Source organism: Streptomyces sp. NPDC012510 (assembly GCF_042955065.1).
Lineage (GTDB): Bacteria > Actinomycetota > Actinomycetes > Streptomycetales > Streptomycetaceae > Streptomyces.
The window spans coordinates 1-57,671 of record NZ_JBIBEN010000012.1; the positions used below are offsets into that span (position 1 = coordinate 1).

The 57,671-nt window shown below is 69.7% G+C and carries 45 protein-coding genes and 5 pseudogenes (1 of these 50 running past the window's edge); 35 read left to right on the top strand and 15 right to left on the bottom strand.

Annotation, left to right across the window (positions count from 1 at the left end; genetic code table 11):
- Nucleotides 1-86: 86 nt before the first annotated feature.
- Complete coding sequence (locus ACFY9I_RS22440; protein ID WP_391004274.1) at nt 87-590, bottom strand: hypothetical protein; 504 nt, start codon at nt 588-590, stop codon at nt 87-89.
- 126 nt (nt 591-716) lie between these two features.
- Between ACFY9I_RS22440 and ACFY9I_RS22445 the strand changes: the two genes are divergently transcribed.
- Nucleotides 717-1,154, top strand: a complete 438-nt coding sequence (locus tag ACFY9I_RS22445; RefSeq protein ID WP_391004276.1) for a MarR family transcriptional regulator — start codon at nt 717-719, stop codon at nt 1,152-1,154.
- A gap of 295 nt (nt 1,155-1,449) precedes the next feature.
- Here ACFY9I_RS22445 and ACFY9I_RS22450 read toward each other — a convergent pair whose 3' ends face one another.
- Together ACFY9I_RS22450 and ACFY9I_RS22455 are read right to left on the bottom strand one after the other, a co-directional pair.
- Nucleotides 1,450-2,211: an ISAs1 family transposase gene (locus ACFY9I_RS22450; protein ID WP_391004277.1), complete on the bottom strand. Its 762-nt coding sequence runs from the start codon at nt 2,209-2,211 to the stop codon at nt 1,450-1,452.
- A gap of 199 nt (nt 2,212-2,410) precedes the next feature.
- Nucleotides 2,411-2,533, bottom strand: a pseudogene (locus tag ACFY9I_RS22455) (transposase family protein); the annotation flags it as partial.
- A gap of 549 nt (nt 2,534-3,082) precedes the next feature.
- On the opposite strand from ACFY9I_RS22455, the gene ACFY9I_RS22460 reads away from it, so the two are divergent.
- From ACFY9I_RS22460 to ACFY9I_RS22485, 6 genes and pseudogenes are all read left to right on the top strand, one after another.
- Nucleotides 3,083-4,189 (top strand): ricin-type beta-trefoil lectin domain protein, encoded by a 1,107-nt coding sequence (locus ACFY9I_RS22460; protein ID WP_391004278.1) that lies wholly within the window; start codon nt 3,083-3,085, stop codon nt 4,187-4,189.
- Nucleotides 4,190-4,524: 335 nt separating this feature from the next.
- Entirely contained in the window at nt 4,525-5,943 is a 1,419-nt protein-coding gene (locus ACFY9I_RS22465) for a non-reducing end alpha-L-arabinofuranosidase family hydrolase (protein WP_391004755.1), read from the top strand.
- A gap of 304 nt (nt 5,944-6,247) precedes the next feature.
- A pseudogene (locus ACFY9I_RS22470) lies at nt 6,248-6,377 on the top strand (IS630 family transposase); the annotation flags it as partial.
- 242 nt (nt 6,378-6,619) lie between these two features.
- Nucleotides 6,620-6,868 (top strand): transposase, encoded by a 249-nt coding sequence (locus ACFY9I_RS22475; protein ID WP_391004279.1) that lies wholly within the window; start codon nt 6,620-6,622, stop codon nt 6,866-6,868.
- 24 nt (nt 6,869-6,892) lie between these two features.
- Nucleotides 6,893-7,189, top strand: a complete 297-nt coding sequence (locus ACFY9I_RS22480; RefSeq protein WP_391004280.1) for an IS3 family transposase — start codon at nt 6,893-6,895, stop codon at nt 7,187-7,189.
- Between the two features lie 4 nt (nt 7,190-7,193).
- The gene (locus tag ACFY9I_RS22485) at nt 7,194-7,406 is read left to right on the top strand and encodes an IS3 family transposase (protein ID WP_391004757.1); all 213 of its coding nucleotides are present in this window, start codon (nt 7,194-7,196) and stop codon (nt 7,404-7,406) included.
- A gap of 397 nt (nt 7,407-7,803) precedes the next feature.
- On the opposite strand, the gene ACFY9I_RS22490 is transcribed toward ACFY9I_RS22485, so the two are convergent.
- Entirely contained in the window at nt 7,804-9,000 is a 1,197-nt protein-coding gene (locus ACFY9I_RS22490; RefSeq protein ID WP_391004281.1) for a hypothetical protein, read from the bottom strand.
- A 92-nt stretch (nt 9,001-9,092) separates the two neighbouring features.
- On the opposite strand from ACFY9I_RS22490, the gene ACFY9I_RS22495 reads away from it, so the two are divergent.
- The 11 genes from ACFY9I_RS22495 (at nt 9,093) to ACFY9I_RS22545 (ending at nt 21,870) form a co-directional block, all read left to right on the top strand.
- The gene (locus ACFY9I_RS22495; protein ID WP_391004283.1) at nt 9,093-10,070 is read left to right on the top strand and encodes an ABC transporter substrate-binding protein; all 978 of its coding nucleotides are present in this window, start codon (nt 9,093-9,095) and stop codon (nt 10,068-10,070) included.
- A gap of 134 nt (nt 10,071-10,204) precedes the next feature.
- Nucleotides 10,205-11,332, top strand: coding sequence for an iron chelate uptake ABC transporter family permease subunit (locus tag ACFY9I_RS22500; protein ID WP_391004284.1), 1,128 nt, complete (start codon nt 10,205-10,207; stop codon nt 11,330-11,332).
- Entirely contained in the window at nt 11,329-12,336 is a 1,008-nt protein-coding gene (locus tag ACFY9I_RS22505) for an iron chelate uptake ABC transporter family permease subunit (protein ID WP_391004286.1), read from the top strand. The genes ACFY9I_RS22500 and ACFY9I_RS22505 overlap by 4 nt, the downstream gene beginning before the upstream one ends.
- Before the next feature lie 19 nt (nt 12,337-12,355).
- Entirely contained in the window at nt 12,356-13,177 is an 822-nt protein-coding gene (locus ACFY9I_RS22510; RefSeq protein ID WP_391004288.1) for an ATP-binding cassette domain-containing protein, read from the top strand.
- 55 nt (nt 13,178-13,232) lie between these two features.
- The gene (gene amiA / locus ACFY9I_RS22515; RefSeq protein WP_383886003.1) at nt 13,233-13,346 is read left to right on the top strand and encodes a streptamidine family RiPP; all 114 of its coding nucleotides are present in this window, start codon (nt 13,233-13,235) and stop codon (nt 13,344-13,346) included.
- A 92-nt stretch (nt 13,347-13,438) separates the two neighbouring features.
- Complete coding sequence (locus ACFY9I_RS22520; protein WP_391004290.1) at nt 13,439-14,416, top strand: hypothetical protein; 978 nt, start codon at nt 13,439-13,441, stop codon at nt 14,414-14,416.
- On the top strand, nt 14,413-15,891 hold the full coding sequence (locus ACFY9I_RS22525) for a CocE/NonD family hydrolase (RefSeq protein ID WP_391004291.1): 1,479 nt from the start codon (nt 14,413-14,415) through the stop codon (nt 15,889-15,891). Before ACFY9I_RS22520 ends, ACFY9I_RS22525 begins: the two co-directional genes overlap by 4 nt.
- Nucleotides 15,888-17,267 (top strand): YcaO-like family protein, encoded by a 1,380-nt coding sequence (locus ACFY9I_RS22530; RefSeq protein ID WP_391004293.1) that lies wholly within the window; start codon nt 15,888-15,890, stop codon nt 17,265-17,267. The genes ACFY9I_RS22525 and ACFY9I_RS22530 overlap by 4 nt, the downstream gene beginning before the upstream one ends.
- Before the next feature lie 9 nt (nt 17,268-17,276).
- Nucleotides 17,277-18,359, top strand: coding sequence for a SagB/ThcOx family dehydrogenase (locus tag ACFY9I_RS22535; RefSeq protein ID WP_391004295.1), 1,083 nt, complete (start codon nt 17,277-17,279; stop codon nt 18,357-18,359).
- Nucleotides 18,356-20,095 carry an ATP-binding cassette domain-containing protein gene (locus ACFY9I_RS22540; protein WP_391004296.1) on the top strand — a complete coding sequence of 580 codons (1,740 nt, stop codon included), beginning with the start codon at nt 18,356-18,358 and terminating at the stop codon, nt 20,093-20,095. The genes ACFY9I_RS22535 and ACFY9I_RS22540 overlap by 4 nt, the downstream gene beginning before the upstream one ends.
- On the top strand, nt 20,092-21,870 hold the full coding sequence (locus ACFY9I_RS22545) for an ATP-binding cassette domain-containing protein (protein WP_391004298.1): 1,779 nt from the start codon (nt 20,092-20,094) through the stop codon (nt 21,868-21,870). The genes ACFY9I_RS22540 and ACFY9I_RS22545 overlap by 4 nt, the downstream gene beginning before the upstream one ends.
- 218 nt (nt 21,871-22,088) lie before the next feature.
- Here ACFY9I_RS22545 and ACFY9I_RS22550 read toward each other — a convergent pair whose 3' ends face one another.
- The 3 genes and pseudogenes from ACFY9I_RS22550 to ACFY9I_RS22560 all read right to left on the bottom strand — a co-directional run.
- Nucleotides 22,089-22,601: a transcriptional repressor gene (locus tag ACFY9I_RS22550; protein ID WP_391004300.1), complete on the bottom strand. Its 513-nt coding sequence runs from the start codon at nt 22,599-22,601 to the stop codon at nt 22,089-22,091.
- 29 nt (nt 22,602-22,630) lie between these two features.
- Nucleotides 22,631-23,398, bottom strand: coding sequence for a methyltransferase domain-containing protein (locus ACFY9I_RS22555; RefSeq protein ID WP_391004302.1), 768 nt, complete (start codon nt 23,396-23,398; stop codon nt 22,631-22,633).
- A gap of 79 nt (nt 23,399-23,477) precedes the next feature.
- Nucleotides 23,478-24,368 (bottom strand): annotated as a pseudogene (locus ACFY9I_RS22560) (aminotransferase class V-fold PLP-dependent enzyme); the annotation flags it as partial.
- A gap of 8 nt (nt 24,369-24,376) precedes the next feature.
- On the opposite strand from ACFY9I_RS22560, the gene ACFY9I_RS22565 reads away from it, so the two are divergent.
- The gene (locus ACFY9I_RS22565; RefSeq protein WP_391004792.1) at nt 24,377-25,003 is read left to right on the top strand and encodes a hypothetical protein; all 627 of its coding nucleotides are present in this window, start codon (nt 24,377-24,379) and stop codon (nt 25,001-25,003) included.
- Nucleotides 24,997-25,302, top strand: a complete 306-nt coding sequence (locus ACFY9I_RS22570) for a hypothetical protein (protein ID WP_391004758.1) — start codon at nt 24,997-24,999, stop codon at nt 25,300-25,302. The genes ACFY9I_RS22565 and ACFY9I_RS22570 overlap by 7 nt, the downstream gene beginning before the upstream one ends.
- 125 nt (nt 25,303-25,427) lie before the next feature.
- Here the strand turns inward: ACFY9I_RS22570 and ACFY9I_RS22575 are convergent.
- Nucleotides 25,428-25,517: pseudogene (locus tag ACFY9I_RS22575) on the bottom strand (IS6 family transposase); the annotation flags it as partial.
- Nucleotides 25,518-25,615: 98 nt separating this feature from the next.
- Nucleotides 25,616-29,185 carry a glycosyl hydrolase 115 family protein gene (locus ACFY9I_RS22580; RefSeq protein WP_391004304.1) on the bottom strand — a complete coding sequence of 1,190 codons (3,570 nt, stop codon included), beginning with the start codon at nt 29,183-29,185 and terminating at the stop codon, nt 25,616-25,618.
- A gap of 275 nt (nt 29,186-29,460) precedes the next feature.
- On the opposite strand from ACFY9I_RS22580, the pseudogene ACFY9I_RS22585 reads away from it, so the two are divergent.
- A pseudogene (locus ACFY9I_RS22585) lies at nt 29,461-29,720 on the top strand (IS6 family transposase); the annotation flags it as partial.
- 348 nt (nt 29,721-30,068) lie between these two features.
- Here ACFY9I_RS22585 and ACFY9I_RS22590 read toward each other — a convergent pair.
- Both ACFY9I_RS22590 and ACFY9I_RS22595 read right to left on the bottom strand, forming a co-directional pair.
- Complete coding sequence (locus tag ACFY9I_RS22590; protein WP_391004306.1) at nt 30,069-31,598, bottom strand: UDP-N-acetylglucosamine 1-carboxyvinyltransferase; 1,530 nt, start codon at nt 31,596-31,598, stop codon at nt 30,069-30,071.
- A 134-nt stretch (nt 31,599-31,732) separates the two neighbouring features.
- Entirely contained in the window at nt 31,733-31,930 is a 198-nt protein-coding gene (locus ACFY9I_RS22595; RefSeq protein ID WP_391004308.1) for a DUF4236 domain-containing protein, read from the bottom strand.
- A gap of 661 nt (nt 31,931-32,591) precedes the next feature.
- Between ACFY9I_RS22595 and acnA the strand changes: the two genes are divergently transcribed.
- From acnA to ACFY9I_RS22650, 11 genes are all read left to right on the top strand, one after another.
- Complete coding sequence (gene acnA / locus ACFY9I_RS22600; protein ID WP_391004310.1) at nt 32,592-35,309, top strand: aconitate hydratase AcnA; 2,718 nt, start codon at nt 32,592-32,594, stop codon at nt 35,307-35,309.
- A 470-nt stretch (nt 35,310-35,779) separates the two neighbouring features.
- Nucleotides 35,780-36,853, top strand: coding sequence for a lytic polysaccharide monooxygenase (locus tag ACFY9I_RS22605; protein ID WP_391004312.1), 1,074 nt, complete (start codon nt 35,780-35,782; stop codon nt 36,851-36,853).
- Between the two features lie 1,048 nt (nt 36,854-37,901).
- Nucleotides 37,902-39,383 (top strand): N-acetylglucosamine/diacetylchitobiose ABC transporter substrate-binding protein, encoded by a 1,482-nt coding sequence (gene ngcE, locus ACFY9I_RS22610; RefSeq protein WP_391004314.1) that lies wholly within the window; start codon nt 37,902-37,904, stop codon nt 39,381-39,383.
- A gap of 97 nt (nt 39,384-39,480) precedes the next feature.
- Nucleotides 39,481-40,410, top strand: coding sequence for an ABC transporter permease subunit (locus ACFY9I_RS22615; protein ID WP_391004316.1), 930 nt, complete (start codon nt 39,481-39,483; stop codon nt 40,408-40,410).
- A gap of 151 nt (nt 40,411-40,561) precedes the next feature.
- The gene (locus ACFY9I_RS22620) at nt 40,562-41,482 is read left to right on the top strand and encodes an ABC transporter permease subunit (RefSeq protein ID WP_391004318.1); all 921 of its coding nucleotides are present in this window, start codon (nt 40,562-40,564) and stop codon (nt 41,480-41,482) included.
- Between the two features lie 179 nt (nt 41,483-41,661).
- Entirely contained in the window at nt 41,662-42,861 is a 1,200-nt protein-coding gene (locus tag ACFY9I_RS22625; protein WP_391004320.1) for an ROK family protein, read from the top strand.
- Between the two features lie 136 nt (nt 42,862-42,997).
- Nucleotides 42,998-44,086, top strand: coding sequence for a substrate-binding domain-containing protein (locus ACFY9I_RS22630; protein WP_391004322.1), 1,089 nt, complete (start codon nt 42,998-43,000; stop codon nt 44,084-44,086).
- Between the two features lie 294 nt (nt 44,087-44,380).
- The gene (locus ACFY9I_RS22635) at nt 44,381-45,172 is read left to right on the top strand and encodes an ATP-binding cassette domain-containing protein (protein ID WP_391004324.1); all 792 of its coding nucleotides are present in this window, start codon (nt 44,381-44,383) and stop codon (nt 45,170-45,172) included.
- Complete coding sequence (locus ACFY9I_RS22640) at nt 45,169-46,497, top strand: sugar ABC transporter permease (protein ID WP_391004326.1); 1,329 nt, start codon at nt 45,169-45,171, stop codon at nt 46,495-46,497. Before ACFY9I_RS22635 ends, ACFY9I_RS22640 begins: the two co-directional genes overlap by 4 nt.
- Before the next feature lie 328 nt (nt 46,498-46,825).
- Entirely contained in the window at nt 46,826-48,745 is a 1,920-nt protein-coding gene (gene dxs, locus ACFY9I_RS22645) for a 1-deoxy-D-xylulose-5-phosphate synthase (protein WP_391004328.1), read from the top strand.
- A 146-nt stretch (nt 48,746-48,891) separates the two neighbouring features.
- Nucleotides 48,892-50,415, top strand: coding sequence for an amino acid permease (locus tag ACFY9I_RS22650; RefSeq protein ID WP_391004330.1), 1,524 nt, complete (start codon nt 48,892-48,894; stop codon nt 50,413-50,415).
- A 6-nt stretch (nt 50,416-50,421) separates the two neighbouring features.
- Here the strand turns inward: ACFY9I_RS22650 and ACFY9I_RS22655 are convergent, their stop codons facing one another.
- Nucleotides 50,422-50,790, bottom strand: coding sequence for an NTP pyrophosphohydrolase (locus ACFY9I_RS22655; protein ID WP_391004332.1), 369 nt, complete (start codon nt 50,788-50,790; stop codon nt 50,422-50,424).
- A 189-nt stretch (nt 50,791-50,979) separates the two neighbouring features.
- Between ACFY9I_RS22655 and ACFY9I_RS22660 the strand changes: the two genes are divergently transcribed.
- From ACFY9I_RS22660 to ACFY9I_RS22670, 3 genes are all read left to right on the top strand, one after another.
- Nucleotides 50,980-52,101, top strand: coding sequence for a hypothetical protein (locus ACFY9I_RS22660; protein ID WP_391004334.1), 1,122 nt, complete (start codon nt 50,980-50,982; stop codon nt 52,099-52,101).
- A gap of 189 nt (nt 52,102-52,290) precedes the next feature.
- Entirely contained in the window at nt 52,291-52,977 is a 687-nt protein-coding gene (locus ACFY9I_RS22665; RefSeq protein WP_391004336.1) for a hyaluronoglucosaminidase, read from the top strand.
- 13 nt (nt 52,978-52,990) lie between these two features.
- Nucleotides 52,991-53,143, top strand: coding sequence for a hypothetical protein (locus ACFY9I_RS22670; protein WP_391004338.1), 153 nt, complete (start codon nt 52,991-52,993; stop codon nt 53,141-53,143).
- A 46-nt stretch (nt 53,144-53,189) separates the two neighbouring features.
- Here ACFY9I_RS22670 and ACFY9I_RS22675 read toward each other — a convergent pair whose 3' ends face one another.
- The 3 genes from ACFY9I_RS22675 to ACFY9I_RS22685 all read right to left on the bottom strand — a co-directional run.
- Entirely contained in the window at nt 53,190-55,319 is a 2,130-nt protein-coding gene (locus ACFY9I_RS22675) for a 3-hydroxyacyl-CoA dehydrogenase NAD-binding domain-containing protein (RefSeq protein WP_391004340.1), read from the bottom strand.
- Nucleotides 55,316-56,542, bottom strand: a complete 1,227-nt coding sequence (locus tag ACFY9I_RS22680; RefSeq protein ID WP_391004342.1) for an acetyl-CoA C-acyltransferase — start codon at nt 56,540-56,542, stop codon at nt 55,316-55,318. Before ACFY9I_RS22680 ends, ACFY9I_RS22675 begins: the two co-directional genes overlap by 4 nt.
- Nucleotides 56,543-56,762: 220 nt before the next feature.
- On the bottom strand, nt 56,763-57,671 hold the 3' portion of the coding sequence (locus ACFY9I_RS22685; RefSeq protein WP_391004344.1) for a substrate-binding domain-containing protein. Its footprint extends 123 nt past the window's final position; the window shows 909 of its 1,032 coding nt (coding positions 124-1,032); its start codon lies beyond the right edge, outside the window; the stop codon is at nt 56,763-56,765.

Below are 57,671 nucleotides of genomic sequence, written 5' to 3' on the forward strand. Positions count from 1 at the left end.
CATGCCGGTGGCGCCGATCAGGAGGATCTTCACAGGTTGCTCCGGTCGTGCTTGTTTCGTTTGTGTGGGTGTGGTCAGTGCTGTGGTCAGTGCTGGATCTCGAAGGTGAGCTTCGCCTGTTCCACCGTCTCTTGCAGGACGCGCACCTCGCCGGAGGCGTTTTGGTACTTGCCGGTGCCGCCTGTGATGGCGAACCGTTCGTCGAAGACGGGTCCGGTGGCGGAGAGCTTGGCTGTGCCGGCTGTGGTGATCTTGCCGCCGGGCAGTTCGTAGACGAAGGTCAGCAGTTCGGCGGTGCGCGGCTTGGTGTCGGTGGAGATGCCGACGAAGCTGCTGGTGCCGAGCTTGCGGCCGTCGCGGCCGGTGAGGTCGCCGGTTCCGATCAGTTGGTCTCCGAGGGCGGAGTCGGGTGGGGCGACGTCGACCATGTTGATCGCGGTGCCCTTCTCGACGGCCTCGATGGTGATGGTGCGGTGCCGGTGGGAGGCGGGGGTGGCGTCGGCCGAAGCGGGTGCCGGGGACAGGCCGAGGGTGAGGGCGCCGGCCGTGGCGGCGGCGGCACCGAATGCGGGGAGGGTGCGCTTGCGCATGATCGGGCTCCACATCTGTGGGGGGCGTACAGCCAGAAGTACCTGCCGACGCAGACAATATATCTGTCAGTACAGATAATGCAACAGCAGCTTCTTCCGCTCTCGGCTTTCTGGCATCCTCGTGGAGTGAACGAGCAACTGCTGAACGACGACGACGTGACGCTCTACGGCCTGTTCGTGGAGGCGTTCGCTCGCCTCAGGCCCCTGGTACACCGGGACCTGGGAGTCCCGGACACCTGGTTCGAGGTGCTGCTGCGACTGGCGCGCACCCCCGGGCACCGGCTGCGCATGACGGAGCTGGCGGAGGCCGTGTCCTTCAGCTCGGGCGGTTTCACCCGGCTCGCCGACCGCATGGCGAAGGAGGGGTTGATCCGCCGCGATCCCGACCCTGCCGACCGGCGAGCCGCACTCGCCGCATTGACCGACAAGGGCGCCGAGGCGCTCGACCGCGCCCTGACCGCCCACGTCGCCCATCTCCGTAGCCACGTCTCCGGACCGCTCTCATCCGAGGACCGCCGCTGCCTGGAGCGCATCCTGCGCACGCTCCGTGATGCCGACGAATGAGTTCCGCGCGGACGCGGATACCCTCAGCGCAGGATGGAACGGGGGTAACCACATGGCCATCTGCAGCCGGTCGCCCGGACCGAAGGGCAGTCGCCCTTCGCCGTCATCGCAGAGGCCATGGGCCCGCCCCGTCCGCCGGAACGGCACGGCGCGGGTGATGCGCGTGCCTTGGCTCGCGGATCCCGGCCGGTCCTGGCGGTGGCCGGTGCCCTGCCTTTGGCCCGGCCGTACTCCTCACCCGCTGCTGCCCTGATCAGAGATGCAGCAGGCGTGTCGCGGACCACTCCGCCGTAGATCAGGCGAAGTGCGTGGGCGCCGACCTGGGCTGTCCGTCCCCTGGGCGGCAGGACCTGCCTGTCCACCGCGTGTCCGTCCAAGCGCAGCAGTGTGATCGCGGTGTTGCGCAGGCCCGCCATGACGCGGGGTGCGTTGCCGGTGCGGATCTGGGAGCGGTCTTCGTCGAAGGTACGTCGCGGACCCAGTGCAGGCGGTTCTCGATCTCCCAGTGCGACTGCGTCCATGCGGCCAGAACGGCGGGCGGCGCGTTGCGGGCGTCCGCGTTGGTGAACAGGTAGACGATCTTGATGGTCCGTCGTCCCTTGCGGGTGACGGTGCGCCGCGGTTGGGCGCCTTGCTCGGCCCCGGCGAACCCGACCCATGCCGGCACGTCGACGACTTTGATCGTGCGAGTGGCGCGGCGTCCATGTCCTCCGTCCGTCCTGGTGACGGCGGGTATCGAAGTCCAGGGGAGCGCCTTGAGTTGCGCGTACAGCGACTTCTGATTCGCCTTCACGGTCAGGACGTAGTCTCCCCCGGCCCTGGTCACCAGGGTCGGGGTGTCGTGCTGGGTGTGCAGTGCGTCCATCGTGACGACCACGCCGTCCAGGTCGAGGAGTTGAAGCAGGTCCCGGGCGGCGGGGATCTCGTTGCTCTTCTCGCTCACCGAGACCTGGCCGAGCACCGCCCCGGACCCGTGCGCGAGGGCGGCGACCAGGTGCGGGGCCGCGGAGCCGCCGCCGCGTGCTCCCCGGACCGTCTTGTCGTCGACGGCGATCACCCTGCCGCCCGCGACACGTGCGGTCCTGGTCAGGGCCAGACTCCCAGTACCGCATCGAGACGGTCCGCGTCGAGGCGGCGAACAGGCGCTGCAGCGTTGATTCGTCCACCCCACCCCACCCCACTCCACCCCACCCCACCCCACTCCACCCCACCCCACCCCGCTCCACCCCGCCCCACTCCAGGCCCAGCCGTTCCAGCGCGGCACCTCCCGCGTCCCGGGCCCACTCCCCGATCGCGGTGAACCCCCGGGCTCCGGCCACCACCGCGCACACCGCCACCGCGATCAGAGCACCCACCGGGTGCCGGACACCGCGCCGACGGCGCGGATCAGGTTCCCGGCAAGCGGCTGGACGAGGAGCTCATGATCCGGGCCAGACGTGCGAACAGGCGCAGGAGTAAGGGCCGATGGGATGGCTCGGGCGTGACCCCTGGTCGGACGTAAGGCGTAGGAACCTCCGTCCAACCGGGCTGGACCACGCCCGCGCACCTCTTCCACCCCGCAAAATCCCACGTCACAGGGCTACAGAACGACTTTGCCGGGCCCTGCGGTACCGGAGAGGTTGAGAGCAGCACGCGGGCCGTAGCGACAATGAGAACGGGAAGAATCGACGCAAATCAACTCCCGCGGCACCCTTCTCAGAAATTTCTCTCATTCATGGGATGTCCCAGAGGGTGATCAGCGTGATATCTCTACGGAAGTGCTGGTGAGGCCGCGTTCGGCCACAGTGCGAGAAACCCCCCTCACGCCGTTCTGTCAGTACGTCAGGCGGCCGTCGGCGCCGACGGGACGGCACGACGGCAGCGGTGCTGACACGAACGGCGGTCATCCCCGCTGATTCGGCACTCACGCATAGTAAGAGGACGCCCGCATGAGAAGATCTTGGATTCTTCCCCTGATCACGCTTGTCACCGCCGCGCTCGGGATGGCGGCGGCAGGTGCGGCCCCTGCCTCAGCCGCCTCCGACACGCCCCTGCGGGTCATGCCGTTGGGCGACTCGATCACCTGGGGTGTGGGAAGCAGCACGGGCAACGGCTATCGGGGGCCGTTGTGGAACGAGCTCGCGGCGGACGGCCATCCGCTGGACTTCGTGGGCACGGGGCGGAGCGGTTCGATGTCCGACCCCGACAACGAGGGCCACCCCGGATACAAGATCCACCAGGTCGCCGCACTCACCGACGCTTCCCTGACCCGCTACCGGCCCAACGTCGTGACGCTGCATCTGGGCACCAACGACCTCAACGAGAGCTATCAGGTCTCCACCGCCGCCGACCGGCTGCGGTCGCTGGTCAACCAGATCACCGCGGCCGCCCCCGACGCGACCGTCCTCGTGGCCTCCCTGGTCGTGTCGACCAGCGGCTCGGAGGAGCAGTACAGGGCCGCGTACAACCAGGCCATCCCCCGGATCGTGAGCGACGCGCAGGCCGCGGGCAAGAAGGTTGCCTACGTCGACATGAGCAGCCTGACCACGGCCGACCTGGATGACACCCTGCATCCCAACGACTCGGGCTACCGGAAGATGGCCGACGCCCTCCACCGTGGCGTCCAGGCCGCGGACAGCGCCGGGTGGCTGAAGAACCCCGCCCCCGCCCCGGCCCGTGTGCAGTCCGGCATCGCCGGCAAGTGCATGGACGTCAACGGCGCCAGCACCGCCGACGGGGCCGCCGTCCAGACGTGGAGCTGCGGCGGCAGTGCCAACCAGCTGTGGTCCGCCTACACCGACGGCACCCTGCGCTCCATGGGCAAGTGCCTCGACGCCGCCGGCTGGGGCACCGCGAACGGAACCAAGGTGCAGCTCTGGTCCTGTCACGGCGGCGCCAACCAGGTCTGGCAGCCCTACAACGGCGGCTACCGCAACCCCGCCTCCGGCCGCTGCCTCGACGTTCCGGGCGCCTCCACGGCCGACGGCACGCAGCTCCATCTGTGGGACTGCACCGGCGGCTCCAACCAGAAGTGGACCACTCTGACCGCCGGATGACGCCTGCTCCCGGGGCAGGGACGCAGGTCTTCGACCTGGCCGGGGGCGCAGGCCCCGCAAGATCATCAAGCCTGTCCCGCCTCCTGTCTGCCTTCCCGCCAAGAGCCGCACAGGCACGGAATTTGCAGCCGCCCGGTTTCAGCATCCGATTTTTCCGGCTCGCGAGTTCTGTGAGAGGTATTGACGCCATTCTCCGGTTTCTCTCATCATCCAGTTGCTCGACATTTCGACCCATGTTCGACATAACGAACGCGCCCAGGTCGCGGCGCACCGAGAGCCGCACAGCCTCCGACGGGGCCAGCCAGAGCCGCGTACGCAAGAATCACGAGGTCCTCATGTACAGACTGAGTTTCAGCCGCAGACGCCCGTCTGCGGTGCTCACCGCCGCGATTGCGGCTCTGACCGCGTTGGCGGCGATACTCGTCGCCAACCCGGCTCAGGCGGCCACCAGCGGCGCCCTGCGCGGGGTCGCCTCGGGCCGGTGTCTCGATGTGTCGGGCGCCAGCCAGGCCGAGGGTGCGAACGTGCAGCTCTGGGACTGCCATGGCGGAACCAACCAGCAGTGGACGCTGACGGACAACAACCAGCTGACCGTGTACGGCAACAAGTGCCTGGACGTTCCGGGTCACGCCACCACGGCCGGGACCCGGCCGGTGATCTGGTCCTGCAACGGCGGTTCGAACCAGCAGTGGCGGGTGAACGCCGACGGCACGGTCGTCGCCGTGGAGTCCGGGCTGTGCCTGGACGCGTCGGGCGGAGCTACGGCCAACGGCACGGCGGTGCAGCTGTGGAACTGCACCGGCGCCAACAACCAGAAGTGGACCGGCCTGTCCGGCACGACCAACTCGTGTTCTCTTCCGTCGACGTACCGGTGGACTTCGACAGGTCCGCTGGCGCAGCCGGCGAACGGGTGGTACTCGCTGAAGGACTTCACCACCGTGACGTACAACGGCAAGCACCTGGTCTACGCGACGAACGCCACGGCACAGGGATGGCGCTCGATGATGGTCAGTCCCTTCACGAACTGGTCCGACATGGCCTCGGCCGGCCAGACCCAGATGAGCGACCTCGCGGTGGCGCCCAGACTGTTCTACTTCGCGCCCAAGAACATCTGGGTGCTGATCTCCAACGGGTGGGGTACCAACTGGCCCTTCACCTACCGCACGTCCAGCAACCCCACCAACCCCAACGACTGGTCCGCGCCGCAGGCGCTGTTCACCGGCAGCCTCCCCGTAGGCGGCCCGATCGACCCGACCATCATCGGCGACGACCAGAACATGTACCTGTTCTTCGCCGATGACCTCGGCGGCATCTACAAGTCGACCATGCCGATCGGGAACTTCCCGAGCAGCTTCGGCTCGTCGTACACGACGGTCATGAAGGACACCGAGGACAAACTGTTCGAGGCCGTGGAGGTCTACAAGGTCCAGGGCCAGAACCAGTACCTCATGATCGTCGAGGCAAAGGGTTCGAACGGGCGCTACTTCCGCTCGTTCACCGCCTCCAGCCTGAACGGTCCGTGGACCGAGCAGGCCGGCAGCGAGAGCAGCCCCTTCGCGGGCAAGGCCAACAGCGGAGCCACCTGGACCAACGACATCAGCCACGGTGACCTGGTCCGTAACAACCCTGACCAGACCATGACCATCGACCCCTGCAACCTGCAGTTCCTCTACCAGGGCAGGGACCCCAACGCGAACGATCCCGACTACCTGAAACTGCCGTACCGGCCGGGCCTGCTCACCCTGCAGCGCTGACCCGCCCGATCCACAGTGATCGCGATGCGGTGCGGTCCGCCGACGCGTAGCCGAGCGGTTTACGGCGTGGGCGACTCCACCCGCTGACCGATACTCACCGTTTCGAGGAACCCCAGCCGTGCGTCGGCTGGGGTTCCTCTCTTTCGTGGACTGGCCAGGCGCGCACCGCAACCGCACCACCAGCTTTCCGCGGCCTCCTCGCTGTGGTGCGGGGACGCGTCGGGAACCTCGCTGGGAGCTGCGGCTGTCTCCTGGGATGTGGCGCGCTTCGCACCCTTCACGGGGAACACGGGGGATTCACATAGAGAAGTCCCAGGTGCAGGCCCTGGACCGGTCGCAGCCCGTGCTGCCGGGGATGCCCGAGCGCCGCAACCCACGACTACCTGCGGCACGGCGTTACGAGCCGGTTCGCCGCATTCGACGCGGGTGTCGGTGGTAAACCAGACGCGGTCGGCGTGACACGACCGTCATCGGACGCCGCGAGGCCACTTCGGTGACAACGCTCCGTGAAGTCTGACGGATGCTCAGACATATCTGACGTCTCGCCAACCATCCAAGGTCATCTTGCACGTGCGTTGCACAAGGCGCTGAAAAACAACAGTGATCAATGGAGGGTCGTGAAGGTGTCCCTCCCCTCGTAGCGTGAAGACGGTGACTGCAGGGGAAGTTGGGAGTCATGGCGGAGAAGCGACGGAAGTTCGATCCGGAGTTCCGTGAGGGGGCCGTACGGATCGTCACGGAGATCGGCAAGACGATCGCCGAGGTCGCCGAGGACTCGGGATCAACGAGACCACCCTGGCGAGCTGGGTCTCCCGCGCCCGCCGGGCAGGGACCGCACCGGTCGGCGGGAGCGACGAGCTGGAGCGGTTGCGGCGGGAGAACGCCCAGCTCAAGCGGGACAACAAGGATTGGTCATGGAGCGTGATGTCCTCAAACGCTGCATGGTCCTGTGGGTGAAGTAGCCGTGGCGGACCCGGCGTCTGTCGTCGGGGTGATCAGCGACTTCAGGACCGAGCACGGCATTTCGCACCCCGTCTCCTGCCGCGCCCTGGGCGTGAGCGAGTCATGGTTCTACAAACACCGCACCCGCCAGCCCACCCGCCGTGAGCTGCGCAGACAGCACCTGATCGAAGCGGTGAAGGAGGAGTCCGACACCTCCGGCGGTACCTACGGCTCACCGAAGATCTGGATCAGGCTGGTGAGGCAGGGCTGGCGGGTCTCGGTGAACACCATCGCCAAGCCATAGGGGCATCAACGCCGCCGCCGAGTCGTTCTTCGCACTTCTGAAGGAAGAGATCGGCACCCGCTGCTGGCCGGACAGGGCGAGTGCCCGAGCGGAGATCTTCGCCTTCATCGAGACCTTCTACAACCGACGCCGACTGCGGAAGCATCCGGTCTGGGGCCACCTCACCCCGCTGGAGATCCGACAGCGACACGAGCAAGGACACGCCCTCGCGGCGTAAGCATCGAGTGTCCAACATCACGGGGAAACTCCATTGTGTCCCTGGCCCGATGGCTCGGTCACTCGGACCCCGGGTTCACGCTCCGGAAGTACGCGCACTTCCTGCCCCGCGCGGGTGCGCGCGGCAGCGCCGCCGTCGACGCGGTCTTCGCTGGCTGTGATAGCGGGTGATACGGCGAAGCCCCGCCGAAACCATCCTGATGGGACCTCTGCGCGGAGCCGTGAGACGACGAAGCCGCACCGGAGCGCTCCGGTGCGGCTTCGTCGTGAGATCGGCTGCGCTGGCGCGGGCGATGCGGTCGGCGCCTCATGCGGTCCGTGTTCGACCGTCCGTTGGGGCACGGTCACCTCCGCGCCGCGGCCCTCCGGCCGGGCAGTCCGGCCGCATCGTGGTGGGATCACCTCCCTGCCGGGTCCCCCTCGGCACCGTCGTCCTGCGTGCGCAGCATCACGTGGCCGCCGTGGTGCAGGGGCGTGTCCAGCTTCAAGCGGGTTGCCTCAGAGGTGGTTCGAGCGTCGAAGACGTGGACTTCGCCGTGGCCGCCGCGGGTGACGGCGACCCAGTCGGCACCTGGCGAGGCGGCCACCGCACGGCGTTGGACGCCCTCCCAGGGTGTGCCTCCGCGATGGGGAGCCCCGTCCATGGCGGGGAGAGGGACACGACGTACGGTGTTGTCGTCGTCCAGCAGGACCAGTTCGTCGCCGTCCGGGTGGATGCGGGTGAACGCGGTGTGGTCCTTGGCGAGGGCCAGCCGGAAGACCAGTCCCGGGCCGAGGTTCGTCAGGGTCGTGCGATCCGTTTCCAGATCATGGCGCCACGCCTGGTTCGTCCACTCCGGCCAGCGCAGCGGGTCCGCGGGGCCGCCCCGCAGGGTTGACCACAGCGCCCGTCGCCGGGGAGCGAGCCGCAGGTACCAGCCTCTGGCGGGCGAACCCCACGGGATCGTCGGCTCCGGAACGAGTGCGTCACCCTCGCGGCGCGCCCGGTGCACGCCCTCTCCCGTAGCGGCGAAGACGTGGCCGAGGCAAGGGGCTTGGGCGTCGCCGTGCCCGTCGTCCGGCAGGGCGAGGTGTGCGTGGGGCGTGACCGGCGGGCAGCCGGGCTGTGAGCCGAGCAGGTCGGCGAACCGGTGGACGGCGAGTGCGCCGGGTTCCCGGTGTCGCAGGACGACCAGAGGGTCGCCGCTGCCCATGACCGTCACGCCCGGCTCGCCCACGCGGGTGCGCACCCGCGTGGCGTCTCCCGTGGCCAGGTCGACGACCGTCAGCAGGTCGGACCATGGACTGCCGTTCTCCCCCAGGCCCGTGGTGACGGCCACCCACCGCCCTGACGGGTCGCAGGCGAGGTGCTCGGCCGGCACGGCGACCGGGACTGCGGCCTCCACCAGCTCGGTGCCGAACGGGTCGAGTACCAGCAGCTCGCCCCTGCGGTCGTCGACGCAGGCCGCTCTGCCGCCAGGCAGCGCCAGGAAACCGGCGTGTTCGGAGAGGTGGCGGCCGGTGAGGCGATGTGTCTCCACGCCGTCCGGGACGGTCAGCACATGGACGGATCCGCCTATGTGGTCGGAGACCAGCAGCAGTGGGTCGGCGTTCATCGAGAACCCTTCTGAGAGACCATCTAATGAAAACGATTATCGTCGTGTATCTTCGATGCGTTCCGGGATTATGAGAAGAAGCGAGGGCATCGATGCTGGGCTCACCGTCGAGATTCGTCCGTACCTGGATCACCGCGGCGATCGTGGGTTCCGCTCTGGTCGGGTGCGGGGCGTCCACCGAACCCACGAGTGAAAAGGACGCGGTGGCCGACGCGAAGACCGACGTCACCGTGGAACCGATCAACGCGACACGTCAGTTGACCGACGTGAACGGCGTCAAGATCTCTTTGAAGCAGGAACCGCAGCGCATCGTCTGCCTGTTCGCGCTCTGCGACGACATCCTGACCGAACTGGGCATCGTCCCCACGGCCACGAACAGCGCCCTCCTGGCCCAGCCCGGATTTCTCGGGGCGGAGAAGGCGAAGAAGGTCGACGTCATCCCCGGCGGCTTCATCGCGCCCGAGGTGGAGGCGATCCTCTCCCACAAGCCCGACCTCGTGATCGGCCTCGAAGACACCCACGGCAAGCTGGCGCCGTCTCTGAAGGGCGCCACTACGTTCTGGCCCATGCAGCCCGAGAAGTGGCAGGACAGCGTCGGTTACCTGCGCGACGTCGCCGCGCTCACCGGCCGCACCGCCGAGGGCGAGAAGGCCGAGAAGACCTTCCGTGCCAAGCTCGCCGACGCGGAGCGGACCAAGAGCGACAAGACCGCGCTCGTCATCTACGGCAGCGACGAGAACTTCGGCGTCGCCACCCCGGGCACGGACGTGGCCGCCGGACTCTTCCCCAAGCTGGCGGACTACCCCTGGAAGTCCCGTGGAGTGGAGGGCAGTTACAGCCTCGAAGAGATCCTTGCGCGTGACGTGGACGTGCTGTTCGTCGAGACGATCAGCTTCGGCGAGCCGGACGGCAAGCTGTCGGAGAAGCTGGCCAAGAACCCGCTGTGGGGGAAGATCCCGGCCGTGCGGAACGGGGACGTTCACGAGGTGAACTCCGAGGTGTGGGCCAAGGGCCGGGGCACCCGCTCGCTGGGCATCGTCCTCGACGAAGCCACGGCCGCCCTGCGGTGACCGCACCGACCGCGACAGAAACCGCGGCCGGTGACGCGACCTCGGACGGGCGGCGGTCCGTACGGTTCCCGCGCCCCGGCAGGCCGTGGCAACTCCTCGCAGTGACCGCTCTGTTGGTCGCGTCGTCCGCTTGCATGCTGAGCCTGGGCACGCCCTACGTCCCCCTGCACCGCCTGCCCGGTGCGCTGCTGGACGGGGACCGCACACTCGCCGGGATCGTCGTCACCGAACTGCGCGTGCCCCGACTGGTGCTGGCGCTGATCGCCGGGGCCTGCCTGGGCGCGGCAGGGCTCGTCCTGCAGGAAGCGTTGCGCAACCCGCTGGCCGTCCCCGAGATGCTGGGCGTCTCCTCCGGGGCCGCGCTCGGGGTCGCCGCGCCCCTGGTGCTGGCGGTGTCCATCCCGGCCGCCGCCCAGCCCGTGCTGGCCATCGGCGGGGCCGCGCTCGGCGGCGGGCTCACGCTGCTCGCCGCCGGACTGGGACGCAGCCCGTCCGCCGTACTGCTCACCGGGGCCGCGGTCGCCGCCGCCCTGCAGGCCGCGTTGCTCGTGCTCATGGTCATGGCCGACCAGCTGGACCTCCAGCTGATCTACCGGTACCTGCTCGGTTCGCTCTCCGCCCGTACCTGGGACGACGTCACCGGGCTGTGGCCCTGGCTGCTCGTCGCGGCGCCCGCGCTCGTGCTGTGCGCGCCGGTGCTCTCGGTGCTGCGGCTGGGGGACGAGGACGCCGAGGCGTTGGGCGTCCGTGTGCACCGTGCCCGGTTCGCGGCGCTGGCCATCGCCGTCCTGCTGATCGCACCCGTGACCGCCGTGTGCGGTCCGGTGGCGTGGGTCGGGTTCCTCGCCCCGCATCTGGCGCGGCGGCTCAACCCGTCGGCGGACGCGGTGCGTTGGCTCCCCTGGGCGGCTGCGTGGGGCGCCGTCGTGGTGACCGTCGCCGATGTGCCGGCCCGGCTGGCGCTGGCACCCGTGGAGACACCCGTCGGTGCCTGGACCTCCCTGTTCGGTGTGCCCGTCGGTGTCGCTCTGCTCCGGTCGGGAAAGCGGAGACCGAGGATTCCCCAGTCGGCGGCGGGCTCCGAGGCCGAGCGCTCGGAGCAGCCGGAGGCCGGATTTGAAGCCGCATACATCGAGCCATCGGGGGTGGAACCCTCTCAACGGCCAGGACGCCGCGGCCATGGAGAGATGTCCGAAGGCGCCGGTCCCTCCGGCACCCGTCTCCCGGCCGATGGGGCAACCACATCGGAGGAGACCAAGTGAGTCGGCGATTCGGGGCGCTTGCCGTGCTCCTCGTCGTGTGCGCCTGCGCGGAACTGCTGGCCGGGCGCGGTATGTCCCCGGCCGTGGTCCGGGAGGTCCTCGGCGGGGGTGGTGACGCGACGGAGCGGCACATCCTGCTCCAACTCCGTCTGCCTCGGCTGTTGGTGGCCCTCGGTGCGGGGGCGTGCCTCGGCGTGGCGGGCCTGGTCCTGCAGTCCGCGCTGCGCAACCCGCTCGCCGGCCCCGAGGTCACCGGCGTGACCCCGGGCGCGGTGCTCGGGGCGGTCACCGCGACCGGTCTCGGACTGGCGGGCTGGGAATCGCCCCTCGCGGTCGTCGCAGCCGCGTGTCTGGGCGGGTTCGCCGGTGCCGCGCTCCTGTGGCTGCTCGCCGGCCGTGGCGGGGGCGATCCCGCGCAGACCGCTGTCTACGGGGTGCTGGTGTCGGCGGTGCTCGGCGGGCTCACCGCCATGGTGCTGCTGGTCGCGCCGGGAGAGCTCGGCAGTGTCGTCCAGTGGCTCGTCGGCACGACGGAGGGCCGGGTGTGGCAGCACTGGCACCTGTTGTGGCCGTGGGCGTTGGCCTGGGGTGTGCTTGCGTGGCTGCTGGCGGGACCGCTGACCCTGCTGCGCTGCGGTGACGACATCGCCGGTGCGGCCGGGCTGTCCGCCGCGCGTGCCCGGAGCCTCGCCCTGTTGTGCGCCGTGGCACTGACTGCGGGTGCCGTAGCTGCCGTCGGGGCGCTGGGTTTCGTCGGGCTGCTGGTGCCGCACCTCGCGTTCGCCCTGTTCGGTGCGGACCTGCGGCTGACGCTGCCCGGCGCCGCCCTCGTGGGGGCGGCCGTGGTGTGCGGGGCGGACGCGGCGGCGCAACTGTCCTCGCGGCTGCTGGCCGTCGTACTGGACAGTGGACGGCTCACGCTGCCGGTCGGGGCGCTCACCACCTGCCTCGGGGCCGTGCTGCTGCTGGTCGTCGTACGCCGGGCGCCCGGCCGGACGTTCTGATGTCGACGAAGGACAGAACATGACCGAACCCCTGGGTATCCGCGCCGAGGGAGTCCGCTTCGGCTACCCCGGCCGCCCCGTGCTGCGCGGCGTCGACTTGACCGTCGAACCGGGCGAGTTGACCGCCCTCATCGGCCTCAACGGCTGTGGCAAGTCGACCCTGTTGCGGCTGGCCGCCGGCCTGCTGCGGCCGGACGAGGGGCGCGTCCTGCTCGGGGGCGACGACCTCGCGGGGCTTTCCCGGCGTGCCACCGCCCGACGGGTCGCGCTGCTGCACCAGTCGGCCCCGGCAGTCCCCGGTATGACCGTCCGGCACCTCGTCAGGCAGGGGCGGTACGCGGCACGCGGCCCTCTCGGCATGCTGCGCGAAGGCGACGACCCGGTCGTGCGGCGTGCGCTGCGCGACGTCGGCGTGGAGCGGTGGGCCGACCGGGACGTGGACGCGCTGTCGGGGGGCGAGCGGCAGCGGGTCCGGCTCGCGATGGCGCTCGCGCAGGACACCCGCGTCCTGCTGCTCGACGAGCCGACCACGTACCTGGACCTGCACCATCAACTCGATGTGCTGCGGACCGTGGTGCGGCTGCGCGAGGAGCGCGGTCTGACCGTCGTGATGGTGCTGCACGACCTGGCCCACGCGGCCCGGTTCGCCGAGCGGATCGTCGCCCTGCGGGACGGCCGCGTGGTGGCCGACGGGACCCCGAAAGAGGTCGTCACCCCCGGGCTGCTCGCGGATGTGCTCAAGGTGGCGGGACGGGTCGGCCGGGACCCCGAGGGCGGCTGGCCGGTGTGTTACCCAGATCACCCCCTCACAGGACTAGAATATGAAAATCATATTCAGTAGGTTGTCATGTGGCGTTCAAGGAACGCCGTACTTCCCTCGCGATGAAGGAGAGTTCATGGACAACGAGCAGGTCTTCGCGCCGATCGCCGACCCGGGCCAGCTGGCTCACGCCTCGGCCACCCACTCCAACGCGCTCGTCGAGAACCCCTTCGACGACACCGAGGAGTAAACGCGGGTCAAGCAGCTCGACCGTGGGCCCGCCCGTCACCGTGCGGGCGGGCCCACGCCCACTCAGGCCCCCCTTCCCACAGGAGAACCGACGTGTCCCGCAGCCAGCTCGCATCCGGTGTCGAGATCGTCGCCGTACCCGGGCGGGGGCTCGCCGTCCGCACGGCCGACGGGGAGTTCCTCAGCGTACGGACGGGCGACGCGGACGACGGCGCTCTGCTCTCCCGGCTGTCCGGCCGGTCCACCGGCGAGCCGGACGCCGAACTCGACCGACTCCTCCGGGCCTTCGACGGCGCCGGATACATGGCGGACGTCCCGCGCCGCGCCCCATGGCCCGACGAGCGCCGGGACATCCTGTTGCTGGGCGCCCCCGCGCTGACCGAGCCGCTGGCCGCGCTCCTGCGTGCCTCGGGTGCGGAGCCGCGGTCGGCGGAACCCGACGATCTGACAGGCGTGACTTCCGTGGCGGACGGCTTGACCGGCGTCACTTCCGTGGCCGGCCTCGCCGACGCGGCGCCTGCGACGTCCGGTCGCCCGGCGGAGGAGGCTTCCCTGGCACCCGACGACCTGGGCCGTGCGGATCAGGCCGCATCCGGCGCCCCGGCCGACGCGGTGCCCGCCGCCGTCGTGTGGTGTCTCGACGGTCCCGTTCCCGAGGGGTTGTGGGACGCCGCCGACCGGCTGCCCGAGCGTGGCGTCGCCTGGCTGCGCTGTCACCGTGAGGGCTGGCAGGTCTGCGTCGAACCCCTCGCGGCCGCTCCGGGGGACGTCACCTCGGCTCATGTCCGGGCCCGCAGGCTCGCCGCCACGCCGGCCCACCGCGAGCTGGCCGCCTACTGGAGCGGACCCCGCACGTCCGGCGCGCCCGTGCAGTTCACCGTGCCCGCAGCCGGGCTGCTCGCCGCCCTGCTCGCCGACGACCTCATCCGGTGGGCCACCGACGCCCCCCACCCCGGCGGGCTGCCCGCGCGCCGTCGGCTCCGGCGCGTCGATCTGCGCACGCTGACCGTCACCGAGCACCCCGTCCTGCCCGTCCCCGACGTCGCCCCGATGCCGGGGAAGGCCGGATGACGTCGTTCACCGAAGCCGTCGAGGGCCTCGCCACCGACGTCCAACTCCCGGACGGTGACGGCGCTTTCTCGGCCGTCCTGATCCGCACGCCCTACGACCGGCGTCGGCACCGCGCCGAACTGCGAGGCTGGGCCCAACGCGGGTTCGCCGCCCTCGTTCAGGACGTACGCGGCCGACACGCGTCGCCGGGGGAGTGGCACCCGTACGAGAACGAGGTCGCCGACGGGGCGCAGGCGGCTCGCTGGATCCGCCGGCAGCCCTGGAGCGACGGGCGCGTCGTGGCGGTCGGGGCCTCCTACGCCGCTCACTGCGCCGTCGCCCTCGCGCTCGACGCACCCGAGGACGCCCGCCCCGACGCCGTCATCGCCGCCGTGCCCGCACTCGGCCTCGCCGAGACGGCTCGTGAACCCTCGGGCGTGGAACGGCTGTCCGCCCGCGCGGGATGGTGGGCCGCCCACGGCGACCGGCGCGACTCCGACGAGGACGCCCTGGCGGACGCTCTCACCGAAGACCCCGGCCTGCTGGCCCACCTGCCGCTGACCGACCTCCCTGCCCGGCTCGGCCGAAGCCTGCCCTCCTGGCGGGGCCTGTGGCGGCACCGCGAGCGCGACCTGCTCGCGGCACGGGCCGAGCGCGCCGGGATGCCCCTGCTCGCGGTGGGCGGCCACCACGACCACTTCACCGACGACACCGTCGGCCTGTGGCGCCGCTGGGGCGGCTCCTCACGCCTGCTGCTGGGTCCCTGGGGGCACGGCCTCGTCGCCGCGCCCGGCACCGACGCCCACCCCGCGCACCGGGTGAGCCTCGGCGAGCTCTACGCGCGCTGGGCCCGGCTGGCCCTCACCGGAGGCCTCACGTCCGGACGCGGGGGCGCGGTCGGGCTAGGCGGCAGCCCCCTGTGGGTGCCCGTCGAGACACAGGGTGAGCCGCACCCACAGAACTTACGGCTGCTGCACGGGGCCTCCTTCACGGCAGACCCCGAACAGCCCGTCTCCTCCGAGGAGTTGACCGTCCCCACAGACGGCACGCCCGACCGCTGCCTGTTCGTCACCCCGCCGCTGCCGCGCCCACTGGACGTCATCGGCTCCGCTGAGGTCCGGATGCGTGCGACCGCCGACACCCGGTCCGCGGACTGGGCGGCACGGCTCGTCGCGGTCACCTCCGAAGGCGTGGCCGAGCGGCTTGCCGTCGGAATCGTCCGACGCGCGGACCCCCCGGGAAGGGCCGCCGAGTTCACCGTGGGGCTCGGTCCGCTCGCACGGCGGCTGCCCGCGGGCACCCGGCTCCGTCTGGAGATCGCCGGACACCACTTCCCCGCGCACGCCCGCAACCCCCACACCGGCGACGACCCGGTCACGGCGACCCGGCTCCTCGCCTCCCGGCGCGAGGTCCACCCCGGGCACGTGGCGCTCCGCCTGCCCGCGCTCCGCTCCCGCCCCACCCCCACCGATCCCGTACAGGAGATCCTGCGATGACGGCGCTGCCACTGGAAGCCCTGGTCGACCCCGTGTGCGGCGTCGTCCGCTCGGTCAAGCCCGTCGAGCACCCGCCGGGCACCCCACCCCGCTACACCGCGCTCACCGCCGAGATCGCCGATGCCCGCAAGCTCGGCCTGTGGCCGGCCGACCGGGTGTCGCTCGGTACCACCTTCGGCGACCCCGAGGCCGCCCGGATCGCCGCGATAGCCGAGGGAATCGAGCGCTACTGCGGCAACCGCGTGCCCCCGCCCGGCCACCCCGACGCCCCCCTGCGCGCCACAGCCGCCGAACTGGTGGGCAAGGGTCTGCGGCTGTACGGCCCCGACGAGTTGCCCGCCTACGCCGACTGGCAGTACGCCCGCGAGAAGTTCCCCTACCACCCCCTCACCCCCGACACCCCCTCCCTGTGGACGCGCGGCGAGGAACGACTGCCCGGCGGGGAGAGGGCCGAAGTGTGGGCGCCCGTCGCTCTCACCCATCTCAACTGGCGCCAGGGCGACCTGCGTTCGCTGCCCCGCACCCACCACCTCAACTACGCGGGCATCGCCACCGGGCAGGGCTTCGACGACGCGGTCGAGCGTGGCCTGCTGGAGATCGTCGAACGCGACGCCCTCGAACTGTGGTGGCACCTCGACGGCCCGACCCGTGGCATCGATCCGGCGAGCGTGCCCGGCCTCGCCGACGACCTCGCCGGGTCCGGGCTCGACGTCCATCTCGCCGAGATGCCCTCGGAGTTCGCCCCCTGCATGGCCGCGCTCGTCCGCGACCCACGGTTCGGGCTCTACGCCGCCGGTTTCGCCTGCAAGTACGACCCGGCCGAGGCCGCCCGCAAGGCCGTGCTGGAGGCCGTCCACACCTGGGTCTTCACGCGGGGCCTCGCCGATCCCGACGGCTGGGTGTTCCAGGCCGTCGAGGCGGGACTGCTCGCCCGCGGGCTCTACCTCGACCACCGCGAGGACCGCCGCTACCTCGATTCATGCGGCGAAGACTTCGCCCACGTACGGGACTTGGGCGCGCACGTCCAGGTCTGGCTGGACGAACGGATGGCGCCCGAGGCCCGCCGGTTCACCGAGCCCGCGCACGGGACCGTACCCGTCGACGCCGTCGAGCCCGGCAGCCGGGACCGGCTGGAGCGCGCACTCCACGACGGCGGTCACCGCGTCATGACGTTCGACCTCACCACCGAGGACGTGGCCGAAACGCCGTTGCGTGTCGCCCGGGTCCTCGTCTCCGGCCTCATACCCAACGCACCGGCCGCCTTCGGGTACTTCGGCTCCCCACGCCTCGCCGACACCGCCGTCGCCCGTGGCTGGCGCACCACCGCGCCGAGTGTGCCGGAAGACTTCACGCTGGCTCCTCCGCCCCACATGTGAGGACCACCTGTGGATCTCGTCACCGCCCTCGCCCGAGCCCGTACCCCGGAGAAGCCGGGCCCGGACACGCCTGCGGGGGCCGCCGTCCGACCATGGCCCGGACCGGTGTTTCCCCTGCCGGAAGCCCGCCCCGGGGAACTCGACCTGGGTCGGCTGCTCCGCCTCTCCCTGGCGGCCTCGAACGGCACCGGACGGCTGCGGCCCGCCCCGTCGGCGGGCGCGCTGCACCCGGTGGACGCCCGGCTCGTCGTGGGCACCGGCTGCCCCCTGCCGCCCGGACGCTACGGCTACGACCCGCTGGGCCACCGCGTGCACCGCCTCGGCCCGGCACCCGACGGCACACCGCCCGGGGCCACCGTCGAACTGTCCGTAACCGCACAGCGCACGCTCTCGCACTACGGCCACCGTGCCTGGCCGCTGATCCTGCTGGACACCGGGCACGCCGCCGCGGCGCTGTGGCTCGCGGCGCGCTCCCTGGGCGTCCGGCCGACGGCACTCGACTTCGACGGGCTCGCCGAAGACCCCCTGGCCGCACTGCACTTCGCCCCGTCCGAGACCGCACACCGGGTCGCGGACGCACCCACTCCCCGCGACTTGTCGACCCGTCGCAGCGCCCGGCCACCGCTGCGGGGCGCCCCGCCCCAGGAGGCACTGCGGGCGGTGCTCGCCGCCGCCGCCGAGGCGAGCGCCGGTGAACTCGCGTGGTGTGCGGCCGTCGGCGAACCACAGCCCGCACTCGTGGAGTCGGCACCCGACGGCACACTGCGGCGTCTCGCCGCGGGTGAGGCCCGCCCGACCCTCGCAGCCTGGGCCGCGGGCCAGGCGTGGATCGCGGACGCGGGCGCCGTGCTGCTCGGTTACGGCTGTCCGACGGAAGCCGAAGCCCCACAGATCCGCCGGGTCCATCTACGCGCCGGTTTCGCCGTCCACGTGGCTCACGTGACCGCCGGCCGGCACGGCCTGGCCGGTCGCCCCGTCGGCGCCTGGCAGCAGGCCGACCTCGGTGCCGCGCTCGGTGCCGCACCGGGCAGGGACTGGATCGTCCACGGCCTGGCCCTCGGCACCACCCACTCCGAAAAGGGGACCTCGTGATCGTCCACCCCGAGCTGCGCCGCGCCGCACGGCACGCACAGCGCCCCCTGCTCGCGGCCACCGTCCTGCAGGGCGCCGTCACCCTCGCTCACCTCGCGCAGGCCGTGTTGCTCGCGGTCGCCCTCGCCGACGTGGCCCGGGGCGAGACGGACCGGCTCCCGCTGCTCCTCGGGGGAGTGCTCGCCGTCGTCGCCGCCCGAGCGGGGCTCGGCCAGTGGCAGCGGCACACCGCCACCCGCGCCGGCGCGCGGGTCAGGGTACGTCTGCGGGACGAACTTCTCACCCACCTCGGCCGGCTCGGGCCCGCGCATCTGACCTCCGCGCGCGCCGGGGCGGTGCGCACCACCCTCGTCGACGGGGTGGAAGGCGTCGACGCCTACGTCTCCCGCTACCTACCGCAGCTCCTCATCACCCTCACCGTGCCGCCCCTGCTGCTCGCCGCACTGGCCGCCGTCGAACCGGTCGCCCTCCTCGGCCTCGTACCCGCTCTGCTGCTCGGCCTGTTCGGCCCACGCGCCTGGGACCGGCTCCTCGCCAAGCGCGGCAGGGAACACTGGGACACCTACGAGCAACTGGGCGCCGACTACCTCGAAGCGCTGCAGGGCATGCCCGCGCTGCGAGCGGCCGGTGCCGTCGGACGCACCCGTGAGCGGCTGGAGGAACGCTCGGCGGCGCTGCACCGGGCCACCGTCGCCAAGCTCCGCGTGTCACTGGTCGACACCGGACTCACCGACCTGGCCATCCAGGGCGGCACCGTGGCCGCCGCGCTGCTCGCCTGCTGGTCGGCCGTCACCGGATCCACCACTCCCACCGGCACCTATCTGATGCTGCTGCTGGCTTCCGAGTGCTTCAGGCCCGTACGCGACCTGTCCCGCGAATGGCACGCCGGATACCTGGGAGTATCGGCCGCGGACGGACTCGCGGCGCTGCGCACCGCAGACCCCGTGGTCCCCGACACGGCAACGGAACAAGCGCACTGGCCGGATCCGCCCCAAGTACGTTTCGAACAGGTGGAGTTCAGCTACGACGACGCCGAGGCGCCCGCCCTCCGCGATGTCACCTTCACCGCCGAGGCCGGGCGCACCACCGCCCTCGTCGGCCCTTCCGGCGCCGGCAAGTCCACACTGCTCGCCCTGCTCCTGCGCCACCGCGACCCGCAGCAAGGCAGGATCACCGTCGACGGCCGCGACGTCACCGGGTACGCACTCGACTCCTTGCGGCAGGGCATAGCCGTCGTCTCGCAGGAGACCTACCTCTTCCACGCCACCATCGCCGACAACCTGCGCCTGGCCCGGCCGACGGCCACGGACGACGAACTTCTCGGCGCGGCACGGACCGCCGGCATCCACGACGAGATCGCGGCCCTCCCCGACGGCTACGCCACCGTGCTCGGCGAACGGGGCGCCACCCTGTCCGGCGGACAACGCCAGCGCCTCGCCCTCGCCCGCGCCCTGCTGGCCGACGCCCGGGTCCTCGTCCTCGACGAGGCCACCAGCGCGGTCGACGAACGCCGGGAGGCCCACATCGTCCGTGAACTGCTGGACGCCGCGGGCGGCCGGACCGTCCTGCTGGTCGCCCACCGGCTCGCCGCCGTCCGGCACGCCGACCGCATCGTGGTGCTCGACGGCGGACGCGTGGACGCCATCGGCGGGCACGAGGACCTCATCGACGCCGGGGGCGTCTACGCCGAGCTCGTCGAAGCGGGCCGCACCTACGAAGGAGGGCTCGCCGCATGAGCAGCACCATCGACGCCGACGCCGGCGTGACACCGGCCGGCTCCATCGACGCGCCCGTGCCCCCGCGGGGCGCGCTGCGCGCCCTGTTGCCCGCCCTCGCCGGGCACCGGGTCATGATGGCCCGCACCTGCGCTGCCGCACTCGTCGAGCAGGGCTCTCTGGTGGCGCTGCTCACGCTGGCCGCGCACAGCGTGGGAACCGCCGTCATCGAGTCCCGTGCCCCGTCGGCCGGCACGGTCACGGCGCTGGTCGTCCTCGTCCTCGTACGTGCCCTGACGACCTGGCGCGAGATGGACCTCTCGCACGACCTGGCCTACCGGGTACTGGCCGAGCTGCGCGTGCGGGTCTTCGACGGGCTCGCTCGCAGCGCGCCCGCTCGCGTGGCCGGCCGGCGCAGCGGGGACCTGGCCGCCACGGCGATGGCCGACGTGGAGGCGCTGGAGTTCTTCTACGCCCACACCACCGCCCAACTCCTCGCTTCCGGCGTGGTGTTCACAGGCGGGGCCGCGGTGCTGGCCACCGTCGAGCCGTGGCTCCTTGCGGCGGTGCTGCCAGTCGCCGCGCTGCTCGCCGTGGCTCCCTTCGCCGACGCGCGCGGACGCGCCACGCGCGGGGCCCGAACCAGGGCGGCGGCAACGAAGCTCTCGGCCGACACCGTGGAGGCCGTCGACGGGCTGCGGGAACTGCTCGCCTTCGGAGGGCTGGCCGAGCGGCGCCGTCGTCTCGCCGCGCAGGGCCGACGGGTGGGTGAGGCGCAGCGGGCCGAGGCCGCCTGGGAGGCCATGGCGGCCGCCGTCCGCGATCTGCTCATCGTTCTCGCGGTCCTCGGCGTGGTGGCCGCCGCCGCGCAGTCCGTGAACTCGGGGCGGCTGCACGGCGCGTGGGCCCCGGCGGCGATGGCGCTGGCGTTGTCGGTACTCGGGCCGGTCGCCGAGTCGGCCAGGGCCCTGAGCCAGGCCGTCGGTCTGCGCGCCGCCGCCGCCCGCGTCGACGCGGCCGTGAAGGCCCCCTCTCTTGCCCCGCAGCCCGCCTCACCCCGCCTGCTTCCCTCAGGCCCGCTGGGCGTCCGGCTGCACCGAGTGAGCTTCGACTACGGGGGCCGGCCCGTGCTGGACGCGGTCGACCTGACGGTTCCCGCAGGGCAGACCCTCGCCCTGGTCGGCGTCTCGGGGGCCGGCAAGTCGACCTGCGCCCATCTGCTGGGCCGCTTCTGGGATCCCTCCGGGGGAGTTGTCCACCTGCTGCCCCGCGACGGCGACCCCGTCGACCTCCGTGACGTGGCCGACGCCGAACTGCGCCGTGCCGTCGCCGTCGTGGGCCAGGACACCCCCCTCTTCCACGGCACCCTCACCGAGAACCTGCGCCTCGCCGCACCGGACGCGGGCGACGACCTCCTGGCCGAAATCGCCCGGCTGTGCGGCGTCGACGGGATCGCCCCCATGGACTCTCTCGTCGCGGAGCGCGGCGTCACCCTCTCCGGCGGCCAGCGGGCTCGTATCGCCCTCGCCCGCGCCCTGCTGGCCGAGCCCAGGGTCCTTGTGCTGGACGAGACCACCGCCCATCTGGACAACGGCGGCGACGCCCGACTCGCCGCCGCGCTTGCCCGGGGCAACCGTACGACCATCGTGATCGCACACCGCCCCGCGACCATCCGTCGCGCGGACCGTATCGCCGTGCTGGAATCCGGCCGCATCGCGGAGGCGGGCACCTGGGCCGACCTGACCGCCCGCCCTGGTGGCGCGCTCAACCGAGTCCTGACCCTCACGCCATCCTGAAGCCCCGTGCCGGCGTGGGGAAATCTCTCGCCATGTCATGTCGGCCCGGGGCGTGACTGTGCGATGCGGTCCTTCGGACGGCGGAGGGACTCGTCGCCGGGCGATGGGGGATGGGCGGCGGCGGTCTCCGGGGACCAGCAGCCCGGTTCGGTGCGGATTGCCGGTGACGAGGACGGGCGCTTGCTCGCGAAGGCGCAGCGGCGGCGAAACGGTCGCCTTCAGCTCGCGCCGTCGCCGGCTCGCCGCGTCGTGGTGTCCCGGCCCGACCCCAACGGGCTTGCCGGCTCTCCTCCGGTGTCCGGGCGGGGCCGGCAGCCGGAGCAGACACCGGTGAGTTCGACGGTGTGCTCCACCGCGGCGAATCCGGTGTCGGCGGTGACGCGTTCGGCCCACTCCTCGACGTCCTGGGAGTCCACTGGTCGGCTGCGGCCGCAACTGCGGCAGATCAGGTAGTGACGGTGCCCGTCGGCCGCCCGCAGCCGGAATAATCGTGCTCCGGCGCCTGCTTGGAGGACATCCACGCTGCCCGTGGCCTCCAGGTCCCGCAGCGCGCGGTACACGGTCGCCAGCCCGATGCGCGTGTCGTCAGCGACGATGAGCGTGTGCAGGTCCTGCGCGGACACGAAGTCATGGCGCTTCGCGAGGGCTTCGACGACGGCCGAGCGCTGCCAGGTTGCCCGCTGTCGGGCCGTCGGGAGGTTCGCACCGATTCCCCCAGCGTTGTTCCCCATCGCCGATGACGTCCTCTCCAACAGGTCGGTCAGTCCTTGAGTGCGACCAGGACCTGGCTGTCGCCGAACTGCCAGACCGGGCTGATGTGGCAGAAGCCCGCTTGCCCCAGGAGCTCGACGTGGCGGGCGAGTGGCAGGTCGTTGTCGCTTCCGTGGTGGGCGAGCGCCGCCTGCCGCTCCTCGCGTTGGGCGAACAGGTCGGTCAGTTCCGGATCCTGGGCGGCCGCGCTCCACCAGGCGTCCCAGTTCTCGTGGTCGTGTGTGCGTGACCGTTCGGCTCGTCGTCGCCCCACATGGGCGGTGAGCTCCGAGCAACGCCGGTCGTCCGGGGCGAAGTGGTCACCGTTGACCAGGGTGCCCCCCGGCCTCAGCAGGTTCTCCAGCTGACGGTAGGTCCGCAGCAGGGTCCGTTCCGAGAGGCAGTGGAGGGCTGTGGTCGAGACGACCACGTCCAGGGGGCGGTCCAGGCCGAGGGAGCCGGTCCATCCACTCTCCCCGATCACGGCGTCCACATAGCGGGCGGCGTCCGCGTGATGAGCACGGCCGAGCTCCAGGAGCACCGGGTCCATGTCCACGGCGACGATCTCCGCGTCCGGCAGCCTCTCGATGAGCCTGGAGGCCAGCGACCCCGGGCCGCAGCCGAGGTCGAGGACCAACGGTCGGTCCTGGTGGGCGACGACGTGTTCGACGACGTCGGCGATGACCGTGAACCGCTCCTCGCGGGCGATGGCGTAGTGCTGCTGCTGCAGTTCCCAGCGCTCCACCCACAGCCTGGCCGTCCCCATGCCTACGCCCATGCTTCGCGTCGCCTCTTCCGTCTCTCCATACCGGGTAGGCTCAGAACCTACCCCTTATTGGAAACGGTTTCCATTGACCTTACCCTTCCAGGGTTGCCAGCACGGTCAGTAGGCGATCGATCTCCTGCGCGGTGTTGTGGACGTGGAGGCTGATCCGCACCGAGCCGTCCCGTTTGTCCGTACCCGCCTGGCACAGGTTGTCGGCCCGCACCATGAGGCCGTGGCTGTGCAGGATGAATCCCAGGTCGTCAGACGGGATCTCGCAGTGTCGGATGGTGACGATGCCGTGGCGCCGCTGCACGGTCGAGCCGGCGCCCAGACTGGTCTGACAGCCCAGGATCTCGTACGAGGCCAGACGGCGGAGCCCCTCGGTGAGCCGGGCGCCCAGGGCGGTCGTCCAGCGCGCGATCCGCTCGGTGCCCGCCGCGTCCAGCCAGTCGAGCGCGGCCTCCAGGGAGGCTATGCCCACGGTGTTCGGGGTGCCGCTCCAGCCGCCGGGCCGAAACTCCCCGCCGCGTCCGGGTGCGTTACGTGCCCAGACCGCGCCGGAGCCGGGCAGGGCCAACGCCTTGTGCCCGGAGAAGACGACGAAGTCCACATCGAGCCGGTTCACGGACACCGGGAGATGACCGATGCTCTGGGCGGCGTCGAGACAGATCGGCACGTCCGGACCGACGGCCTCGCGGATGCGGTGCACGTTCATGTCGCCGCCGTAGACGTGGTGGACGTGTGTGGCGGCGACGAAGCGGGTGCGCGGGCCGACGACTTCGGCCAGCGCCCGGTGGTCGTAGTCGCCGGACGACTCCTGGTACGGCAGCTCCCGCAGGTGCACGGTGACGCCCTGCTCCGCCGGCAGCCGCCGGGCCTCCAGCCAGGGGTCCAGGTTCGCCCGGTGGTCGGCGAAGGGGACGAGGATCTCGTCGCCGTCCGTGAGATGGCCGGGGAGCCAGTCGCGGGCGATGTTCCGCAGACTGCCCGGTGCACGTGGTTCTCGCCCTGCCCGGGGACGTCGATGTCCTGCCGTTCCTGGTGGAGTTGTGGCGTGCTCGCGTGGCGAGCGGCTCGCTGGGGGACCACTACGAGCCGGCACCCGTGATGGTCGGAGTCGAGCCGTCGTCGTTCCTGACGGACGTCGGTTGCGTTCATCAGGCGGTACGGCTGTGGAGCGGGCGTGAGCATGGTGAGGCCCTGAGCCCGGCCGAGGCCGCCGTTCGCCAGGTGGAGGCGGCGGACGTACTACTCGTGCCGGCTCCCGCAGGCGGCGACAGCGAACAGGCGTCTGCCGCAGCCGCGTTGGCCTCCCAGCTCAACCCACGTGCCCGCCTCGTCACACCTCCGGACATTGACGGAGCCGGACCCGAGCTGCCGGCCTCGCTCGTCCGGGCCGCGCCTCCTGGCGCCGAGGGCGAGTGGCAGGCGCGCCTGGAGCCGGTGACGGCTCCGGCTACGCGATACGGCGCCGGCCCAGGGGCGGAGACGGTGTTGTGGCGGGCCCGCCGGCCCCTGCACCCCGGGCGGCTGGCGGACGCGCTCCCCACCGCGAGCGCGGTGTTGTCCGCGGCCGAGGTCATCTGTGGCTGTGCAGCCGTCCCGACTCCATTGTGACCTGGCGTTCGGCCGGGGCCCACCTGGAGTTGAGGGAGGCAGACCGCTGGCTGGAGCCCGCGGACACGCGCGCCTGGCAGGCCGCTTCCCCACAGCGGCGCGCCCTCGCCTCCTGGTTCTGGGACGACTACTACGGCGAACGCCGCAACGAGATCACCCTGACCGGGATCAGCCTCGACGGCCCGGCGATCCGCTCCGCACTGGACGCGGCCCTGCTCACCGACGCCGATCTGTCCCTGGGCCAGGAGAGCTGGACTACGGTCCCGGACCCGCTCCTCGGCAGTACCGGTACCCGGTGACCGTGCGTCAGGGCAGGCGGACCAGGCTGAGCCGACACTCCTCGACCTGAGGCAGATGCTGGGCGGCGAGGCCGCTCAGCATCTCCTGGGGTCGCCGCCGGATGGTCGTCGTACATCGGGGCGGGAAGGGGGAAGCGGAAGCACAGCCACACGCAGTGGGAGATGATCTCGACCGGGTACCGGTGCCCCTTGTACGACGGCGGCACGGCCCCCACGAACAGCCCCCTCCCGCACGATCAACCAGAAGATCATCCCATCCAGTCAACCAACGTGACAGCGCCCGGCCGAGGCATTCGTCGTCAACGCGTCTGGTTCAAGTGAGTCCCGGACTCCCGTGCCCAGAGCGAGATCGGAGTGCTCGCCGGGGAGCCAGCGCGGCCCCGTTGACGGTCGTGGTTGCGGTACCACGTTTCGACGGCAGTCTCCTGCGCGCCCTTGCTGTGGCACCTCCACTGCCCGTCGACGGACCGATGATCATCACCTCGCCGTCGTCGACCGAGGCGGTCTCGTTGTCCGACTCCACTGCCACCACGTCGTCGACGGTGCGAGTCTCCCCGACGGGCAGGGAGACCGCTGGCAGTGCGCGATGTGTCGAGAGCTCGTCCGGAAGCGGTGCGACCTCGGCCGTCTGCGCAGCTCCACCCTGTGCGATGTTGTTGGGGCTCTCCACCGGGCCGACGAGGCCGTCGCCGACGGCACCGCTGTCGGTTTCGATGATGATCCGGTCGAAGAGGATGGCCACGTCCGACCGGTAGACCACGAGCTCGTGCCAACCCGGCGTCGGGACGTTGACCGTGAACGTCAGGGGCTCGATCCCACGCATGACGTTGTCGCCCCAGGCGCTGCCACAACTCGTCTGTGCGCAGCCTCGGAGGTTGGCCGAGGCCGGAACCTGGTCGTCTATCCCGATCGCGGTCCGTGAGCTCCGGATGGTGCCGTCGTCCTCTCTACCCTCGTTCAGGGTCGGCACTCGGTAGAAGGTGCCGGTGAACCGACCGCTCGACGTGAAGTACACCCGGTACTTCAGGTGCGCGGTGGTCGTGAAGTCTGCGTCGACCCTCCGTGCAGTCTCCGGGAACGCCTTCATGGCGTCCCCGCGCTGAGCCATGCCCTCGATCGGGCGCCATCTCGCCCCGTCGGCACCGGCCACATTCTCGGCGAAGTGCTCGGCCTCGACGGCGACGTAGCCATTCGCCTCGATGTGGCCGGGCGTACAGCCCCGGGACGGGGACGGCCGGCACCCTCCAGGTCGGCCGTGGAAGTCCACGGTGGCCCTTTCCGCGTCCACCGTGAACGTCGCGACCGGATCGCCGGTCTTCTCACCGTCGCCTGCGTTGTAGACCCGGATCGTCCCCGTGGCGCTCGCATCGAGCCGCGCGAAATCGACCGTCACGGTGACACGTTGCTCGGCAGAGGTCTTGCCCGAGACACCCGAGAGGGTGATCCACGGGGCGTCCGCCTCGGCGACCCACTCCTCGGCGACGTCGTTCTTCGAGAACACGTCGAAATACCGTTCGTCCTCCGGTGATGCCGAGTTGAACCGCAGCCTGCCGCTGCCCGGCACCTTCTGGCCCTCCGCGTTGGCGCCCACCCCGTCGGACGGAGACGCGACGGTGGCATACCGGTCGTCGGTGAGCATCACCACGCCCTCGTTGACGCCGCCGTAGTAGGTGATCGGATGGCTGTAACCGATCGCCTCGCTCCACTTGCCGTCGCTGAGGGTGTCCCAGTGCGCTTCGTCGGACCTGATGCGGTCGCGCGCGTTCTTCGACAGCACCGCGTAGACCCTCGCGCTGCCGTAGCGGCCCTGCTCGGCGTACAGCTGGTTCTTCCAGTAGTAACCGATCTGCTCGGCCATGTTCCGGTACGAGCGAACCCGGTGGACCACCTGCTGGTAGAAAGCGGATCGATAGCGTTCGTGCAATCCGTCCGAGACACCTTCGACCATGTCCACCAGCTCGTTCGCCTCGTTGATGTAGCGCTGGAGCTCGTCCCCGTCCGACGTCGCGCTGAAGGGGAACGAGCGACTACCGGGGAAACCCGCCGAGTGGACGCCGGAGGGGTTCTGCGTGCCCCAGAGCTCGGCGCGCTTGGTGCCTTCGAGCGTCGAGAACCTGTCGAGCGCGTCGGCGACCACAGCCGCCCCGCGCCCGGTGAGCCCGAAGTCTCGCTTCACCTGTTCGACGAGGAACTTGCTCTCGATGTTCGTGTCGTCATACCCGCCGACGTCCCAGGCGAGCTTCGCGAACAGCTCGGTCTTCATCTCGCCTGGCTTGATGTCGCCGACATTGAGAATCCAGTACCGTCCCGCATCGGTGTTCCATGCTCGGTCGAGCTGCTCGACCATGAGCGACATCGGCATCGAGTTGAGCCAGAGGTAGCTCTTCGGGCTGCCCCAGTAGGAGCTGTGGTAGTAGATCCCGTTGCCGCCCGATCTGGCCGCTTCGGACCGCGTCGGCACCTGGCGCAGGTAGCCCTGGTTGTCCTCCGCCCACATCAGCGTCACGTCTTCGGGGATGAAGGCCTTCAGCCCGTTGTTGTAGAGATCGGCCATCTCCTTGTACGGGATGAACACCTGCGGCACGGCGTCAACGCTGCCGTAGACGTCCTCGATCAGTTTGCGCTGCTCGGTGATGGCGTCGCCGACCATCTCCACCCTGTTGGCGAATCCGTACGGATTGCCGGGGGTGAACGCGGGCGCCCCGTCGTGCACGCCGCGCATGCCCAGCGCGAGGATGCTCTCGAAGCCGGCGTTGGCGACCAGGCGCTCGCGCCAGTACTCGACGACCGCGGGCTTGTTGATCGAGTAGTCGAAGGCCGACCGGTAATCCGAGCCCTTGATGTCGAGCGCCTCCTTGTTGCGCTCGTAGAACGGTCGCCATTCCTCGACGTTGCTGCGCAGCATCAACTCGGCGTGCGAGGAGGACATGACCACGCCGTACGCAGCCGCCTCGCGCGCGTTGATCGGTGTGCCGGCGTCGAACATCCCCGTGTCGGTGGCCGCGTTGAACGACGTTGTGCCCTCGTGCATCGCGGGCCACAGCGTGTTCAGCTTGAGACGGAGCATCATCTCGTAGACGTGCCTGTAGTAGTTGACCTCGGGCGTCCCCCTGTCCGTGGGGAATTTCTCCTTCGCCCAGTCGATGGTGCGTTCCTCGTCGTTGATGAAGATTCCCCGGTACTTCACGTCAGGGCCGTCATCGATCTCCGGGGAGCCGTCGACGACGATGTCGTCCCGCTGCTCGACCGGGACGTCGCTGTACCAGTACCACGGAGACACGCCGATCTCCTCGGAGACCGAGTAGATCCCGTAGATCGTCCCGCGGGCATCGCTCCCCGCAATCACGAGAGCGCGGTCGACCCCGGCGACGGGGTCGACCACCTTCTTGATCGCGTATCCCTCCCACTCACCGGTGATCCGGGCGGCCTCGTCGAACTTGCCCGCGTCGATGATCCCGTCGATCAGTTCGCTCTGACCGATCACGCCGACGATGATCGCGGTTTTCACGCCGTCCGCCTCGGTCAGCAGAGCGGGGACCTTGCTCTGGTCGGCGCTCGCCAGGCGTGCCTTCTTGGCCGCCTCGTCGTCGACGAAGCGCCGCTGCAGCTCGCCGGCGTCGATCGCGCCGGTCACCATCGCGACGTCCTGGCGCAGATCCTGAACCGCGCGGTGCACCTGCCTGTAGTCGCGATCGTCGTGATCCCCGCCGTAGGACTGGTCGATCAGCACGGGACTGGTCGCGACACCGTCGTAGATGGTGAAGTCGGTCTCGGCCGCTTGCGCCGAGATCGGCCCTACAGCCGCCAGCAGGGCGGCGAGCAAAGCGCCGGCCGTCAGAGCCGCGAGGAAACTCTTCCTCGCAAGTCCAGGCATATTTGGCATGGACCTGACACCTTTCGAGGAAGTGGATGCCCGCTGTCCGAAGCCTTGGCTCCGTATCCGGCCGTCCATGTCAGCCGTATGGCCGCGCGACCATATCTATGCAACCCCGGTGCTCACGTCAAGAGAGGTGCGGTCTTCATTCGTGGGCGCCGCCAGCAGACAGTGGATGCGGGGGCACGCTGTCTCGACATACGGTCGGGCGTCAGGAGGGCACTGCCACGTTCGCTGACGGGGTGGGAGGATCTTCGGATTGATCATGCTGGAGGAGGCTGTCCGTGGGGGACGTGTCACCGTTGCACAGGGGGCACCGGTGCCCGGTCGAGGGCATCTCCCAGGCGGTGTGGCTGTACCAGCGCTTCTCGCTCAGCTCCGCGAGATCGAGGAACTCATGCTCGACCGCGGCGTGATCGTCTCCTACGAGACCATCCGCCGCTGGTGCGCCCAGTTCGGACAGACGTACGACGACGCGCTGCGGCGCAGGCAGCCCGGGCCCGGCGACAAGTGGCACCTGGACGAGGTCTTTCTCAAGGTTGATCGAAGGAGCGCCGGTGCGTGTGGAGGTCCTGGAACTGGCCGTAGCGGTGTAGTGCGCTTGATGCGCGTGCGCGGCGAGGACTGAACTCCGAATCTCAGGAACGCCAGTGGCACCGTCGGTGCGGACATTGCGACGCCCCTGTGGCGACCACTCTCCGTGAAGGCTGGCGGACGCCCAGATATCTCTGACGCATCGTCATTAATTTAAGATCATCTTGCACGCACGTTGCACAAGGTGATGAAAGACAGCGATGATCAATGGAGGGTCCCGCAAGTGTGTAACAGCAGGTCAGCAGGCATTTAGGAGTGTCGTGCCCTTCATCTCCCAGGGACACGACACTCTTACCGATCAGATGTCCCGGAAGATCTCGATCTGTGCCCCCACCGAGTTGAGGCGTTCCGCGAGTTCCTCGTAGCCCCGGTTGATGACGTAGACGTTGCGGAGGACGGACGTGCCCTCGGCGGCCATCATCGCGAGGAGGACGACGACGGCGGGGCGCAGGGCGGGCGGGCACATCATCTCGGCGGCGCGCCAGCGGGTGGGGCCCTCGACCAACACCCGGTGGGGGTCGAGGAGTTGGAGGCGACCGCCGAGGCGGTTGAGGTCGGTGAGGTAGATCGCGCGGTTGTCGTAGACCCAGTCGTGGATGAGGGTCTTGCCCTGTGCGACCGCCGCGATGGCCGCGAAGAACGGGACGTTGTCGATGTTGAGGCCGGGGAACGGCATGGGGTGGATCTTGTCGATCGGCGCCTGGAGTTTCGAAGGCCGGACGGTGAGGTCGACCAGCCGCGTACGGCCGTTGTCGGCGAAGTACTCCGGTGAGCGGTCGTGGTCGAGGCCCATCTCCTCCAGGACCGCCAGCTCGATCTCCAGGAACTCGATCGGCACCCGGCGCACGGTCAGTTCGGACTCGGTGACCACTGCGGCGGCCAGCAGGCTCATCGCCTCGACCGGGTCCTCGGACGGCGAGTAGTCGACGTCCACGTCGAGGTGCGGCACCCCGTGCACGGTGAGGGTGGTGGTGCCGATGCCTTCCACCCGTACGCCGAGGGCCTCGAGGAAGAAGCAGAGGTCCTGGACCATGTAGTTGGACGAGGCGTTGCGGATGACGGTCACGCCGTCGTGGCGTGCGGCGGCGAGCAGCGCGTTCTCCGTCACCGTGTCGCCGCGCTCGGTCAGTACGATCGGCCGGCCGGGGGTGACGGAACGATCCACCTCGGCGTGGTACAGCCCTTCGGTGGCCGTGATGTCCAGCCCGAACCGCCGCAGCGCGATCATGTGCGGCTCGATCGTCCGCGTACCGAGGTCGCATCCGCCCGCGTACGGCAGCTTGAAGTGGTCCATACGGTGCAGCAGCGGGCCGAGGAACATGATGATGGACCGCGTACGACGGGCCGCCTCCGCGTCGATCGCCGCCAGGTCCAGCTCGGCCGGCGGCACGATCTCCAGGTCGACACCACCGTTGATCCACCGGGTGCGTACGCCGATGGAGCCGAGCACCTCCAGAAGGCGGTACACCTCCTCGATCCGGGCCACCCGGCGCAGCACCGTGCGCCCCCTGTTCAGCAAGGAGGCGCACAGCAGCGCTACACACGCGTTCTTGCTGGTCTTCACGTCGATCGAACCGGACAGCCGACGCCCGCCGACCACTCGTAGATGCATCGGACCCGCGTATCCCAGCGAGACGATCTCACTGTCCAGCGCCTCACCGATTCGAGCGATCATCTCAAGGCTGATGTTTTGATTGCCGCGCTCGATACGGTTCACCGCGCTCTGGCTCGTGCCGAGAGCCTCCGCCAACTGCGACTGGGTCCAGCCGCGGTGCTGCCTTGCGTCACGGATGAGCTTGCCGATGCGTACGAGGTAGTCGTCTGCCATGGGGAAGAGGTTATCTCAGATATGAGATGGCACCTCTTGGGGGATCCGTTGGGGTCACTTCGAGGGCCCGTTCAGGTGACGACCCGTCGGTTCGGTCGTACGCCGTGTCCTCGCCCGCCGACCGCCGGTGCGGTTCAGTGGCGCCTCGCACTGCGGGTGCGACGCCAGCCGAAGGGGCCGGGCAGATCCATGGACGTCGTACGGCGACCCGTGCTGCTGTGCGTGTGCCTGGGGCCGTTGTGTCCGCCGGTCGTGATGGACCAGGAACGCTTGTTGATGTTCAGCCGGACGCCGGGCAGGATGCGGAAACTCTTGCGGAATGTGAGTGGCATGCGTGCCTCCTTCCGTTTCCAGGGTCGGGTACCCCGCTTGCCGGCGGGCATCCCTGGCCCGTGTTCCGCGCCGCGATCGCAACGGGCGCTCCTCCGTGTGCACTTGGGCTCCTCGGCCGACCGCGTCACGGGGCTCCTCGGCGGCCCCGGCAACGCTGTGCCGCCCGCAACCACCGCCCGACGGGAGGTGTTGAGTCAGTTCCTCGGCCGCCCTTTTGTGGCAGCCCCGAGGGGGCGGGGGTGTCAGGTGGCGCGTGCCCCAGGGGGCAGGTCTCGGCGGGTGGCGCGTGCCCCGGGGGCAGATCTCGGCCGGTGGCCTTCGGCTCGGCGGCCCCGGGGGGATTGCCGGCGCGCATCACCGAGGCGGAGGCGTCTCGCCCGTAGGCGTCGCCGACGGGGTGATGCGGCGCACCGCCGGGCGTGGTCGGCGCGCCTGGGCCGCCGGTCGCGGAGAGATTGGCGCACGCCACATCCGCCCGGGCATGACCAGCCCGCGCCCATGTACTACTGTTATCTCGACATCGAGATATCTGCCGAGGCGCACTGCGGCCGCCGACACCCCGGTAAGGGGTACCTAACTTAGCCATACCTTAGCGGATCGGCCAAGGGGGCGCGGCGGCAGGATGCGGTGGTACGCGCACATGGAATGAAGGAGACTGTCGTGTCGGCGAACAGCTTCGACGCCCGCAGCACGCTGCAGGTGGGCGACGAGTCGTACGAGATCTTCCGGCTGGACAAGGTGGAGGGCTCGGCTCGCCTTCCGTACAGCCTGAAGGTGCTGCTGGAGAACCTTCTCCGTACCGAGGACGGCGCGAACATCACCGCCGACCACATCCGAGCCCTCGGCGGCTGGGACTCGCAGGCCCAGCCCAGCCAGGAGATCCAGTTCACGCCGGCCCGCGTGATCATGCAGGACTTCACGGGCGTTCCGTGTGTGGTGGACCTCGCCACCATGCGTGAGGCCGTGAAGGCGCTCGGCGGCGACCCGGCCAAGGTCAACCCGCTCTCCCCGGCCGAGATGGTCATCGACCACTCCGTCATCGCCGACAAGTTCGGCACGCACGACGCCTTCGCGCAGAACGTCGAGCTGGAGTACGGCCGCAACAAGGAGCGCTACCAGTTCCTGCGCTGGGGCCAGACCGCCTTCGACGACTTCAAGGTCGTACCCCCCGGCACCGGCATCGTCCACCAGGTCAACATCGAGCACCTCGCGCGGACCGTCATGGTCCGAGGCGGCCAGGCGTACCCCGACACCCTCGTCGGCACCGACTCGCACACCACCATGGTCAACGGCCTCGGTGTCCTGGGCTGGGGCGTCGGCGGCATCGAGGCCGAGGCCGCGATGCTCGGTCAGCCGGTCTCCATGCTCATTCCGCGCGTCGTCGGCTTCAAGCTGACCGGTGAGCTCACCCCCGGCACCACCGCGACCGACCTCGTGCTGACCATCACCGAGATGCTGCGCAAGCACGGTGTCGTCGGCAAGTTCGTCGAGTTCTACGGTGAGGGCGTGGCCGCCACCTCCCTCGCCAACCGCGCCACCATCGGCAACATGTCGCCGGAGTTCGGCTCCACGGCCGCGATCTTCCCGATCGACGGTGAGACGATCAACTACCTGAAGCTGACGGGCCGTTCCGAGCAGCAGGTCGCCCTCGTCGAGGCGTACGCCAAGGAGCAGGGCCTCTGGCTCGACCCGGCCGCCGAGCCCGACTTCTCCGAGAAGCTGGAGCTCGACCTCGCCACGGTCGTCCCCTCCATCGCCGGCCCGAAGCGTCCGCAGGACCGTATCGTCCTCGCGAAGGCCGCCGAGCAGTTCAAGTCGGACGTCCTCAACTACGTCGACGTGGTGGACGAGGCCGGCAAGGAGTCCTTCCCGGCCTCCGACTCCCCGGCCGTCGCCCCGAACGGCTCCCCGTCCAACGTGGTCACCGTGACCGCCCCCGACGGCTCGACGTACGAGATCGACCACGGCGCGGTGACGGTCGCGGCCATCACCTCCTGCACCAACACCTCCAACCCGTACGTCATGGTCGCCGCCGCACTCGTCGCGAAGAAGGCCGTGGAGAAGGGCCTGACCCGCAAGCCGTGGGTCAAGACCACCCTCGCCCCGGGCTCCAAGGTCGTCACCGACTACTTCGACAAGGCGGGGCTGACCCCGTACCTGGACAAGGTCGGCTTCAACCTCGTCGGTTACGGCTGCACCACCTGCATCGGCAACTCCGGCCCGCTGCCGGAGGAGGTCTCCAAGGCCGTCAACGACCACGACCTCGCGGTCACCTCGGTCCTCTCCGGCAACCGGAACTTCGAGGGCCGCATCAACCCCGACGTCAAGATGAACTACCTGGCCTCCCCGCCGCTGGTCGTCGCGTACGCCCTCGCGGGCTCCATGAAGGTGGACATCACCAAGGACGCCCTCGGCACCGACCAGGACGGCAAGCCGGTCTACCTGGAGGACATCTGGCCCTCCGAGGCCGAGGTGAACGACGTCGTGGCGAACGCCATCGGCGAGGACATGTTCTCCAAGTCCTACTCCGACGTCTTCGCGGGCGACGCCCAGTGGCAGGCCCTGTCGATCCCGACGGGCAACACCTTCGAGTGGGACCCGGAGTCGACGTACGTCCGCAAGCCCCCGTACTTCGAGGGCATGACGATGGAGACCACCCCGGTCTCGGACATCGCCGGCGCCCGCGTCCTCGCCAAGCTGGGCGACTCGGTCACCACCGACCACATCTCCCCGGCCGGCGCGATCAAGGCCGACACCCCGGCGGGCAAGTACCTCACCGAGCACGGTGTGGAGCGTCGTGACTTCAACTCCTACGGCTCGCGCCGAGGCAACCACGAGGTCATGATCCGCGGTACGTTCGCCAACATCCGCCTGCGCAACCAGATCGCGCCGGGGACCGAAGGCGGCTACACCCGCGACTTCACCCAGGCCGACGCCCCGGTGTCGTTCATCTACGACGCCTCGCGCAACTACATCGAGCAGGGCATCCCGCTGGTCATCCTGGCCGGCAAGGAGTACGGCTCCGGCTCGTCCCGTGACTGGGCGGCCAAGGGCACGGCCCTCCTCGGCGTCAAGGCCGTCATCGCCGAATCGTACGAGCGCATCCACCGCTCCAACCTCATCGGCATGGGCGTCCTCCCGCTGCAGTTCCCCGAGGGTGCCTCCGCGGCCTCCCTCGGCCTGACCGGCGAGGAGACCTTCTCCTTCACCGGTGTCGAGGAGCTGAACAACGGCACCACGCCGCGCACGGTCAAGGTCACCACCGACACCGGTGTCGAGTTCGACGCGGTCGTCCGCATCGACACCCCCGGCGAGGCCGACTACTACCGCAACGGCGGCATCATGCAGTACGTGCTGCGCAACCTGATCCGCAACTAACCGTTCCGGTAAGCCGTTCGGGCCGCGCTCCGCACCGGAGCGCGGCCCTTCGGCGTTCACGGTCGGGCGGTCGGGCGGTCGGGCGGTCGTGCGGGAGGTCAGTTGGTCGGGCGGTCGTGCGATCGGGCGGTCGGGCGGGAGGTCAGTCGGTCGGGCGGTCGGTCGGGGCAGCCACCTCAGGAGCCGTCCCCGTCCCCGCCCCCATCCCCATCGCCATCCCCGTCCTCGTCCTCGTGGGGCCGCACCCACCCGGCCACCCGGGCGCGGCCCCCCACGCGTCGGTACGCGGCAGCCGTTTACAAGCGCGGTGCTCCGCGCTAGCTTCCGAAGTAGGTGGGGTGGGAGCGCTCCCATTACGCGGTGGACCGGAACCCGCCGTCCGGACCCGCTTCCACCCCACACCACTCATCCGCACCTGCACCTGGACACGCGCACGTTCCTCCAAGCCGTACACGCAAGGAGTGTTTGTCATGCACGTGACAATCCCACGATTAAGGCTGCTCCGGCGCCACAGAGCGCTTCTCCTCGTCCTGCTCGCCCTCGTGACCACGATCCCGGCGCTCGGCCTGGTCGTCACGGCCGGCAGTGGGAAGGCGGAGGCGCACGGGACTCCGATGAAGCCCGGCAGCCGCACGTTCCTGTGCTGGCAGGACGGGCTCACCGACACCGGGGAGATCAAACCGATCAACCCGGCCTGTCGCTCCGCGCAGCAGGTGAGCGGTACGACACCCTTCTACAACTGGTTCTCGGTGCTCCGCTCGGACGGCGCCGGCCGCACCCGTGGTTTCGTCCCGGACGGTCAGCTCTGCAGTGGCGGCAACACCAACTTCACCGGGTTCAACACGCCCAGCGCCGACTGGCCGTTGACCCACCTCACCTCGGGCGCGACCATCGACTTCTCGTACAACGCGTGGGCGGCGCACCCGGGTTGGTTCTACGTCTACATCACCAAGGACGGCTTCGACCCGACCAAAACGCTCACCTGGAACGACATGGAGGAGCGGCCGTTCCTGAGCGTCGACCACCCGCCGCTGAACGGAAACCCGGGCACGGTCGAGGCCAACTACTCCTGGCGGGGGCAACTGCCCGCGGACAAGTCGGGCCGCCACCTCATCTACATGGTCTGGCAGCGCTCTGACAGCCAGGAGACCTTCTACTCCTGCTCCGACATCGTCTTCGACGGCGGCAACGGTGAGGTGACCGGTATCAAGGAGCCGGGCAACCCCACCGAGCCGGTGCCGGGTCAGTGCTCCGCGACCCGTCGTACGACGGGCAGTTGGACCGGGGGCTACCAGTCCGAGGTCGTCGTCACCAACACCGGGGACGTGCCGATGCTGGGCTGGATGGTCGACTGGACGCTTCCCGCCGGGCAGAGGGTCGACAGTCTCTGGAGCGGCAGCGCGACCTATACCGGGCAGAACGTGATGGTGCACAACGCCAACTGGAACGGGTCGCTGGACCCTGGCGAAACCGCCAAGTTCGGGTATGTCGTGCAGGGGTCGGGAGGTGATTCCGCGACAACGCTGCCCTGCCGGGTGGGCTGAGGAGCGGTCCGTCGGACCGGTTCGGTGCTCGGTGCGGACCGGGTGGGCTGACGGTGCGTGCCCACCCGGTCCGCGAGCCGCGACCCGGTACGGGGGAGACCGGGCGCGGAGGGAGTGCAGTCGAGGGACCCATCGACAAGACAACGTTGTCGAGCGGCCTGACAAGACTCTACCGTTACAACTGCCAACGACGTCAAGCCGGTTGGGGTCGGGTGGGTAACACCGGCCGCAGCGCCGGCCGCCGGTGCGGCGGCCGGCGCCCCGTACGTTCGATCCCTGAACGCGGACGGCCGGACGAGCGACGGCGTCAGGACGCGACTCCACCTTCGCCGGGGTCGCCGTGTCGTCGAGGGCCATGCGGTAGTGGCCGGACGACCTAGGGGCGACCGGGAAGGCCCGTGTCCGGCGGCCCGAGGTGAAGGATTCGCCGGAGAGCCTGCCGAGGGGTTTCCAGGTGGTGGTGCCGTCGGTGGACGTCTGGAGGGTCCGGCCGGTGGGGGACCTCGGCGCGGTCGTACGAGGTCAGGGTGTACTGGACCGCCTTGGTTCCGGCCGGGCCGGGCCGGGACCGGGACCGGGGCCGGGAGCGGCAGCGTCCGCACGGATGCCTTCCTCGACGACGTGTCGTCGAGGAGTTCGCCGTCGTCCTCGACGGCGTCCGAGCGTCAAGGGCGTCATGGGCGTCATGGGCGTCATGGGCGTTGGGTGAGCCATCCGGGTTCCATGGCGGAGAATTTCCGGTCGCGTGGCGCAAGGTCGGTCATATGTCTGTGAGGTCTCAACTCGGAAAAGACCGACGGTCAACCTTGCATTCGATCTTGCTCCCCCGGCGGAAAGTGGACTATACCTGTCGGCGTCCGCTTAGTCGTCGCACCACCTGCGGACGGGCGCTACCTGGGGGGAATTACCGGTGGTCGCGGACGTGTCCGCGCGCCTACCGCCGTCTTGCCCCTGTTGAATCCTCACGCACGACCCCAGCTTGAACCGACCGCGGTGCCGGGAGGATCCGGTTCACCGCCTGAGTCCTGGAGAAGGCGAGGACTTGAGCATGGGATCCACTACCGCTGAGAACGACAAAGGCCCCGAGAGCGTCGGCAGCACCACACGCGCGGGCGTCGGCCGCCGCGATCTGATCAAGCGTTCCGCGGCGCTGGGCCTGATCTCCGTCCCCACCATGGGTTTCCTTTCGGCCTGTGCCAGCGGGGGCGGTGGCGACAGCGAGGACAAGGTCGACAAAGGGACGAAGTCCGAGGAGAACCCGCTCGCCGTCAACGCGAGCGCGCCGCTGGAGATCGTCATTTTCGACGGTGGTTTCGGCACGAAGTACGCCGAGGACGCCAAGACGGTCTACCAGAAGAAATTCCCCGGCGCAAAGGTCAAGTTCTCCTCCACCCAGAAGATCCAGTCGGTTCTCCAGCCGCGCTTCAACCAGGGCACACCGCCCGACCTGATCGACAACTCCGGCGCCGAGCAGATGGACATGGGCGTCCTGGTGGGCCAGAAGCAGCTCGCCGATCTCACCCCGCTGCTGGACGCGCCCTCCGTGGACGACCCCTCCAAGAAGGTCCGGGACACCCTGCGCCCCGGCATCGTGGAGATGGGCCAGTTCGACGGTGACCCCGTCTGGATCATGTACTACGCGTACACCGTCTACGGCGTGTGGTACTCCCGGAAGGCGCTGGACTCGCTCGACGCCACGTACCCGGAGACCTGGGACGACATGCTCGCGGTCTGCGCGAAGGCGAAGAAGAAGGGCATGGCCGGCTGGACGTACGCGGGCAAGCACCCGTACTACATCCCCTTCTCGCTCTATCCGATGATCGCCAAGGTCGGCGGCCGGGAGGTGCTCGACGCCATCGACAACCTGGAGCCGAACGCCTGGAAGCACCCCGCGGTCAAGACCTGCTTCGAGGCCTACTACGAGCTCTACCGGAAGGGCTACATCCTCCAGGGCACGCCGGGCCTGGACCACATCCAGTCGCAGACGGCGTGGACCGAGGGCAAGGCACTCTTCATCCCGAACGGCTCCTGGGTGGAGAACGAGGCGGCGAAGACCATGCCGGAGGACTTCGATCTCGCGGTGTCCGCGCCCACCGGCATCGACAGCTCGGACAAGATGCCCTTCGGCACCATCTGGGCGTCCGGCGGCGAGCCCTTCATCGTGCCCGCCAAGGCCAAGAACCCCGACGGTGGCATGGAGCAGTTGCGCATCATGCTCAGCGAGGCCTCGTCGAAGAACTTCACCACGTCCGTCAAGTCGCTCACGGCGTTCAACGGCGGCACCGACGGCATCGACCTGACCCCCGGCCTGGAGTCCGGTGTCGCGGCCCTGGAGAAGGCCGGCGACAACGTGGTCAACCCGCGCATCCAGGACTGGTACGTGGCGCTGCAGAAGGAGAAGATCGGGGTCGGCGGTCTCGGCGAGATGATGGCCGGGCGACTCACCCCGGCCGAGGCCATCAAGAAGATCCAGGCCTACGCCGACGAGGCGGCCAAGGACGACTCCATCAAGCACTACAAGCACCAGTGAGTGCGGTCGGGGACCCGGCATCGACTCGGGTCCCCGACTCGTGACGGCGGCGTCGGCGGCAGTTCTCGCGGGAAGCGGGAAGAACGGGTCGGTAGGAATGCAGCACGGCAAGTACCGTTTCATCGTGGGGTTCCTGGCAGCCCCCCTGACCATTTACGGCCTCTTCGTGATCTGGCCGTTCGTCCAGTCCATCTTCTATTCGTTCACGGACTGGAGCGGGCTGAGCCCCGAGTTCCAGATGGTGGGGTTCAAGAACTTCACGAGGATGCTCGACGACGAGGTGTTCTGGAAGTCGTTCCAGCACAGCGTGATGCTCGTCGTGCTGCTTCCGCTGGCCACGCTCACCCTCGCCCTGTTCTTCGCCTTCATGCTCAATGTCGGCGGGCGCCGCCGTAAGGACGCCGCGATCGCGGGCGTACGCGGCTCCTCGTTCTACAAGGTCGTCTATTTCTTTCCTCAGGTGCTGTCGATCGCGATCGTCGCCCTGCTGTTCCAGTTCGCCTACAACCCCAACAGCGGTGCGCTGAACTCCGGACTGAAGGCCGTCGGCCTGGACGATGTCCAGCCCGACTGGCTCGGCGATCCCGATCTCGCCCTGTGGTGCGTTTTCGCGGTCCTCGTCTGGAGCACCGTCGGGTTCTTCGTCGTGCTCTTCTCCGCCGGAATGGCCTCCATCCCCCGGGACTACTACGAGGCCGCGCTACTGGACGGCGCCAACCGCCTCACCACGTTCTTCCGGATCACCCTGCCGTTGCTCTGGGACACGGTGCAGTCCGGCTGGGCCTACGTCGGCATCCTCGCGCTGGGTGCCGAGACCTTCGCGGTGGTGCAGATCATGACCGTGGGGCCGAACGGCGGCGGCCCCGACTACTCGACGACCGTCCTGCCGTTGTACGTGTACCAGAAGGCGTTCCGTGACGGTCAGGCCGCCTACGCGACCACGATCGGAGTCGCCCTGCTCGTGGTCACGCTGCTCTTCGTCGCGATCGTGATGAAGCTGGGCCGGCGCGAGCGGCTGGAGTACTGATGGGGACCGGACCGACCGTGTCGCCGACCGGGCCGACCGGGCCGACCGGGCCGACCGGGCCGACCGGGCCGACGGGGCCGACCGTCAGGACCGGGCCGTTGACCAGCCCGACCGTCAGGACCATGCCGATCGAGCCGCGAGGAGGACACCAGTGAAGACGACCGACACGCCTCCCGCCGGGCCCGCCGAGGAGGTGCCGTCCGTCGGCAGGACGACGGGCGCGCCCACGCCGCCGGCGAAGGCCTCCGAGGGCACGGTCCTCAACGTCTTCTCGCACGGCGTACTGATCCTGTGGGCGTTCATGGTCGTGCTGCCGCTGCTATGGGCGGTGATGACCTCGTTCAAGACCGACCGGGACATCTTCTCCTCGCCGTGGGCGCTCCCCGACTCGCTGCACTTCGAGAACTGGTCGCGCGCCTGGACCGAGGCGAACATGAGCGACTACTTCCTCAACACGGTGATCGTGGTCGGCTGCTCGCTCGTCGGCACCATGCTGCTGGGCTCCATGGCGGCCTACGTCCTCGCCCGGTTCGACTTCCCCGGGAACCGCTTCATCTACTTCCTGTTCATCGGGGGGATGAGCTTCCCGATCATCCTGGCGCTGGTCCCGCTGTTCTACGTCATGCAGAACCTCGCCCTGCTGAACACGCTGCCCGGACTGATCCTGGTCTACATCGGGTACTCGCTGCCGTTCACGGTGTTCTTCATGACGGCCTTCTTCCGGACGCTGCCGACCTCGGTGGCCGAGGCGGCCTTCGTGGACGGCGCCTCGCACACCAGGACGTTCTTCCAGGTGATGCTGCCGATGGCCAAGCCCGGTCTGATCAGCATCAGCATCTTCAACTTCCTGGGGCAGTGGAACCAGTACATGCTGCCGACGGTCCTCAACACCGAACCGGACCGGAAGGTGCTCACCCAGGGCCTCGTCCAGCTTGCCGTCAGCCAGGGCTACAAGGGTGACTGGTCCGGCCTCTTCGCCGGTCTGGTCATGGCGATGCTGCCGGTCCTCGCCGCGTACGTCGTCTTCCAGCGCCAGGTCGTGCAGGGGCTGACGGCAGGTGCGCTGAAGTAATTTCCCGCGGGCGTCGTACACCGTTTCCCCCAAGGGGGAGCGGTGTACACGCATGTGCGCTCGTCCCCCGATACGGCTCAACCTCTTGACGAGAGGTGACCCGAACGGCTCAGCTTAGAGTTCACTAGTTGGACATAGACGGGGCCCCGCCGCTGAGGCCCCGTGCGCAGGAGGTCGTCGTGGAGACTCCGGGGTCGCAGTCGTCGCTGCACCGAGCAAATCTCGAACGCGTCGTGCGGGCGGTGCGTCTCGCCGGGTCGCTCACGCAGGCGGAGATCGCCAGGACGACGGGCCTGTCCGCGGCCACGGTCTCCAACATCGTGCGCGAACTCAAGGACCGGGGAACCGTCGAGGTCACCCCCACGTCGGCGGGTGGCCGCCGGGCCCGTGCCGTCTCGCTCAGCGGGGACGCCGGGATCGTGATCGGTGTGGACTTCGGACACACGCATTTGCGCGTCGCGATCGGGAATCTCGCCCACCAGGTGCTGGCCGAGGAGTCCGAGCCGCTGGACGTGGACGCCTCCTCCGCCCAGGGCTTCGACCGGGCGGAGCAGCTGGTCACCCGGCTGGTCGAGGCCACCGGCGTGGACCGCACGAAGATCGCGGGCGTGGGGCTCGGCGTGCCCGGCCCGATCGACGTCGAGTCCGGGACGCTCGGCTCCACCGCCATCCTGCCGGGCTGGACCGGCACCAAACCCGCCGCCGAGATGCGCCACCGCCTCGGCGTCCCGGTGCACGTGGACAACGACGCCAACCTCGGCGCACTCGGCGAACTGGTCTGGGGCAGTGGCCGCGGAGTGCGGGACCTGGCGTACATCAAGGTCTCCAGTGGTGTGGGTGCCGGCCTGGTCATCGACAGCAAGATCTACCGGGGCCCGGGTGGCACTGCGGGAGAAATCGGGCATATTACTCTTGATGAGTCCGGCCCGGTCTGCCGTTGCGGGAACCGCGGCTGTCTGGAGACCTTCGCGGCAGCGCGCTATGTGCTGCCGCTCCTCCAGTCCAGTCACGGCACCGATCTGACCATGGAGGGCGTCGTACGGTTGGCGAGGGACGGAGACCCGGGTTGTCGTCGGGTGATCGCCGACGTCGGCCGACACATCGGAAGTGGAGTCGCCAATCTCTGTAATTTGCTGAACCCGAGCCGCGTGGTCCTCGGTGGCGATCTCGCCGAGGCCGGAGAGTTGGTTCTCGGGCCCATAAGGGAGTCGGTCGGCCGGTACGCGATCCCGAGTGCCGCACGTCAACTCTCGGTGTTGCCAGGGGCACTTGGCGGTCGGGCCGAGGTTCTCGGAGCCCTGGCGCTGGCCCTCAGCGAGATGGGTGATTCGACCCTTTTGGACGGGACCCTCTCCGCAGCGACCCCTGTCTTCACTTAGAGAACGAAACACGCCGTTGCCAACCCGTTAAGGATTTACTTCTTGACGTCGCACGTGTGGCCGAGTTGACTTCCAGCCACCTCGGCCGCAGCGCTGCGGCCCGTGTCAGGGAGGCACAACCCAAATGAACGCAACGATGCGTAGAGTCGTGATCGGCGCCACCGCGGTTTCGCTGGCGCTGTCCGTGGCCGCCTGCGGCAAGGCCGGCGACGACAACGACTCGGACAGTGGCGGAAGCGGCTCGGACAGCAAGTCCATCGGTCTGCTGCTGCCCGACAACGTCACTGCGCGCTACGAGAAGTTCGACAAGCCGTACTTCGAGGACAAGGTCAAGGAGCTCTGCTCCGACTGCGACGTCCAGTACGCGAACGCCGCTGCCGACCCGGCCAAGCAGGCCCAGCAGATGAGCAGCATGGTGACCAAGGGCGTGAAGGTCATCGTCGTCTCCGCCCAGGACTCCGCCGCGATCAAGTCCTCCATCCAGACCGCGGTGGACAAGGGCGTCAAGGTCGTCGCCTACGACCGCCTCGCCCAGGGCCCGGTCTCGGCCTATGTCTCCTTCGACAACGTCAAGGTCGGCGAGCTCCAGGGCCAGGCCCTGCTCGACGCCCTCGGCGACAAGGCGACCCCCAAGGCCAAGGTCGTCATGATCAACGGTGACGACGCCGACCCGAACGCCGGCCAGTTCAAGGCAGGCGCCCACAAGGTCCTCGACGGCAAGGTCGACATCGCCTACGAGCAGTCCGGCCTGTGGAAGGACACGGTCGCCGCCCAGAAGATGTCCGCGGCGATCACCCAGTTGGGCGCCAAGAACATCGCGGGCGTCTACGCCGCCAACGACGGCATGGCCGGTGGCATCGCCAACACCCTCAAGGGTGCGAAGATCAGCAACATCCCGCTGACCGGTCAGGACGCCGAACTCGCCGCCATCCAGCGGATCGTCGCCGGCACCCAGTCCTCCACGGTCTACAAGGCCTACAAGCCGGAGGCCGACACCGCCGCCGAGCTCGCGGTCAACCTGCTGGAGGGCAAGGACGTCAAGTCCGTGGCCGACACCGAGGTGACCAGCGGTTCCGGTGACAAGGTGCCCGCGAAGCTGCTGACCCCGGTGTCCGTCACCAAGGACAACATCAAGGAAACGGTCGTCAAGGACGGCCTGTACACGGTCGCCAACATCTGCACCCCCGAGTACGCCAAGGCCTGCAAGGACGCCGGTCTCGAGTAGTCACTCGAGACGCGACCGCCGCGCACGGTCCCGCGGACCTGTCCGACGCCCGCCCCATTTTCAGACCCCGCTGCCGGGGCGGGCGTCGGACAACCACCGCGCGGACGCTCCACCGGAGACGCCGTGAGGGTGGTCAGTCGTCCGCGGCATCGTCGTGGCCGGTCGCGCAGTTCCCCGCGCCGCAACCGGGCGCGGGGAAGCCGGTTGTCTTCATCTTGTAAGCCTTGTGCGTCACGCACAGTCCTCCGCGCCTGTTCCCAAGCGCGGCATCCCGCCGGTCAGGCGGCGAAGGAGATGGTTCACGTGTCCGCTACGCCCGTGTTGGCGTTGCGCGGAGTCTCCAAGCGATTCGGTGCGGTGCAGGCACTCACCGACGTCGATCTGGAGGTCCACGCCGGAGAAGTGGTCGCCCTGGTGGGCGACAACGGCGCAGGTAAGTCGACCCTGGTCAAGACGATCGCGGGTGTTCACCCCATCGATGAGGGCGTCATCGAGTGGCAGGGCAGCCCTGTCAGGATCAACAAGCCGCACGACGCCCAGGGACTCGGCGTCGCGACCGTCTACCAGGACCTCGCGCTCTGCGACAACCTGGACGTCGTCGGCAACCTCTACCTCGGTCGCGAACTGCTGTACCGGGGCGTCATCGACGAGGTGTCGATGGAGAAGAACTCGCGCGAGTTGCTGTCCACGCTCTCCATCCGGATCCCGAGCGTGCGCATCCCGATCGCCAGCCTCTCCGGCGGTCAGCGCCAGGTCGTCGCCATCGCCCGCGCCCTGATCGGCGACCCCAAGCTGGTCATCCTGGACGAGCCCACCGCCGCCCTCGGCGTCGAGCAGACCGCGCAGGTCCTCGACCTGGTCGAGCGGCTGCGCGAGCGCGACCTCGCGGTCATCCTCATCAGCCACAACATGGCCGATGTGAAGGCGGTCGCGGACACCGTCGCCGTCCTGCGCCTGGGCAGGAACAACGGTTCCTTCCCGGTGAAGGACACCAGCCATGAAGAGATCATCGCCGCGATCACGGGCGCCACGGACAACGCCGTGACCCGTCGTGCGGGGCGGCGCACCGCGGAGGCGGCACAGTGAGCGACACGTCGAAGACCGTGAAGAGCGGCAAGGCCGGCGTGGTGGAGGGGCAGAGCACCGTCGCGCCCGCCGACGACCCGACGGCCGCCCCCGTGACCGTCGTCGACCCCCGGCTGCTCATCCGTGAAGAGGGCTTCCGGGGCTACCTCACGGAGTTCAAGCGCAAGGTGAAGGGCGGCGAGCTGGGCTCGCTGCCGGTGGTCATCGGCCTGATCGTCATCTGGACGATCTTCCAGCTCCAGAACGATCGTTTCCTCAGCGCCGACAACCTCTCGAACATCAGCTACTTCCTGTCGGCAACCGGCATGCTCGCCATCGGTCTGGTGTTCGTGCTGCTGCTCGGCGAGATCGATCTCTCGGTGGGCTCGGTCAGCGGTCTGGCCTCCACCCTGTTCGCCGTGTTCGTGGTGAACCAGGGCATGAACGCCTGGTTGGCGCTGGCCCTGGCGATCGTCACCGGCATCGCCATCGGCGCGCTGCACGGCTGGTTCTTCGCCAGGATCGGGGTGCCTGCCTTCGTCGTCACCCTGGCCGGCTTCCTCGGCTGGAACGGTCTGATGCTGTGGCTGCTGGGCGACAGCGGCACCATCAACATCCCGTCCGAGACCGGTCCGGTCCATCTGCTCGGCCAGAGCTCCTTCTTCATGGACCAGGCCATCATCGGCGCGTACATCCTGGCCGGTCTCGCCGTCGTGCTCTCGCTCGCCGGCAACCTCGGTGAGCAGCGCCGCCGTCGGACCGCGGGCGTGCCGTTCCGGCCGACCAGCGAGATCCTGCTGCGCGTCGGCGCGCTCGCGGTCGCTTCCTTCGCGGCCGCCGCCGTGCTCAACAACGCGGCCGGCGTCTCCAACGCTCTGGTGATCTTCCTGGCGGCGCTGGTGATCGTGGACTTCGTGCTGCGCCGGACGACGTACGGCCGCAAGGTGTTCGCGGTCGGCGGCGGCATCGAGGCGGCGCGTCGTGCGGGTATCAACGTGCCGCTGATCCGGATCACCGTGTTCGCCATCTCCGGTGGGTTCGCGGCGGTCGGCGGAATGTTCTTCGCCGGTCAGACGGCGAGTGCGACGCTCTCCGCCGGTGGCGGCAACACCCTGATGCTCGCGATCGCCGCGGCGGTCATCGGTGGGACCAGCCTCTTCGGTGGGCGTGGGTCGGTGTGGTCGGCCCTGCTGGGCATGCTGGTGATCCAGTCGATCCAGACAGGACTCGACCTGCTGAACATGAACACGTCGATCCAGTACATGATCACGGGTGCGGTGCTCCTGGGCGCGGTGGTCATCGACTCCGTCTCCCGGAGGAGCCAGAAGGCGGCGGGTCGCGCGTAGCGGTCCGACGGAGGGACGCCGCCCGGGGGTGCTGTCCGTCGCCGGCGGCCCGGTTCGCGGCCGCGGGTTGTCCGTGGCCAACCCGCGGTTCCCCGTGTCCCTTCACGACGCGGTATCGATCCCTCGCGAACAAGTGCCCGACACCGATTCTGGTGCCGGGCACTTCTCTTCGCCGTCGGACGTTTTGTTCCGGGGCGTTTGTACAGGATGGTCTACGGCCGTTCGCGTGACGCAGGACCCACCTGCCCCGCAGTGGGCGGGGCACGCGAAAGATTAGACTTCGACGATCCCGGCAACGCTCGGACAGCACTATTGCAAGGAGGCACGGGTGCCGCTGCTGACCCGCATCAGGGGACCGCGCGATCTGGACCGGCTCAGCCAGGAGCAGTTGGACCAGCTGGCGGAGGAGATCCGGACCTTCCTCGTCGAGGCGGTGTCGAAGACCGGCGGTCACCTCGGCCCGAACCTCGGCGTGGTCGAGCTCACCATCGCGCTGCACCGCGTCTTCGACTCGCCCAAGGACAAGGTGTTGTGGGACACGGGCCACCAGTCCTACGTGCACAAGCTGCTCACCGGCCGTCAGGACTTCTCCAAGCTGAAGATGAAGGGCGGCCTCTCCGGCTACCCCTCGCAGGCCGAGTCCGAGCACGACGTCATCGAGAACAGCCACGCCTCCACGGTGCTCGGCTGGGCCGACGGCCTCGCCAAGGCCAACCAGGTGCTCAAGCGCGACGACCACGTGGTCGCGGTCATCGGGGACGGCGCGCTCACCGGCGGTATGGCCTGGGAGGCGCTCAACAACATCGCGGACGCCAAGGACCGCCCCCTGGTCATCGTCGTCAACGACAACGAGCGGTCGTACGCGCCGACCATCGGCGGCCTCGCCAACCACCTGGCCACCCTGCGGACCACCGACGGCTACGAGCGGTTCCTGGCCCGCGGCAAGGACCTGCTGGAGCGGACCCCCGTCCTCGGCCGGCCGCTCTACGAGACGCTGCACGGCGCCAAGAAGGGCCTCAAGGACTTCATCGCCCCGCAGGGCATGTTCGAGGACCTGGGCCTGAAGTACGTCGGGCCGATCGACGGACACGACATCGAGGCCCTGGAGTCCGCGCTGTCCCGCGCCAAGCGCTTCGGCGGTCCGGTCATCGTGCACTGCCTCACCGAGAAGGGCCGCGGCTACCAGCCCGCCCTCCAGGACGAGGCGGACCGCTTCCACGCCGTCGGCAAGATCCACCCGGACACGGGCCTGCCGATCGCCTCCTCCGGAGCCGACTGGACCTCCGTCTTCGGCGAGGAGATGGTCAAGCTCGGCAAGGAGCGCGAGGACATCGTCGCCATCACGGCGGCCATGCTCCAGCCGGTCGGGCTCGACAAGTTCGCCAAGGCCTTCCCCGAGCGGGTGTACGACGTCGGCATCGCCGAGCAGCACGGCGCCGTGTCGGCGGCGGGCCTCGCCACGGGCGGTCTGCACCCGGTCTTCGCCGTGTACGCGACCTTCCTCAACCGGGCCTTCGACCAGGTCCTGATGGACGTCGCTCTGCACAAGTGCGGGGTGACCTTCGTCCTGGACCGGGCCGGCGTCACCGGCACCGACGGCGCCTCGCACAACGGCATGTGGGACATGTCGATCCTCCAGGTCGTCCCGGGGCTCAGGCTCGCCGCCCCGCGCGACGCCGACCAGGTGCGCGCCCAGTTGCGCGAGGCCGTCGAGGTGACGGACGCGCCGACCGTGGTCCGCTTCTCCAAGGGCGCCGTCGGCCCCGCCGTACCGGCCGTGCGCCGCGTCGGCGGCATGGACGTGCTGCGCGAGCCGGGCACGGACACCCCGGACGTGCTCCTGGTCTCCGTCGGCGCCCTCGCCCCGATGTGCCTGGAGATCGCCGACCTGCTCGACAAGCAGGGCATCACCACGACCGTCGTCGACCCCCGCTGGGTCAAGCCGGTCGACGAGCACATGGCACCCCTCGCGGACAAGCACCGCGTGGTCGTCACCGTCGAGGACAACTCCCGTGTCGGCGGGGTCGGATCGGCCGTCGCCCAGGCGCTGCGCGACGCGGGCGTCGACATCCCGCTGCGCGACTTCGGCATCCCGCCGCGCTTCCTCGACCACGCCTCCCGCGCCGAGGTGCTGGCCGAGATCGGGCTCACCGCGCCCGACATCGCGCGCCAGGTCACCGGTCTGGTCTCCAAGATCGACGGCCGGTTCGACGGCGCCGCGGCAGAGGTGGAGCCCGCGCGCGACTGACGCGCGGCCCTGTGCCTCTCGGGCCGGTCCCGCCATCCTTTACGGTGGTGAGACCGGCCCGTTCGCGTGAAACCGCTCGTGACCGGGCATACGCTCCACGCCCCCTCTCGATCATGTCGAGGACGACAAGCGTGGGAGGTCCGCCTGTGAGCAGCACACTCTTCCGGACGAAGAAGGTCGAGCAGTCCATCCTCGACACCGAGGAACCAGAGCACGCGCTCAAGAAATCCCTGTCCGCGCTGGATCTGACGGTCTTCGGCGTCGGTGTCATCATCGGCACCGGCATCTTCGTCCTCACCGGTACGGTCGCCAAGAACAACGCCGGTCCCTCCGTGGCCCTCGCCTTCCTCGTGGCCGGCGTCGTCTGCGCCCTGGCCGCCCTGTGCTACGCGGAGTTCGCCTCCACGGTCCCGGTCGCCGGATCCGCGTACACCTTCTCGTACGCCTCCCTCGGGGAACTGCCCGCCTGGATCATCGGCTGGGACCTGGTCCTGGAGTTCGCGCTGGGGACGGCGGTGGTGGCGGTCGGCTGGTCCGGCTACATCCATTCGCTGCTGGCCAACGCGGGCTGGGAGCTGCCCGCGGCGCTCGGCACGAGAGACGGGGCCGACGGCTTCGGGTTCGACATCCTCGCCGCCCTGCTCGTCCTGGTACTCACCGTCATCCTCGTGCTCGGCACCAAGCTCTCCGCGCGGGTCACCTCCCTCGTCGTCGCCATCAAGGTGACGGTCGTCCTCACCGTGATCATCGCGGGCGCCTTCTTCGTCAACGGCGACAACTACGACCCGTTCATCCCCAAGGCACAGGAGGTGCCGGCCGGCGATAGTCTCCAGTCGCCGCTGATCCAGCTCATCTTCGGCTGGGCGCCCGCCAACTTCGGTGTGATGGGCATCTTCACGGCCGCCTCCGTGGTCTTCTTCGCGTTCATCGGCTTCGACGTCGTGGCCACGGCGGCCGAGGAGACGAAGAACCCGCAGCGCGACATGCCCCGGGGCATCCTCGGCTCGCTCATCATCTGCACCACCCTGTACGTGTTGGTGTCGATCGTCGTCACCGGCATGCAGCACTACACCGACCTGTCGGTGACCGCGCCGCTCGCCGACGCGTTCAAGGCCACCGGGCACCCGTGGTTCGCGGGCTTCATCAGCTTCGGCGCCGCCGTCGGTCTGACGACCGTGTGCATGATCCTGCTGCTCGGTCAGACCCGGGTCTTCTTCGCGATGAGCCGCGACGGACTGCTGCCGCGCTTCTTCTCCCGCGTCCACCCCCGGTTCAAGACCCCGCACCGGCCGACCATCCTGCTCGGTGTGGTCATCGCGATCCTCGCGGGCTTCACCCCGCTGAGCGAGCTGGCCGAACTGGTCAACATCGGCACGCTGTTCGCCTTCGTGGTCGTCGCGATCGGTGTCATCATCCTCCGCCGGACCCGCCCCGACCTGCACCGGGCCTTCCGCACCCCGTGGGTGCCGGTCATCCCGATCCTGTCGGTCCTCGCCTCGTTCTGGCTGATGCTCAACCTCCCCGCTGAGACCTGGCTCCGCTTCGCCCTCTGGATGGCCGCCGGCTTCCTCGTCTACTTCGTCTACGGCCGCTCCCACAGCCGCCTCGGACGCCACGAGGAGACCGCATCGGGGGAGGCCACCGACCCGCCGGGACGCGGCACCCGGTAGCCGCGCTCAGGAATCCCCACGCACGGTACGAGGGCCGGTCACCTCCGCGCCCAACTCACCGACGCGGCGCCGTAGTTCACGGTCGGCGGTGACGACGAGGCAGGGGCGGTCCCGGCCCTCCTCGGCGACCAGTTCGACGATGCGGTCGTCGCCGCTGCCGGGAGCCGCGTCGACCCGTACGCCGGGTGCGGACTCCACACCGCGGGCCGCACCCTCGACGACCATGACGAGCTCGACGGGCCCGTCATGGCCGGGGAGCCCGTCGAGGGCGAGCCGGTCGCGCAGGCGTTCCGCCGCGCCGCGCCGGTCGCGCCACCAGCCGTCGGGAACGGAACCGATGACGTTGGCGGCGTCGATGATCACGAGGGTCGTCATGGTTCACCATTGTCGCCCCGCGTCGGGGGCTTCACCGGGGCGCACCCCGCGAACCGGACGAAGTCCCGCCCCGCGGGGCGCTCGTGGAACTCGGGTGGGGGAGCCGGTCGATGGGCCGCCTGGACGGCGTTGCACTATGGACATGCGTCCGCACAGTTGTGCTGGCGAGAGACAGGAGGGGGCACCACAATGCGGGTGAAGCCCGGACGCGACAGACGCGGCGGCGGCCCGAGCCGGGAGGCGGGGAACGCGTCGTACGACGTGCCCCGCGCCGAAGCGGCGGTGGACGGACGGTGGCTGGTCGTCGGCCGGGACGGTCGGCTCACCGCGTACGCCCGCACCGGGGGCGGCCTGCTGCGCTGGACGGAGATCCGCCCGGGCGGCCCGCACTGGTCGGGCCCGGACTTCTTCGCGGCCCCGGACGTGACCGATGTGTCACTCGCTCAGGGCGCCGACGGCTATGTGCACTTCGTCGCCCGGCGCTCACGGGGCGCCGCGGGCGAGACGGCCACGGTCGACATCGCGCACGCCATCCAGTACCAGCCGGGACGGCCCGTCACCGAGTGGCGCTCGGTGGGAAATCCGCAGCGGACCGCCGAGAAGGAGCGCCGTATCGGTGTGCCGGCGGCCGTGGTCAGCCGATCGGGGCGCGTCCATGTCTTCGTGCGCAACGCCGGCGGCGGGGTCTGTATGCGCCGTGAGGCGGCGAACGGCCGGTGGGAGCCCTGGCGTGACCTGAAGGGCGCCAAGCTGCGCGACGGGATGGCCGTGGCCGCCACCGGATCCGGCTGTGCGGATGTGCTGGTTCCCGGGGACGGGTCCGCCGCGCGATGGCGCCAGAGCGAGCCGGACGGGGCGGTGGAGCGCTGCCCCGACCTGACCGTCGCCATGGCCGACGGCAGCGCCACGGCGCTGGAGACCGCCCCGGAGCGCATGACCTTCTACTGGACGGACCCCGCGACCGGCCAACTCGTCGCCCACCGTCCGGACGGCCTCCCGGTCCCGCTCGGCGGGTCACGGGCCGAGGGGCGGATCGCGGCGCTGCGCACCCCGATCGACGGATACGACTGCACGGTCCTCGCCCATCGCACCCTCGACGGCCAGGTCATGCTCGCGGCCTGCGGCACGGAGAACGAGGGCGCGGGTCTGTGGTGGTCGCCCGTCGGCGAGCGCTGCGCGCAGAGCCCGGCGCTGGCGCGGGACGCCTACGGCCGGGTGGTGGTGGCCTTCGTCGACACGGCGGGCGCGCTGCGCGTGGCCCGGCAGTCCCCCGAGCCGGGACTCGTGATGGAGTCAGCGACACGGGTGTGAACGGACGGGAAGGATCTGTTCCGGACTGGACCGAACTGGACAGGACGGGACAGGTCCGGTCCGGTCCGGTCCGGACCGGTCCGGACCGGACGGGACGAATCCGTCCCGGACCGGACGGCCGTTGGTTGAGTGGATCCTGTGAAACGTGATCACATGGCCAACTCCACCAGACGGAAGGTGAGTACACACATGGCAGTGGGACGCAGAGTGTTCCTCGGGGCGTTCACGGCGGGCGCGGTGACCGTGGCCGGCGGCTCCGAGGCGGCGGCCGACGACGAGTACACGCAGTACGCCGCGCCGGCCGCGTTCTACGGTGATTCCCCCACGGCGTACCCAGTCAAGATCAACTACGCGGCCGCCTCGGGCGACAAGGCCGCGCTGAACGTGACGTCGACGAACCCGGCCTCCTCGGCGATGTACATCACCGGCCATGAGAAGGCGGCACGCGGCACCCTGAAGATCACGCACATGGGATACGCCGATGGCTCCGACTCCGGTGCGTCCGGCCTCTCGATCAACCTGGCGACGGTGGGCACGGCCGCTCAGGGCATCTTCGTCACCGCGACCGACGGGCCCACCAAGGGGGCCCTGTTGGTCCTGCGGAACAACGCGGGCCTTGAGGACTTCGTCGTCAAGGGAACCGGCCTGATAGGCGTCGGCATCGACCGTGGCGGCACGGTGAAGGGGCAGATGCACGTGGTCCAGCGCACCAAGGACCCCGCACTCGTCGTCGAGGGCGTGACCCACATCGCGGACGTCGACACCCCGCCGACCGGGCTGAGGACCCCGTCCCTCGGCGGTGGCGTCCTCTACGCGGAGCAGGGCAGGCTGAAGTGGCTCAGCTCCGACGGCGGCGACCCCGTCACCCTGGCCTAGGGGGACCACGAGCGTGCAACTGACTCCCGAAGAGCTCATCTCCGAGTTCCACGACGCCGTCATGGAGCTGTACTTCGCCCGTAAGCGCATCGCCCTGCTGGAGGCGGAGAACGCCGAACTGAAGGAACGGCTCGCGGTGGCCGGAGGGGACGCCGAGGACGCATGAGAAGAGGGCCCCCGCCGCAGCGGGGGCCCTCCACCGTGTCCGGTGCCTACGCGGGGACGGAGGCCACGCCGGGCTCCAGGAACTTCTTGCCGTTCACCCGCTCGCTGACGCCCTCACGGTCCAGGTACGGCGTGATGCCGCCCAGGTGGAAGGGCCAGCCCGCGCCCGTGATCAGGCAGAGGTCGATGTCCTGCGCCTCGGCGACGACGCCCTCCTCGAGCATCAGCCCGATCTCCTGGGCGACGGCGTCGAGCACGCGGGCCCGCACCTGCTCCTCGGTCAGGACGGCATCGCCCTGCTTGAGGAGGGCGGCGACCTCGGGGTCCAGCTCCGGCTTGCCGGAGTCGTAGACGTAGAAGCCGCGCTTGCCGGCCTCGACGACCGCCTTGAGGTTGGGGGAGACCTTGAAGCGGTCCGGGAAGGCGCCGTTGAGGGTCTCGGAGACGTGCAGACCGATGGCCGGGCCGACCAGCTCCAGAAGCACCAGCGGCGACATCGGCAGACCCAGCGGCTCGACCGCCTTCTCCGCCACGTCGACCGGCGTGCCCTCGTCGATGACGTTCTGGATCTCGCCCATGAAGCGGGTGAGGATGCGGTTGACGACGAAGGCCGGGGCGTCCTTCACCAGGACCGCGGTCTTCTTCAGCTTCTTGGCGACACCGAAGGCCGTGGCCAGCGAGGCGTCGTCGGTCTGCTCGCCGCGCACGATCTCGAGCAGCGGCAGGATCGCGACCGGGTTGAAGAAGTGGAAGCCGACTACCCGCTCGGGGTTCTTCAGCTTCGACGCCATCTCGGTCACCGACAGCGAGGAGGTGTTGGTGGCGAGGATCGCGTGCGCCGGGGCGACCGCCTCGACCTCCGCGAACACCTGCTGCTTGACCCCGATCTCCTCGAACACGGCTTCGATGATGAAGTCCGCGTCGGAGAAGCCCTCGGCCTTGTCCAGGACACCGGTGACCAGCGCCTTGAGGCGGTTGGCCTTGTCCTGGTTGATCCGGCCCTTGAGCAGCAGCTTGTCGATCTCGGCGTGGACGTAGCCCACACCCTTGTCGACGCGTTCCTGGTCGATGTCGGTGAGTACGACCGGCACCTCCAGGCGGCGCAGGAACAGCAGGGCCAGCTGGGAGGCCATCAGACCGGCGCCGACGACACCGACCTTGGTGACCGGACGCGCGAGCGACTTGTCCGGGGCGCCGGCGGGGCGCTTGCCGCGCTTCTGCACCAGGTTGAAGGCGTAGATGCCGGCACGCAGTTCGCCACCCATGATCAGGTCGGCGAGGGCGATGTCCTCGGCGTCGAAGCCCTGCTGGAGGTCGCCGTTCTTGGCGGCGGCGATGATGTCCAGTGCGCGGTACGCGGCCGGGGCGGCCCCGTGCACCTTGCTGTCCGCGATGAACCGGCCCTTGGCGACGGCCTGGTCCCAGGCCTCACCGCGGTCGATCACCGGGCGCTCGATGACGATCTCGCCCTTGAGGACGGACGCCGTCCAGATCAGCGACTGCTCCAGGAAGTCGGCACCCTCGAAGAGGGCGTCGGCGATCCCGAGCTCGTAGACCTGCTTGCCCTTGAGCTGCTTGTTCTGGTTGAGGCTGTTCTCGATGATGACCGAGACGGCCTTGTCGGCGCCGATCAGGTTCGGCAGCAGTGTGCAGCCGCCCCAGCCCGGGACCAGGCCCAGGAACACCTCGGGCAGCGAGAACGCCGGGAGGGCCGCGGAGACGGTCCGGTAGGAGCAGTGCAGACCGACCTCGACACCGCCGCCCATCGCGGCACCGTTGTAGTACGCGAAGGTCGGCACGGCGAGCGTGGCCAGCCGCTTGAAGACCTCGTGGCCGCCCTTGCCGATGGCGAGCGCGTGCTCGTGCTCCTTCAGCAGCTCGACACCCTTGAGGTCGGCGCCGACGGCGAAGATGAACGGCTTGCCGGTGACACCGACACCGACGATCTCGCCGGCCGCGGCCTCCTTCTCGACCTGGTCGATGGCGGTGTTCAGGTTCGCCAGCGACGCGGGTCCGAAGGTGGTCGGCTTGGTGTGGTCGAAGCCGTTGTCGAGGGTGATGAGCGCGAAGCGGCCCGCCCCGAACGGCAGGTCGAGGTGGCGTACGTGCGCGGACGTCACGACCTCGTCGGGGAAGAGCTCGGCCGCGCCCTTGAGAAGATCGGCGGTGGTGCTCACTTGTCGCCTCCGGCGTCCTTGTGGTGCGGGTTCTCCCAGATGACGGTGGCGCCCATGCCGAAGCCGACGCACATCGTGGTCAGGCCGTAGCGGACCTCGGGCTGCTCCTCGAACTGGCGGGCGAGCTGCGTCATGAGACGCACACCCGAGGAGGCCAGCGGGTGACCGAAGGCGATGGCGCCGCCGTACTGGTTGACGCGGGCGTCGTCGTCGGCGATGCCGTAGTGCTCCAGGAAGGCCAGCACCTGCACGGCGAAGGCCTCGTTGATCTCGAACAGGCCGATGTCGTCGATGGACAGGCCCGCCTGGGCGAGCGCCTTCTCGGTGGCCGGGATCGGGCCGTAACCCATGACCTCCGGCTCGACACCCGCGAAGGAGTACGAGACGAGACGCATCTTGACCGGGAGACCGTTCTCGCGGGCGAAGTCCTCGGAGGCGATGATCGAGGCCGTCGCACCGTCGTTGAGCCCGGCCGCGTTACCGGCGGTGACCCGTCCGTGCACGCGGAACGGCGTCTTCAGCCCGGTCAGGTTCTCCAGGGTGGTGCCGGGGCGCATCGGCTCGTCGGCGGTGACGAGACCCCAGCCGGTCTCGCCGGCCTCCGCGTTGGTGCGGCGCACCGAAATCGGCACCAGGTCGGCCTGGATCTTGCCGTTGGCGTACGCCTTGGCGGCCTTCTCCTGCGAGCGCACGGCGTACTCGTCGGCGCGCTGCTTGGTGATCGTCGGGTAGCGGTCGTGCAGGTTCTCGGCGGTCATGCCCATGAACAGGGCGGACTCGTCGACCAGCTTCTCGCTGACGAACCGCGGGTTCGGGTCGACGCCCTCACCCATGGGGTGGCGGCCCATGTGCTCGACACCACCGGCGATGGCGACGTCGTACGCGCCGAAGGCGACGGAACCGGCGACCGTGGTGACGGCGGTCAGCGCGCCGGCGCACATACGGTCGATCGAGTAGCCGGGCACCGACTGCGGCAGGCCGGCGAGGATGCCGGCCGTGCGGCCGATGGTGAGGCCCTGGTCACCGATCTGCGTGGTCGCGGCGACGGCGACCTCGTCGATCTTCGCCGGCTCCAGACCGGGGTTGCGGCGCAGCAGCTCCCGGATCGCCTTCACGACGAGGTCGTCGGCGCGGGTCTCGTGGTAGATGCCCTTCGGGCCCGCCTTGCCGAACGGGGTGCGGACGCCGTCGACGAAGACGACGTCCCTGACGGTACGAGGCACGATGGCTCTCCTCCAGAGGTGCGGGACGGCACTGCTGCGAGCAACCGCTGAGCGGGCGCTCAGTCCCATGCTACTTGTGAGTAACAGGACTGCACAGTCCTGGGTGAGGGAGCGGCGAACATCACATGGGCTCCACGTGTTACCGCCGGTTACGTCATCATCCTAGGGGCGCGGGGAACCGCGCGACCAGCCACCACGCACGCGCAGTCCCGGATGGCGCTCAGGGGGCGGTCGCAGTGGACCCTCTGGGAACCAGCACAGGCGTAGCCACCGGATGCGAAGCCCCACTTCCGGCGATCACATCGAACAACGTACGCGCGACATCCGCCCCGAACCCGTGCACGTCATGACTCATCGCGGAAAGAGTCGGCCGCGTCAGCCGACAGAGCTGCGAGTCGTCCCAGGCCAGCAGCGACACGTCCGCGGGCACCCGCATCCCCATCTCGGCCGCCACCGACAACCCCGCCACCGCCATGATGTCGTTGTCATAGACGATCGCCGTAGGCCGATCACCCCCTGCCCCGGTCAACAGCGACCGAGTGGCCCGAGCCCCCGCTTCCCCCGAGAAATCGGTCGCCACCTGCCAGGCCCCGGCCAGCCGCAACTCCCGCGCCGTCTGATCGAACGCCGCCGTACGAATGACCGTGTGCCCCAGCGCCGCAGCGCCTCCCACCCGGGCGATCCGCCGATGCCCGAGCGCCGCCAGATACCGCACCGCCTCGGCCACGGCGGTCGCGTCGTCCGTCCACACGGACGTGAGCCCCCCGGTCAACGACGGGTGCCCGACCGCCACCACCGGCATCCCCAGCCGCCCCGCCGCGGCCACTCTCGGATCATCCGCGCGGAAATCGACAAGAATCGACCCACTTACCTGCCGCCCCCGCCACCACGCGTCCTGCAGCCCCACCTCCTCCTCCAGATTCCGCACCAGCCGCAGCAGCAACGAGCAGGACCGCTCGGTCAGCACGCTCTCCACCCCGGAGATGAAGTCCATGTAGAACGGCTCGAGCCCCAGCAGCTTCGCCGGACGGCAGATCGCCAGTCCCACGACGTCCACCCGCTGACTCGACAGCGACCGCGCCGCCAGATTCGGCGCCCAGCCCAGCTCCCGCGCCGCGGCGAAGATCCG

Bases quoted from the DNA above. Each gene is read 5' to 3' on its own strand.
- ACFY9I_RS22440 (WP_391004274.1), bottom strand. From the start codon at position 590: ATGCGCAAGCGCACCCTCCCCGCATTCGGTGCCGCCGCCGCCACGGCC.
- ACFY9I_RS22460 (WP_391004278.1), top strand. From the start codon at position 3,083: ATGAGAAGATCTTGGATTCTTCCCCTGATCACGCTTGTCACCGCCGCG.
- ACFY9I_RS22465 (WP_391004755.1), top strand. From the start codon at position 4,525: ATGTACAGACTGAGTTTCAGCCGCAGACGCCCGTCTGCGGTGCTCACC.
- ACFY9I_RS22475 (WP_391004279.1), top strand. From the start codon at position 6,620: ATGGCGGAGAAGCGACGGAAGTTCGATCCGGAGTTCCGTGAGGGGGCC.
- ACFY9I_RS22490 (WP_391004281.1), bottom strand. From the start codon at position 9,000: ATGAACGCCGACCCACTGCTGCTGGTCTCCGACCACATAGGCGGATCC.
- ACFY9I_RS22495 (WP_391004283.1), top strand. From the start codon at position 9,093: ATGCTGGGCTCACCGTCGAGATTCGTCCGTACCTGGATCACCGCGGCG.
- ACFY9I_RS22500 (WP_391004284.1), top strand. From the start codon at position 10,205: ATGCTGAGCCTGGGCACGCCCTACGTCCCCCTGCACCGCCTGCCCGGT.
- ACFY9I_RS22510 (WP_391004288.1), top strand. From the start codon at position 12,356: ATGACCGAACCCCTGGGTATCCGCGCCGAGGGAGTCCGCTTCGGCTAC.
- amiA (WP_383886003.1), top strand. From the start codon at position 13,233: ATGGACAACGAGCAGGTCTTCGCGCCGATCGCCGACCCGGGCCAGCTG.
- ACFY9I_RS22525 (WP_391004291.1), top strand. From the start codon at position 14,413: ATGACGTCGTTCACCGAAGCCGTCGAGGGCCTCGCCACCGACGTCCAA.
- ACFY9I_RS22530 (WP_391004293.1), top strand. From the start codon at position 15,888: ATGACGGCGCTGCCACTGGAAGCCCTGGTCGACCCCGTGTGCGGCGTC.
- ACFY9I_RS22545 (WP_391004298.1), top strand. From the start codon at position 20,092: ATGAGCAGCACCATCGACGCCGACGCCGGCGTGACACCGGCCGGCTCC.
- ACFY9I_RS22550 (WP_391004300.1), bottom strand. From the start codon at position 22,601: ATGGGGAACAACGCTGGGGGAATCGGTGCGAACCTCCCGACGGCCCGA.
- ACFY9I_RS22555 (WP_391004302.1), bottom strand. From the start codon at position 23,398: ATGGGCGTAGGCATGGGGACGGCCAGGCTGTGGGTGGAGCGCTGGGAA.
- ACFY9I_RS22580 (WP_391004304.1), bottom strand. From the start codon at position 29,185: ATGCCAAATATGCCTGGACTTGCGAGGAAGAGTTTCCTCGCGGCTCTG.
- ACFY9I_RS22590 (WP_391004306.1), bottom strand. From the start codon at position 31,598: ATGGCAGACGACTACCTCGTACGCATCGGCAAGCTCATCCGTGACGCA.
- ACFY9I_RS22595 (WP_391004308.1), bottom strand. From the start codon at position 31,930: ATGCCACTCACATTCCGCAAGAGTTTCCGCATCCTGCCCGGCGTCCGG.
- ACFY9I_RS22605 (WP_391004312.1), top strand. From the start codon at position 35,780: ATGCACGTGACAATCCCACGATTAAGGCTGCTCCGGCGCCACAGAGCG.
- ngcE (WP_391004314.1), top strand. From the start codon at position 37,902: ATGGGATCCACTACCGCTGAGAACGACAAAGGCCCCGAGAGCGTCGGC.
- ACFY9I_RS22615 (WP_391004316.1), top strand. From the start codon at position 39,481: ATGCAGCACGGCAAGTACCGTTTCATCGTGGGGTTCCTGGCAGCCCCC.
- ACFY9I_RS22630 (WP_391004322.1), top strand. From the start codon at position 42,998: ATGCGTAGAGTCGTGATCGGCGCCACCGCGGTTTCGCTGGCGCTGTCC.
- ACFY9I_RS22635 (WP_391004324.1), top strand. From the start codon at position 44,381: ATGGTTCACGTGTCCGCTACGCCCGTGTTGGCGTTGCGCGGAGTCTCC.
- ACFY9I_RS22655 (WP_391004332.1), bottom strand. From the start codon at position 50,790: ATGACGACCCTCGTGATCATCGACGCCGCCAACGTCATCGGTTCCGTT.
- ACFY9I_RS22660 (WP_391004334.1), top strand. From the start codon at position 50,980: ATGCGGGTGAAGCCCGGACGCGACAGACGCGGCGGCGGCCCGAGCCGG.
- ACFY9I_RS22665 (WP_391004336.1), top strand. From the start codon at position 52,291: ATGGCAGTGGGACGCAGAGTGTTCCTCGGGGCGTTCACGGCGGGCGCG.